Source organism: Neobacillus sp. NPDC093182, from assembly GCF_044754045.1.
The window spans coordinates 59520-116191 of sequence record NZ_JBIVOI010000004.1; the positions used below are offsets into that span (position 1 = coordinate 59520).

The 56672-nt window shown below is 42.0% G+C and carries 63 protein-coding genes (1 of these 63 only partly in view); 15 read left to right on the forward strand and 48 right to left on the reverse strand.

What is annotated here, in order from left to right:
* Positions 1-414 precede the first annotated feature (414 nt).
* The 3 genes from ACIQAA_RS09335 to ACIQAA_RS09345 form a co-directional block, all read right to left on the reverse strand.
* Complete coding sequence (locus ACIQAA_RS09335) at positions 415-537, reverse strand: hypothetical protein (protein ID WP_402618056.1); 123 nt, start codon at positions 535-537, stop codon at positions 415-417.
* Between the two features lie 347 nt (positions 538-884).
* Positions 885-3038, reverse strand: coding sequence for a YhgE/Pip family protein (locus tag ACIQAA_RS09340; protein WP_402618059.1), 2154 nt, complete (start codon positions 3036-3038; stop codon positions 885-887).
* A gap of 99 nt (positions 3039-3137) precedes the next feature.
* The gene (locus ACIQAA_RS09345; RefSeq protein WP_402618714.1) at positions 3138-3707 is read right to left on the reverse strand and encodes a TetR/AcrR family transcriptional regulator; all 570 of its coding nucleotides are present in this window, start codon (positions 3705-3707) and stop codon (positions 3138-3140) included.
* 753 nt (positions 3708-4460) lie between these two features.
* Between ACIQAA_RS09345 and ACIQAA_RS09350 the strand changes: the two genes are divergently transcribed.
* The 3 genes from ACIQAA_RS09350 (at position 4461) to ACIQAA_RS09360 (ending at position 9573) form a co-directional block, all read left to right on the forward strand.
* Positions 4461-4604: a hypothetical protein gene (locus tag ACIQAA_RS09350; protein WP_402618061.1), complete on the forward strand. Its 144-nt coding sequence runs from the start codon at positions 4461-4463 to the stop codon at positions 4602-4604.
* 167 nt (positions 4605-4771) lie between these two features.
* Positions 4772-6403, forward strand: a complete 1632-nt coding sequence (locus tag ACIQAA_RS09355; protein ID WP_402618063.1) for an SWIM zinc finger family protein — start codon at positions 4772-4774, stop codon at positions 6401-6403.
* 257 nt (positions 6404-6660) lie between these two features.
* Entirely contained in the window at positions 6661-9573 is a 2913-nt protein-coding gene (locus ACIQAA_RS09360; RefSeq protein WP_402618066.1) for a DEAD/DEAH box helicase, read from the forward strand.
* Between the two features lie 153 nt (positions 9574-9726).
* Here the strand turns inward: ACIQAA_RS09360 and ACIQAA_RS09365 are convergent, their stop codons facing one another.
* From ACIQAA_RS09365 to ACIQAA_RS09380, 4 genes are all read right to left on the reverse strand, one after another.
* The gene (locus ACIQAA_RS09365; protein ID WP_402618069.1) at positions 9727-10797 is read right to left on the reverse strand and encodes a 3D domain-containing protein; all 1071 of its coding nucleotides are present in this window, start codon (positions 10795-10797) and stop codon (positions 9727-9729) included.
* 473 nt (positions 10798-11270) lie between these two features.
* Positions 11271-11522: a hypothetical protein gene (locus tag ACIQAA_RS09370; RefSeq protein WP_402618072.1), complete on the reverse strand. Its 252-nt coding sequence runs from the start codon at positions 11520-11522 to the stop codon at positions 11271-11273.
* Positions 11523-11536: 14 nt separating this feature from the next.
* Positions 11537-11719 carry a PD-(D/E)XK nuclease family transposase gene (locus tag ACIQAA_RS09375; protein WP_402618075.1) on the reverse strand — a complete coding sequence of 61 codons (183 nt, stop codon included), beginning with the start codon at positions 11717-11719 and terminating at the stop codon, positions 11537-11539.
* A 40-nt stretch (positions 11720-11759) separates the two neighbouring features.
* Entirely contained in the window at positions 11760-12146 is a 387-nt protein-coding gene (locus ACIQAA_RS09380) for a hypothetical protein (RefSeq protein WP_402618077.1), read from the reverse strand.
* Positions 12147-12365: 219 nt separating this feature from the next.
* Here ACIQAA_RS09380 and ACIQAA_RS09385 point away from each other — a divergent pair, with 219 nt between their 5' ends.
* Positions 12366-12776, forward strand: a complete 411-nt coding sequence (locus ACIQAA_RS09385; protein WP_402618080.1) for a helix-turn-helix domain-containing protein — start codon at positions 12366-12368, stop codon at positions 12774-12776.
* Between the two features lie 266 nt (positions 12777-13042).
* On the opposite strand, the gene ACIQAA_RS09390 is transcribed toward ACIQAA_RS09385, so the two are convergent.
* Both ACIQAA_RS09390 and ssb read right to left on the reverse strand, forming a co-directional pair.
* The gene (locus tag ACIQAA_RS09390; protein WP_402618083.1) at positions 13043-13318 is read right to left on the reverse strand and encodes a hypothetical protein; all 276 of its coding nucleotides are present in this window, start codon (positions 13316-13318) and stop codon (positions 13043-13045) included.
* Positions 13315-13704, reverse strand: a complete 390-nt coding sequence (gene ssb / locus ACIQAA_RS09395) for a single-stranded DNA-binding protein (RefSeq protein ID WP_402618086.1) — start codon at positions 13702-13704, stop codon at positions 13315-13317. The genes ACIQAA_RS09390 and ssb overlap by 4 nt, the downstream gene beginning before the upstream one ends.
* A gap of 253 nt (positions 13705-13957) precedes the next feature.
* Between ssb and ACIQAA_RS09400 the strand changes: the two genes are divergently transcribed.
* Positions 13958-14389, forward strand: a complete 432-nt coding sequence (locus ACIQAA_RS09400; protein WP_402618089.1) for a YwpF family protein — start codon at positions 13958-13960, stop codon at positions 14387-14389.
* A gap of 34 nt (positions 14390-14423) precedes the next feature.
* On the opposite strand, the gene ACIQAA_RS09405 is transcribed toward ACIQAA_RS09400, so the two are convergent.
* The 5 genes from ACIQAA_RS09405 to spoIIID all read right to left on the reverse strand — a co-directional run bounded on the left by ACIQAA_RS09405 (position 14424) and on the right by spoIIID (position 17571).
* Entirely contained in the window at positions 14424-14813 is a 390-nt protein-coding gene (locus tag ACIQAA_RS09405; protein WP_402618091.1) for a hypothetical protein, read from the reverse strand.
* Between the two features lie 112 nt (positions 14814-14925).
* Positions 14926-15351, reverse strand: coding sequence for a 3-hydroxyacyl-ACP dehydratase FabZ (gene fabZ, locus ACIQAA_RS09410; RefSeq protein WP_063254781.1), 426 nt, complete (start codon positions 15349-15351; stop codon positions 14926-14928).
* An 83-nt stretch (positions 15352-15434) separates the two neighbouring features.
* Positions 15435-15752, reverse strand: coding sequence for a DNA-directed RNA polymerase subunit beta (locus tag ACIQAA_RS09415; RefSeq protein WP_402618094.1), 318 nt, complete (start codon positions 15750-15752; stop codon positions 15435-15437).
* A gap of 289 nt (positions 15753-16041) precedes the next feature.
* Positions 16042-17043 carry a rod shape-determining protein gene (mreB, locus tag ACIQAA_RS09420; protein ID WP_402618097.1) on the reverse strand — a complete coding sequence of 334 codons (1002 nt, stop codon included), beginning with the start codon at positions 17041-17043 and terminating at the stop codon, positions 16042-16044.
* Positions 17044-17298: 255 nt separating this feature from the next.
* On the reverse strand, positions 17299-17571 hold the full coding sequence (spoIIID, locus tag ACIQAA_RS09425; protein ID WP_007086083.1) for a sporulation transcriptional regulator SpoIIID: 273 nt from the start codon (positions 17569-17571) through the stop codon (positions 17299-17301).
* A 516-nt stretch (positions 17572-18087) separates the two neighbouring features.
* Between spoIIID and ACIQAA_RS09430 the strand changes: the two genes are divergently transcribed.
* A complete protein-coding gene (locus tag ACIQAA_RS09430) occupies positions 18088-18393 on the forward strand; it encodes an MGMT family protein (protein ID WP_402618100.1) in 306 nt (101 codons plus the stop codon).
* Between the two features lie 11 nt (positions 18394-18404).
* Here the strand turns inward: ACIQAA_RS09430 and ACIQAA_RS09435 are convergent, their stop codons facing one another.
* The 4 genes from ACIQAA_RS09435 to spoIIQ all read right to left on the reverse strand — a co-directional run bounded on the left by ACIQAA_RS09435 (position 18405) and on the right by spoIIQ (position 22723).
* Complete coding sequence (locus ACIQAA_RS09435; protein WP_402618103.1) at positions 18405-18851, reverse strand: hypothetical protein; 447 nt, start codon at positions 18849-18851, stop codon at positions 18405-18407.
* Positions 18852-18867: 16 nt separating this feature from the next.
* Complete coding sequence (locus ACIQAA_RS09440) at positions 18868-19632, reverse strand: hypothetical protein (RefSeq protein WP_402618106.1); 765 nt, start codon at positions 19630-19632, stop codon at positions 18868-18870.
* 88 nt (positions 19633-19720) lie between these two features.
* Positions 19721-21721 (reverse strand): penicillin-binding transpeptidase domain-containing protein, encoded by a 2001-nt coding sequence (locus ACIQAA_RS09445; protein ID WP_402618109.1) that lies wholly within the window; start codon positions 21719-21721, stop codon positions 19721-19723.
* A gap of 84 nt (positions 21722-21805) precedes the next feature.
* Entirely contained in the window at positions 21806-22723 is a 918-nt protein-coding gene (gene spoIIQ, locus ACIQAA_RS09450; protein WP_402618111.1) for a stage II sporulation protein SpoIIQ, read from the reverse strand.
* A 120-nt stretch (positions 22724-22843) separates the two neighbouring features.
* Here spoIIQ and ACIQAA_RS09455 point away from each other — a divergent pair, with 120 nt between their 5' ends.
* On the forward strand, positions 22844-23260 hold the full coding sequence (locus ACIQAA_RS09455) for a VanZ family protein (protein WP_402618114.1): 417 nt from the start codon (positions 22844-22846) through the stop codon (positions 23258-23260).
* A gap of 24 nt (positions 23261-23284) precedes the next feature.
* On the opposite strand, the gene ACIQAA_RS09460 is transcribed toward ACIQAA_RS09455, so the two are convergent.
* The 7 genes from ACIQAA_RS09460 to ACIQAA_RS09490 form a co-directional block, all read right to left on the reverse strand.
* Positions 23285-24241 (reverse strand): nuclease-related domain-containing protein, encoded by a 957-nt coding sequence (locus tag ACIQAA_RS09460; protein ID WP_402618117.1) that lies wholly within the window; start codon positions 24239-24241, stop codon positions 23285-23287.
* A 748-nt stretch (positions 24242-24989) separates the two neighbouring features.
* Positions 24990-26024 (reverse strand): stage II sporulation protein D, encoded by a 1035-nt coding sequence (gene spoIID / locus ACIQAA_RS09465; protein WP_402618119.1) that lies wholly within the window; start codon positions 26022-26024, stop codon positions 24990-24992.
* A gap of 192 nt (positions 26025-26216) precedes the next feature.
* Positions 26217-27527 (reverse strand): UDP-N-acetylglucosamine 1-carboxyvinyltransferase, encoded by a 1311-nt coding sequence (gene murA, locus ACIQAA_RS09470; protein ID WP_402618122.1) that lies wholly within the window; start codon positions 27525-27527, stop codon positions 26217-26219.
* Positions 27528-27559: 32 nt separating this feature from the next.
* Positions 27560-28306: a YwmB family TATA-box binding protein gene (locus tag ACIQAA_RS09475; RefSeq protein ID WP_402618124.1), complete on the reverse strand. Its 747-nt coding sequence runs from the start codon at positions 28304-28306 to the stop codon at positions 27560-27562.
* 297 nt (positions 28307-28603) lie between these two features.
* A complete protein-coding gene (locus ACIQAA_RS09480; RefSeq protein WP_402618127.1) occupies positions 28604-28861 on the reverse strand; it encodes a DUF1146 family protein in 258 nt (85 codons plus the stop codon).
* A gap of 223 nt (positions 28862-29084) precedes the next feature.
* Positions 29085-29264, reverse strand: coding sequence for a hypothetical protein (locus ACIQAA_RS09485; protein ID WP_402618130.1), 180 nt, complete (start codon positions 29262-29264; stop codon positions 29085-29087).
* 37 nt (positions 29265-29301) lie between these two features.
* Positions 29302-29628 (reverse strand): YflT domain-containing protein, encoded by a 327-nt coding sequence (locus ACIQAA_RS09490; RefSeq protein ID WP_402618133.1) that lies wholly within the window; start codon positions 29626-29628, stop codon positions 29302-29304.
* A gap of 166 nt (positions 29629-29794) precedes the next feature.
* Here ACIQAA_RS09490 and ACIQAA_RS09495 point away from each other — a divergent pair, with 166 nt between their 5' ends.
* Both ACIQAA_RS09495 and ACIQAA_RS09500 read left to right on the forward strand, forming a co-directional pair.
* Positions 29795-30004, forward strand: a complete 210-nt coding sequence (locus ACIQAA_RS09495; RefSeq protein WP_402618136.1) for an IDEAL domain-containing protein — start codon at positions 29795-29797, stop codon at positions 30002-30004.
* A gap of 66 nt (positions 30005-30070) precedes the next feature.
* On the forward strand, positions 30071-30322 hold the full coding sequence (locus tag ACIQAA_RS09500; protein WP_402618139.1) for a GlsB/YeaQ/YmgE family stress response membrane protein: 252 nt from the start codon (positions 30071-30073) through the stop codon (positions 30320-30322).
* 367 nt (positions 30323-30689) lie between these two features.
* Here ACIQAA_RS09500 and cls read toward each other — a convergent pair whose 3' ends face one another.
* The 3 genes from cls to ACIQAA_RS09515 form a co-directional block, all read right to left on the reverse strand.
* A complete protein-coding gene (cls, locus tag ACIQAA_RS09505; protein WP_402618141.1) occupies positions 30690-32189 on the reverse strand; it encodes a cardiolipin synthase in 1500 nt (499 codons plus the stop codon).
* Positions 32190-32276: 87 nt separating this feature from the next.
* Positions 32277-33140, reverse strand: coding sequence for a CheR family methyltransferase (locus ACIQAA_RS09510; RefSeq protein WP_402618144.1), 864 nt, complete (start codon positions 33138-33140; stop codon positions 32277-32279).
* Positions 33137-35917 carry a CHASE3 domain-containing protein gene (locus tag ACIQAA_RS09515; RefSeq protein WP_402618147.1) on the reverse strand — a complete coding sequence of 927 codons (2781 nt, stop codon included), beginning with the start codon at positions 35915-35917 and terminating at the stop codon, positions 33137-33139. Before ACIQAA_RS09515 ends, ACIQAA_RS09510 begins: the two co-directional genes overlap by 4 nt.
* 168 nt (positions 35918-36085) lie before the next feature.
* Here ACIQAA_RS09515 and ACIQAA_RS09520 point away from each other — a divergent pair, with 168 nt between their 5' ends.
* Positions 36086-36553, forward strand: coding sequence for a Dps family protein (locus ACIQAA_RS09520; RefSeq protein WP_402618150.1), 468 nt, complete (start codon positions 36086-36088; stop codon positions 36551-36553).
* A 41-nt stretch (positions 36554-36594) separates the two neighbouring features.
* Here the strand turns inward: ACIQAA_RS09520 and ACIQAA_RS09525 are convergent, their stop codons facing one another.
* The 6 genes from ACIQAA_RS09525 to ACIQAA_RS09550 all read right to left on the reverse strand — a co-directional run bounded on the left by ACIQAA_RS09525 (position 36595) and on the right by ACIQAA_RS09550 (position 41065).
* Complete coding sequence (locus ACIQAA_RS09525; RefSeq protein WP_402618717.1) at positions 36595-37743, reverse strand: PP2C family protein-serine/threonine phosphatase; 1149 nt, start codon at positions 37741-37743, stop codon at positions 36595-36597.
* 77 nt (positions 37744-37820) lie between these two features.
* On the reverse strand, positions 37821-38603 hold the full coding sequence (sigB, locus tag ACIQAA_RS09530; protein WP_402618153.1) for an RNA polymerase sigma factor SigB: 783 nt from the start codon (positions 38601-38603) through the stop codon (positions 37821-37823).
* Positions 38569-39051: an anti-sigma B factor RsbW gene (gene rsbW / locus ACIQAA_RS09535; protein ID WP_402618156.1), complete on the reverse strand. Its 483-nt coding sequence runs from the start codon at positions 39049-39051 to the stop codon at positions 38569-38571. The genes sigB and rsbW overlap by 35 nt, the downstream gene beginning before the upstream one ends.
* The gene (locus tag ACIQAA_RS09540; protein WP_402618159.1) at positions 39048-39380 is read right to left on the reverse strand and encodes an anti-sigma factor antagonist; all 333 of its coding nucleotides are present in this window, start codon (positions 39378-39380) and stop codon (positions 39048-39050) included. The genes rsbW and ACIQAA_RS09540 overlap by 4 nt, the downstream gene beginning before the upstream one ends.
* A 236-nt stretch (positions 39381-39616) precedes the next feature.
* Positions 39617-39961, reverse strand: coding sequence for a hypothetical protein (locus ACIQAA_RS09545; RefSeq protein ID WP_402618162.1), 345 nt, complete (start codon positions 39959-39961; stop codon positions 39617-39619).
* Positions 39962-40132: 171 nt separating this feature from the next.
* The gene (locus tag ACIQAA_RS09550) at positions 40133-41065 is read right to left on the reverse strand and encodes a magnesium transporter CorA family protein (protein WP_402618165.1); all 933 of its coding nucleotides are present in this window, start codon (positions 41063-41065) and stop codon (positions 40133-40135) included.
* Between the two features lie 130 nt (positions 41066-41195).
* Between ACIQAA_RS09550 and ACIQAA_RS09555 the strand changes: the two genes are divergently transcribed.
* Positions 41196-41462: a hypothetical protein gene (locus ACIQAA_RS09555; RefSeq protein WP_402618168.1), complete on the forward strand. Its 267-nt coding sequence runs from the start codon at positions 41196-41198 to the stop codon at positions 41460-41462.
* 113 nt (positions 41463-41575) lie between these two features.
* On the opposite strand, the gene ACIQAA_RS09560 is transcribed toward ACIQAA_RS09555, so the two are convergent.
* From ACIQAA_RS09560 to ACIQAA_RS09575, 4 genes are all read right to left on the reverse strand, one after another.
* Positions 41576-42052, reverse strand: a complete 477-nt coding sequence (locus ACIQAA_RS09560) for a TraR/DksA C4-type zinc finger protein (RefSeq protein WP_402618170.1) — start codon at positions 42050-42052, stop codon at positions 41576-41578.
* Positions 42053-42138: 86 nt separating this feature from the next.
* The gene (locus ACIQAA_RS09565; RefSeq protein WP_402618172.1) at positions 42139-43290 is read right to left on the reverse strand and encodes an AI-2E family transporter; all 1152 of its coding nucleotides are present in this window, start codon (positions 43288-43290) and stop codon (positions 42139-42141) included.
* 161 nt (positions 43291-43451) lie between these two features.
* Positions 43452-43601, reverse strand: a complete 150-nt coding sequence (locus ACIQAA_RS09570) for a hypothetical protein (protein WP_402618175.1) — start codon at positions 43599-43601, stop codon at positions 43452-43454.
* Positions 43602-43704: 103 nt separating this feature from the next.
* On the reverse strand, positions 43705-44031 hold the full coding sequence (locus tag ACIQAA_RS09575) for a KGG domain-containing protein (protein WP_402618178.1): 327 nt from the start codon (positions 44029-44031) through the stop codon (positions 43705-43707).
* 327 nt (positions 44032-44358) lie between these two features.
* Here ACIQAA_RS09575 and ACIQAA_RS09580 point away from each other — a divergent pair, with 327 nt between their 5' ends.
* Positions 44359-45093 (forward strand): hypothetical protein, encoded by a 735-nt coding sequence (locus ACIQAA_RS09580; RefSeq protein WP_402618180.1) that lies wholly within the window; start codon positions 44359-44361, stop codon positions 45091-45093.
* Positions 45094-45175: 82 nt separating this feature from the next.
* Here ACIQAA_RS09580 and ACIQAA_RS09585 read toward each other — a convergent pair whose 3' ends face one another.
* The 3 genes from ACIQAA_RS09585 to ACIQAA_RS09595 form a co-directional block, all read right to left on the reverse strand.
* The gene (locus ACIQAA_RS09585; protein WP_402618183.1) at positions 45176-46477 is read right to left on the reverse strand and encodes a hemolysin family protein; all 1302 of its coding nucleotides are present in this window, start codon (positions 46475-46477) and stop codon (positions 45176-45178) included.
* A gap of 77 nt (positions 46478-46554) precedes the next feature.
* Positions 46555-48060: a mechanosensitive ion channel gene (locus tag ACIQAA_RS09590; RefSeq protein ID WP_402618186.1), complete on the reverse strand. Its 1506-nt coding sequence runs from the start codon at positions 48058-48060 to the stop codon at positions 46555-46557.
* Between the two features lie 37 nt (positions 48061-48097).
* Positions 48098-48259 carry a hypothetical protein gene (locus ACIQAA_RS09595; RefSeq protein WP_402618189.1) on the reverse strand — a complete coding sequence of 54 codons (162 nt, stop codon included), beginning with the start codon at positions 48257-48259 and terminating at the stop codon, positions 48098-48100.
* 353 nt (positions 48260-48612) lie between these two features.
* Between ACIQAA_RS09595 and ACIQAA_RS09600 the strand changes: the two genes are divergently transcribed.
* The 3 genes from ACIQAA_RS09600 to ACIQAA_RS09610 all read left to right on the forward strand — a co-directional run bounded on the left by ACIQAA_RS09600 (position 48613) and on the right by ACIQAA_RS09610 (position 49734).
* On the forward strand, positions 48613-48861 hold the full coding sequence (locus tag ACIQAA_RS09600) for a hypothetical protein (protein ID WP_402618192.1): 249 nt from the start codon (positions 48613-48615) through the stop codon (positions 48859-48861).
* Between the two features lie 41 nt (positions 48862-48902).
* Positions 48903-49073 carry a CsbD family protein gene (locus ACIQAA_RS09605; RefSeq protein ID WP_402618195.1) on the forward strand — a complete coding sequence of 57 codons (171 nt, stop codon included), beginning with the start codon at positions 48903-48905 and terminating at the stop codon, positions 49071-49073.
* Between the two features lie 61 nt (positions 49074-49134).
* Positions 49135-49734, forward strand: coding sequence for a general stress protein (locus ACIQAA_RS09610; protein WP_402618198.1), 600 nt, complete (start codon positions 49135-49137; stop codon positions 49732-49734).
* 133 nt (positions 49735-49867) lie between these two features.
* Here the strand turns inward: ACIQAA_RS09610 and nuoN are convergent, their stop codons facing one another.
* The 7 genes from nuoN to nuoH form a co-directional block, all read right to left on the reverse strand.
* Positions 49868-51385: an NADH-quinone oxidoreductase subunit NuoN gene (nuoN, locus tag ACIQAA_RS09615; protein ID WP_402618201.1), complete on the reverse strand. Its 1518-nt coding sequence runs from the start codon at positions 51383-51385 to the stop codon at positions 49868-49870.
* A 6-nt stretch (positions 51386-51391) separates the two neighbouring features.
* Positions 51392-52900, reverse strand: a complete 1509-nt coding sequence (locus tag ACIQAA_RS09620) for a complex I subunit 4 family protein (RefSeq protein ID WP_402618204.1) — start codon at positions 52898-52900, stop codon at positions 51392-51394.
* Position 52901: 1 nt separating this feature from the next.
* Complete coding sequence (gene nuoL / locus ACIQAA_RS09625; protein ID WP_402618207.1) at positions 52902-54764, reverse strand: NADH-quinone oxidoreductase subunit L; 1863 nt, start codon at positions 54762-54764, stop codon at positions 52902-52904.
* Positions 54765-54927: 163 nt separating this feature from the next.
* Positions 54928-55242, reverse strand: coding sequence for an NADH-quinone oxidoreductase subunit NuoK (nuoK, locus tag ACIQAA_RS09630; RefSeq protein ID WP_063255620.1), 315 nt, complete (start codon positions 55240-55242; stop codon positions 54928-54930).
* Entirely contained in the window at positions 55239-55757 is a 519-nt protein-coding gene (locus ACIQAA_RS09635; protein ID WP_063255621.1) for an NADH-quinone oxidoreductase subunit J, read from the reverse strand. The genes nuoK and ACIQAA_RS09635 overlap by 4 nt, the downstream gene beginning before the upstream one ends.
* Positions 55754-56173: an NADH-quinone oxidoreductase subunit NuoI gene (gene nuoI / locus ACIQAA_RS09640; protein ID WP_063255622.1), complete on the reverse strand. Its 420-nt coding sequence runs from the start codon at positions 56171-56173 to the stop codon at positions 55754-55756. Before nuoI ends, ACIQAA_RS09635 begins: the two co-directional genes overlap by 4 nt.
* 67 nt (positions 56174-56240) lie before the next feature.
* Positions 56241-56672 carry the end of an NADH-quinone oxidoreductase subunit NuoH gene (gene nuoH, locus ACIQAA_RS09645; protein WP_402618212.1) on the reverse strand. Its footprint extends 573 nt past the window's final position, so 432 of the gene's 1005 nt are visible here — the last part of the coding sequence; the start codon falls outside the window, past its right edge; the stop codon is at positions 56241-56243.

Consider the following 56672-nt stretch of genomic DNA (forward strand, 5'->3'; position numbering starts at 1 on the left):
TTCTTACCTGCTTATTTCCCATCTTACCTGCATATTTCCTTTGTTTATCTGCCTAACAAAATCCTTACCCAAACTTAAAGCTGAAAAAGCCAGGCTGTTGCCTGGCTCAGGTATCTAAACTTCCTAAAAATTGGTATTTTTCTCGGTATTTTTCTTGAATTCTAGATTAAGGTATGGTTTTTTGATTACCTTTTTATTCAAATTCCACTTACCTGCCAAAATGATTGCTTTACCTGCGGATTTGATCTTCTTACCTGCTTATTTCCCATCTTACCTGCATATTTCCTTTGTTTATCTGCCTAACAAAATCCTTACCCAAACTTAAAGCTGAAAAAGCCAGGCTGCTGCCTGGCTGGAGGTATTTAAACTCCCTAAAAATTGGTATTCCGCTCGGTATTCTTCGTGATTTCTCGATTAAGGTTTGATTTTTTGATTACCTTTTTTATTCAAATTCCACTTACCTGCCAAAATGATTGCTTTAACCTGCGGATTTGATCTTCTTACCTGCATATTTCCCATTTTACCTGCATATTTCATTTGTTTATCTACCTAACAAAATCCTTACCCAAACTTAAAGCTGAAAAAGCCAGGCTGTTGCCTGGCTCAGGTATTTAAACTCCCTGAAAATTGGTATTCCACTCGGTATTCTTTGTGAATTCTAGTTTAAGGTATGGTTTTTTAATTACCTTTTTTATTCAAATTCCGCTTACCTGCCAATATGATTGCTTTACCTGCGGATTTTATCTTCTTACCTGCTTATTTCCCATTTTACCTGCATATTTCATTTGTTTATCTGCCTAACAAAATACAGGCCCAATCAACGAAAGCAAGCGTCGAATAAAAAAACATTGGATTCGCCTCCGCGAATCCAATGTTATCCAATATTATGCTGTTTTTTCCATCAATCCTGCACTGCCCTGTTTACGTTTAAACGTAAATGCAAGGTAAATAAATGTAACAACCATGAATCCAGCACTGTAGGCTAGCAAGATTAAGTTGTTTTGCCACATGTAAGCAAAGTCGCCGCTTGAGATGACCGCTTTAAACGCTTGGACGCTGTACGTCATCGGGAAGAAGGCGCTAAATGGCTGCAGTGCCTCTGGAATTAACACAAGTGGGAAGGTGCCCGCGCTTGTCGTTAATTGCATAATCAAAATAAGAATGGCGATGAAACGTCCCACATCCGCTAAGGACGTGACGAGCATTTGAATTAATGTTACAAACACCATACTTGTCAGAATCGTTGTCACGATAAACAACGGCACGCTTTGTACCTCCATACCCAATCCAACAAGCAACACAAAATCGACTAATAGTGCTTGGAGCACACCGATGATGGCGATGACTCCTAGTTTACCGAAAAACCATTGTGAGGCGGAGGCAGGTTTGACGGCAGGTTCTTTTAGGCCGAATACGATAGAGATGATCAGTGCCCCTACAAACAGTCCGAGGGAAACGAAATATGGCGCAAAGCCTGTTCCGTAGTTTGGCACGTTGTTGATCTCTTTTTTATCAACCTTTACTGGCTCGCCCATCATATCATAGGTATCATCATCCGCTTGGACACTGTTCGCCGCTTCCGCACCCTGTGATAGCTTCTCGTTTAATTCTGAGGTGCCATCCTGAAGTTTCTCAGTACCTGCTTGTAATTCAGTAGAACCTTCCGCAAGCTTACCAGTTCCTTCTGTTATTTTATCCGCACCTGAAGATAATTCACCCATTCCAGCTGTCAGTTGGCTGGCGCCCGCATTAAGTGCAGTTGACCCTTCATAGAGCTGGTGGATTCCTTGTTGTAATTTCACCTGGTTAGCATTGATTTCACCGATTCCGCCAACTAATTGTCCAAAGACTGGGTCGGTTTGTTTTTTCAATTGTGTTTCTAAACCTGAAGTCGCTCCTAGTAACTGTCCATTTACCTGGGACTTAAATTGTGTGAAGCCTTGGTGGATTCCAGGAGTAATCGCTTGTGCAACCTGCTGCTGGACTTCTGCCTTAGATGGCGCAGTTTGCTGGGCCATGATTTCAGACACAGTTTCAGCTGGCACGCCATTGGCGATTAACGCCGCCGCAAGCTCCTGCATTTTTACAGTTTGCTGCGCGATCATCTGATCCGCAATCTGTGCGGATAATCCTGCACCAAGCTGTGTTTCAAACTGATTGATACCTTCATTTAATTTTTCCGTACTTCCGGTTAACTGCGAGTTAATTTCAGCCGCAATCGCTGCCGGCAGCTCTCTTTTAATCTGCTCTGCTCCGGTTTGTGCTTTTTCGGTGCCTGTCACCAAAAGCGACAGCTTGTCATCTACTACTTGTAATCCTTGTTGGATGGCTGCGGTCCCTTGGGCTATTTCACTGGAGCCAGCCGCAGCGCTGTTGATACCTTCTTCGAATTCGATTGATTTGCTGGCTAAGGTTTCTAGGTTTTCTTTGATTTGTCCAGCACCGTCGTTTAGTTTTGCCGAACCTTCATTGAGCTGGCCGGCTCCCTCACTTGCTTGTGCTAACCCGTCACCCATTTGGGTTACTTTTTCAAAAATGCTTTCAGAGTAAGTTGCGACGATCTCTTTTGAAATCTCGGCTTTGATTTCCTTCATCGCAGTTTCACCAATTTGCGCGGATAGGAAGTTTGCCCCTTCATTCGGAACATATTTGATTTGGAGCTTTTCTGGATGATCCTCCAGCAGTGTTGTGGCATTCTTTGAAAAATCACTTGGAATTTCCACTAGAAGATAATACTTTTGATCCTCCAAACCTTGGTAGGCCTGCTCCTTGTCAACGATATCAAAGTCGAACGTATTGCTTTTCTTCAGATTATTGACGAGGTCGTCGCCAATATCGAGCCTCTCCCCGGCGAGTTCCGCGCCCTGGTCCTGATTGACAATTGCCACAGGCAGGTCACCTAAATATTTATACGGATCCCAAAACGCCCACAAAAACATTCCCGCATATAGAACTGGTATAAAGAGTATGGCGATGATGGGAATCAATACTTTGCGATTGGTAAGGATCGTTTTTAATTCTGCTTTAAGTCCTTTCATGTTGTAACCTCCTGACTATTTTATTCAATTAGTCATTTTTATTTTTAAAAAATATTGACCGTTTTATTCAAATGGTCAATTCTGGGCAAAATAAAAGACTCATGTTAATAAGCCTTTTAGTAAGTACAGTTCAAAGAGCTGAGCAATCTCTTCTTTTTTTAATGGCGGATGGTTCCTTTGCCAGTCAATCACCAATGAAAAGTACATCTTCAGCATGACAAAGGCCGTGACCTCAGGATCGCAGGTTTTGATTTCACCCTTATCCATTGCTTTTTGAATAATGGCTTTCATGTATTGGATAATCGATTGCTCCACCCGCTGCATCGCTTCAACCACCGTTTGCGTGCCCATGTCGCGCTCTTCCTGAATCAATTTTATCGTCAGTTGATGCGATTCCCGAAACGCATGAACCCGGACTAACACATGGTTCACATTTTCAAGGATCGAAGCCGATTCATCCAAAGCATTTTCCACTTCAAATCGGATGTCAGCGATCAGCGAATTGATAATTTCATCAAATAGCTCTTCTTTCGTTTTAAAAAAGGTGTAGATTGTTCCCTTTCCCACATTGGCTAACTTCGCAACCTGATCCATCGTCGTCGCCTTATAGCCATATAAGGAAAAGGACTTGGCTGCCGCCTCAAGAATCAACTTCTTCCGATCAATCACTGCCAATCCACTCACCTCCAAAACTGACTAAAATACTAATTTGGTCATTTGTACGAAAAGTAATATATCATATCCGTTTTAGAAAAGCAACAGGATGAATTTTTTCGCAGATTTTGTCAAACGGTTTTATGGAACCAAATACCGTTTGCTTACGTCTTATTGAGTAGAGATAAAAGGAAATAACTGGGGGATCACTTCGATGAAAAGACTTTTAATCGCGTTGTTTATTGCGCTGGTTTTGTTTTGTGCTACAGGGGGGTTGGAAAGGTTCGCTTCTGACGTGAAAATACAGGAACCTGAGGTCACTCAAGAGATAGATTCAGTGGAAATTCTATAATAGAAGTTGCCAGTCCTAGCACTGCTGGGGCTGGTTTTTGCGTCCCTGCCGTGACCAAACCTCTTATTCGGACATACCTTGTAAGTGGACAATGAGGTGAGGATAATGGGATTACGATCAACGATTTTGGCATCCTTCAACCACAACAATTGGAGCGCCGTATAACTCGACTTGAGCGCGAAAATGAACGGCAGCAGTTCTCTGTCTCATTTTACTCATCCTTCCTTACCCATATATTACTTTTCTCACCCATGGTTTTGGGGGTTTTCTAAAAAGTTTCACAGATTTTGGTATTTTAGTTATATCGGGATAATGACTACAGAGGTAGTTAGAACTAATTTTATTTTTTATGTATACGAGAATGATAGATTGGTAAAAATGTTGATAGAAAGTAATCTTAAGGGGGAACGAAACCAATGGAAGAATCTAAATTGCTATTATCACAGTTTGCTAGTGAAGATGGCTTTGAGCTTAGTAAATACTTAAATCATTTGTTTGAATATGTCTCACACCAACTGGGACAAAATCCACCTTCATCTACAGAAGCGGAACATACCTAAGCCCAGGCGCTGCTGAATGCCTGGACTTTTTTTTACGTAAATATACGACGATCTTTTTTTAAAAAAAGCCTGTCTTGAATAGAAATCCTCTTTTCTCTCCTCGAATGGTCAATTTTTGGGTATAATATAGGAATATGGATTTTTCTAAAAAAAAGGGGGTCGTGGCTTTGGAGGCAACGACTGCTAATGAACGGATTGAACTTCTTGCAGAAGAAATTAAAGATTTGCTCCATCCGCATGCGGCCGATGATGTTAAGCTCGTTCAAAAGGGCTTAATGCTGTACCGGCAAGGAATGGTCAAGCAATTACAAATATGGAATGCCCAAATTACGGCGATGGTACAGGACGTGATGCCCTGCCATGTGAAACTGAATTTTTCACATTTGTCGTTAAGTAGTTGTACCTGCCCTCACGAGGGACTGTGCCGCCATCAGATGGCTGTGTTTTTTGCTGCTTATTCACGTGTAGGCAGTGTCGCCGAGTGGGTTGCGGAATGGCGTGAACCCATGAAGGAGAAGAATGACGTTGCGAGCTGGGGGCTTCAAAAGGCAAAAGATCTCATCAAGGCGAACGGTGTGATGAAGCCTGATTACGAGCGCTGGGTTGAGTCATTCGAAGTCAGCTTCGACACGATTCTTAATTCGAAAAAATATTCGAGCCCTTTTATTATTGCTGAGCTATTCAATATTTACGAACGGCGGATTAAAGCGAGTGCTCCGGTGGAACAGGAATGGCGTCTGCTTTATGAAATGGTCGGGATTGTCGTTTCATTCAAGAAGCTTGCTGTTTTAACTGTGCAATCAGGGTTTGCTGAGGATGTTGTTAGACGTGCCTACCTCTCTGTGTTCCATAATCTAATTGAGGACGCTGATGAGCTTGTCTTGAAAATTGGTGTTCAATCACTTCCGTTTGACTTTGACCAATTTATTTTAAAATTAAAGGATGAAGTGTTTGAGCTGTTAACTGTTTCTACGGAACTTGAGCAGGAACGTATTTATCTCTACCGTCTCCTCTGGACCAATCTTTTTAAAAAGAAGGAATGGCGCGAGCAGGAAATCATCCGGATTAACGACCGGATGAAGTCCTTGAAGGAGTGGGAAAATCCAAATCCGCTAATGGTTGCTGGGATTCATATCAGCTTTTTGCAGCAAAAGGATGAGCTAGCGTTGGATTTGATTACTAAAATCGATGATAAAGTTATCACTCCCTATATGCTTCATTGGATTGACCTGTTGTCACAGACGAAATCATGGAAACGCGTTGGACCGCTAATTGAGCTGTTTATCTCAAACCTTAAAGGCTATTTAGATTTTTTGCGAACCTATCATTCCTGTGCGTCATTTACCCGATCGGCACTAAAGGCGATTAACCCTTACGTTACCGAGAATGGGAAGGTTGAATTGTATGAGCGCGCGATGCTATCGACTTTGCCTTACAGCTATACGGAATACGAATTTATGCTGTTTGAACGCAAGCAGTTTGACAAATGGGGCGATCTCCAGGCGTTCATGGGCTGGAATTTTTATGACCTGCCACGGGAACGGGTTAAGGTTATTGAAAAGGAAAAACCGGAAGTGCTGCTCGGAATGCTGCACCAATCCGCGCTGAACGAAATCAATCAAAAAAACAGGTCCAGCTACAAAGCAGCCGTCCGCCACCTAAAAAAACTGCGTACCCTATACAAAAAAACAAAACGAGTCGACGACTGGCAATACTTCCTCGACAGCCTAATGGAAAAAACCAAAAGACTCCGCGCCTTCCACGAAGAATGCAAACGGAGCAAACTCATTGAAGAATAGTGGGTTGGTGGTTGGTGGTTGGTGCCTGTCACCGCTCGTGGACACTTTCCACCTCAGGCGGACAGTTTGTTCTCGGTGACAGGCACCAAATAAGGTTTTGTACATTTTTTACTGAGTTTTGTACACTTTTTGTGGCGTTTTGTACACTTTTCGGATGCTTTTGGACATTTTTTTAGGGGTTTTGTACATTTAGACATTATCTGGAAATCCTAACCCCAAATTATAGGCCCCACCCTAGTAAAAGGAGTAACTTTACGATGCTGAAAACTAGATTTGTTAAGCTTCTGACAATTAAATTGGATGATGGCCGTTATCTATTGGCTGCTGAAGATGAGCACGGGTATGGTTTACCTCCTTCTGAGTGGAAGAATGTGTTGTTCAGCCGTCATGATGAGAGCTTTTTTGGCACGCTTCTGGAGAACGAGTCAGTTGATGGTATCGAGGGTGTTGTGGTCACTGGCTGGCACCTTGTTTCTCTTTTTGCAAAAGAGTCGTTCAACCGGTTTATTGACTGGGACTGGAGTGATCAATCCGAGATTTGTTTGGCCGCGGCTCACTCTCTTCATGAAGGAATCCTCGAGAAAGACTGGCTTCCCGACTTTTCTGTTTGGGAGAATGGCGACTTCCGCTGGCAGCTCCCCGTTCGTGTCATGGATGAGTTTGACCCTTCTTTTTGGGACCAGGCCGTCGATACACAAGGTGATCAGGCGGAAACGGTAAGAGAATTTATCTCTGACTTATATGACCATGCCTTAGATTCCTATTTAACTCGGAATGCATCGATGAAAGAGTTGTTTGGACCCAAGCTTGCTTTGCTGAGGAAACAAGGTATTTCTGGTGCGGAATTGGCACGCTATTTTGATGAGGAAACCTGGCTGGAATGGGTCGGAATCAAGGAGAGCGACACTCCTTTCACCATTGGATTAAGGTTAGAGGAACCTCTCGATGGAGAAGGGCCTTGGAACCTGGATGTCTTTTTGCGTGGTAAAAAAAATGTCGATGATGTTTATGGCTTGGACGCAAAGATCCCGGCACGGTGGAAACCATTTTTGGAAAGAGTGGACCGTGAGCAAGGTCGCTGGGCAAGGTTAATTCCGTGGCTGAGTGAGGACGGAGTGACATTGAAATCGGGGCTCACAGAGGAAGAAGCTTGGATGTTCTTGACTGAGGCCAGTGAAACCCTGGTGGCTTTGGACGTGGAGATTCTCCTCCCTGCTTGGTGGCAGGCGATGAAGAATGCAAATTTAAAGGTAAAGGCTTCCTTAAAAGGCTCCTCCAGCCATCGCCCGTCATTTGTCGGGTTGCAGGCTATGCTTGATTTCAACTGGCGTTTTTCCATGAATGGTGTCGACCTGTCCGAAGAAGAATTCGGCCAGCTTGTCGAAGAAAAACGTCGACTCGTGTTTATTCGCGGGCGTTGGGTGAAGCTGGATCCAGGCTTTATTCGACAAATTCAGGACTTGATGAAGCGCGCCGAGAAAGAAGGCTTGCATGTAAGGGATTTGCTCGAGCAGGAACTGGTTGACACGGCTCCGACGGAAGATGAGCTCGAAAATCCGAAAGCCTTCGCGAAGATTCAAATTGAATTGAACAGCCAATGGAAAAAAATGATTAAGCAGCTATCTGAAGCACATGAGATTCCGCTGGGGGAAGTTCCTGCAGGACTTCAGGGTGAACTCCGCCCTTACCAGCAGCTGGGAATGAGCTGGCTCTGGTTTCTGCGTCAATACGGATTTGGCGCTGTCCTCGCCGATGACATGGGGCTCGGAAAAACAGTGCAATTGATCGCGTACCTTTTAAAGGTAAAGGAAGAAATCGGCGCACTTCCTGAAATGGTGACAGGCACCAAGAACGACGGAGCGGGTTCTAAAGATAGTACCAAGAGTACCACTGAAAAAACCCCAGTTAAGGCAGCTTTGATTATCTGCCCGACTTCCGTTCTAGGTAACTGGCAGAAAGAGCTTGAACGTTTTGCTCCTGAAATGAATGTGTATTTGCATTACGGTTCTAACCGCTTGAAGGAAGAGGCTTTTAAGGAAAAAATCAAAGATGTCGATGTCGTTTTGACTTCGTACGGGTTAAGTCATATGGACTCAGAGGAATTCGAGTCGATCCTGTGGAGTTCGATTTCCATTGATGAAGCACAGAATATTAAAAACGCTGGGACGAAGCAGTCGCGGGCGGTGCGGAGGCTCCGCGGGGGACATCACATTGCCTTGACTGGTACCCCGATGGAAAATCGCTTATCCGAGTTGTGGTCGATTTTTGATTTTACCAATCATGGCTATCTTGGCAGCTTGGGGCAATTCCAGAAGAAATTTGTTATTCCGATTGAAAAGGATGAGAAAAAGGAAAAGGTCAATGAGCTGCAATCGTTAATCCGTCCATTCCTGATGAGGCGGACGAAAAAGGACGAAGAGGTGGCACTCAATCTTCCTGAAAAGCAGGAGCAAAAAGAGTATTGTCCGCTTACATCTGAGCAGGCTTCCCTGTATGAGCAGCTGGTCCGTGATACCTTTGCTGAAATTGAAAAGCTGTCAGGCTTTGAGCGCAAGGGATTAATCTTACAAATGCTCAGCAGGCTAAAGCAGCTTTGTAACCACCCTGCTCTTTATTTGAAGGAAAGGTCAGCTGATAGGCTGCTTCTGGATCGCTCAAATAAATTGGAGAAGCTTGTCGACCTGGTTGACGCTGTTCTAGACTCTGGAGAAAGCTGTCTCATTTTCACGCAATATATCGAAATGGGCGAAATGATTCGTTCGACAATTAAGAAGAAATTTGGGGTTGAGGTGCCGTTTCTGAACGGAAGCGTACCGAAAACACAGCGTGATGACATGATTGAGCGGTTCCAAAATCAGGAGTTCCCAGTGTTCTTGCTTTCCTTGAAAGCAGGAGGAACCGGGCTTAACTTGACCGCAGCCAATCACGTTATCCACTATGATCGATGGTGGAATCCGGCAGTTGAGAATCAAGCCACAGACAGAGCATATCGGATTGGCCAATCCCGCTTCGTTCACGTGCACAAACTTATCTGTACCGGCACGCTGGAAGAAAAAATCGACGCCATGCTCGAGAAAAAACAGCATCTAAACGACCAAATCATCCAAAGCGAAAACTGGATCACCGAACTCTCCACAGACGAACTCAAAGACTTGGTATATCTAGGGTAATCGTTCGGTTATTGTGGGAATATCTGGCTAATTATACAGTGATGTATATTTGGTGCCTGTCACCACCTGCGGCGGTGACAGGCACCGCAGCTTCGACAAAAAAAAGAGATCTAACATCAGTTTTTCCGATGTCAGATCTCTTTTTTACATTGCTTAGTTTAAAATGACGATTTTCACAGTTTTCCTGCCCCATGCGAATGCATGCGCATTGTCTGGCATTACTACATCAATTTTATGGCCTTTGATTGCGCCGCCGGTATCACCAGCAATCGCCACACCATAGCCTTCTACCCATACTTTAGATCCCAATGGTATAACAGATGGATCAACCGCAATTAATTTGATATTTGGATTTTCTTTAATATTGTAACCCATGTAAGTTATATTTCCTGCGGATTGCCAGCTGTAAGCAGTCGCAGTGACATACATTTCTCTACCTGTTGTTCCAGTTGGTGCTGGAGTTGCTACTGGTGCTGGTGCGTTAGCCGCTGCGATTGCTCTCGCTGCCTCTTGTTCTTGACGGACTTTCTCTTGCGCCGCCTGCAGCTGTGCTTGAATTCCTGCCATTTCTTGATTCACTTGACTATATTTTTGTTGCATTACCGTTAAGGATTCTTGTCTCTTTTGTAAGTTTAGATCAAGTTCAGCTTGATGTTTGGCAAGGTTTTCTTGTTCCACAGCCAGCTGTTCCTCTTGCTCAGCAATTACTTTTACATTTTCTTCAATTTGCTTAAGGTCGTTTTCTTGATCCTTAATAATATCATTATCTGCGTTAAACAGAGTGGTTACTGCGCTTGTACGTTGAATAAGATCTGCGACACTTTTAGATTCTAGAATGACATTGATTGCTACATTCAGTTTTTCGTCCTCTTGTAAAGCCACTAACCTGCTTTTCATCACATCTTTGCGGTTATGGATTTTATCCTCAAGGAAGACAATTTCTTCTTTTTTCTGTTCAATCAATTGGCGAGTTTCATCGATTCTCTTCTGAGTTTCTGCTAAGGCTTCTCTATTTTGTGTAATATATGTTTGTAATTCTTCCATCTCTTTGTTGAGCTTATCGATTTCATTGTTAATAGAGTTCTTTTCATTTGCCTTTTGTTCAAGCTCTTGCTCCACAGTATGTAAAGCTTCCTTACTTGATTGTGCATGTGCCACAACGGTACCTGACACCAATATTACGCATGTTAGAAACATGAAAATCATACGCCTTACAAGTTGCATACGGTTTTCCCCCTTCTCTATTAATCTATTTATACCATGACAATGTACCAGTTATATTACAAAAATATTAAAACTCTATCACAAATTGTCATATAACAGTGGAAAACAATGTGAACAGATGAAAATTATAGGTAATTAGTGCGGTGCCTGTCACCACTCGTGGACATTTTGACTGTTTTGTCCATGCGGGGTGGACAGTATGTTTTGAAATGTAATTTTTACGCCATGTGATTGTAAGATTATGGGGTTTTTGTACGCGCAAAGAAGGGCGAAAGAATGGATTTGATGTTAAGTAAGTAATTGTTTTGTCAAAATTGTGAAATATATAAGGCAATATGATTTTGGTTAGTTATTTAATCAAGATGAGGGACAAGCAAAAACAAGAAGAAGGCTTCGGAATACGTCCGAAGCCCTTTTAATCTTGTTATACGTTTGTATTATAAGTATTAGCCGAAAGGAAACAAGCTAATTGTCTATTCTTTGATTTCTTTTAATTTCCTGTTTAATTCCTCTACACTATACGGGGTAAGTTCGGCGGCTTCACTTAAAGGCATTCCTTTTGAAAGCAGGCATCTTATTACGCTTAAAATTCCCTTTTCTCTCGCGTCTTCTAACCGACTCCGTTCATCTGATAGAGCTTTTGCCCGCCGCTCGTACTCTTTTCTAGTCTCAGGATCGGCGCTTAGCATTGTCAACTTCTCCTCCGCTTTACTAATTACATCCATCCTCAAGGACTCCCTTAATAAGTAGTCAGGCATTTTTCTTCTTCCTTAACTCGGTTGAGTTTTTCATTTTCAATTGTTAGATTCACAATTTCTGTTTTAAGGATTGCATTTAACAGGGCAATTAAAAGTTCATTATCATTATCGTCTCCGAACAATTTTTTAAACAGGAAATCATTTAATGGATTTAGGCGATTCATCACAGTACCTCCTATTATTTTACCATGAAATTTCCACCCATTAGACTTCCAGTTTCTCTTGAGCAGACAAAACCTTAGGGTCTTCTTTTTCTCGCAATCCGATTCTTTTTGTGCGTGAAGGAATGATGAAAGCAACTTTGTTGTCTTCGATAATGGCAAAGTTCGTGAAGATATCGTAGGCGTCTTCCTCGGAAAGCGGCCTCTCTCCTTCGATCAGCTGCAAGGATTGGTGGTGACAGTTAAACTGGGAGTTAGTCTCACGGATGTGGATGGTAACTCTTGATTGGTTAAGAGGGATAGAATGGTAAGAAAGGTGTGAAGATGGGTTTTTTGATAGCAGCATGGCGTCGTAGAATTCCGGTTTTCCTTTGATATACATTTCCATTTGACTCGGTCGTTCCCCAATAAATATTAATGAGTTTGGCATATAGTTAACTAACCTCCAATGAGACAAATATTTACATCGATATATATTATTCGACAATAATTTCAATACTCCTTTTTCTAAAATCGTGATCAAACCTTATTAAACCTTGTATGTGCATTGTTTTCACACAAACCACTGTGCATATCCCTCACAATCGAACTATGACATTTCTTTTGCCGTTAAGTTAAAAACAACAATTGTTTATTGGCGGTGAATACAATGTCTTTATCGGAAAAATTGCGCAAGCTGCGCGACAATCGTAACTGGTCCCAGCAAACCTTGGCAGATATGATGAATATGGACCGCTCCACCGTGAGCCGGTACGAAACAGGAAAAAGCATTCCTACCTACCAAACGGACATCCGATTTGCTGATCTTTATCAGGTGGACAAAGAGTATTTAGTCGAGGTACTAGACCAACTGCTTCCAAAAGCGGAGGAGCCTGGTTACATGACGAAGGAAAGCTTGGAGGACCATGATTTGGGCATTATCCTCCAACTGCTCCAACAAGAGCCTGATTTGAAAAAGAATTTACTAGATATCTATCTCATGCCGCCAAAAAGGCGTGCCTTTTTTGTCGATTTATTAACCTATCAGATTAAAGCTAGTAAAAAACATAAAAATATCTAAAAAAGTAGGCCGCTGATCGAGTATCAGCGGCCTTGAAAAATAAAACACAGGGGGTTTTGTACTAGTTTGCCCGACTAGAGAAAAATTATGCACATTTTGAACAAAAAAAATTCCGGCGCTCCTGGGCCGGAAAAGGGGATTATTTTGGAGGGTATTGGCTTTTTTTTAACAAAGGAACCTCTGAATTCGGGGAAAATGTTTACAAAAGGAACCATTTTAGTTTTACCAAAAGTAATCCAAGTTACGACGTCAACAGACGAAGTTTTTCAGAAATGCGAGATAGGGTCGTGAATTTCGGATGGTGTATGTGTGTGGTGATGTGTGGGGTACATTCTGATCGGACTCCAATCTCTTTCCTTTAGCTGGCCTTTCATAATCCATTCTAGCTGACTAATTCGCTTCTGGAGACTGTCCATGTTGGCATTCATCTGAATGATCTTGTTTTGCAGGTTGTCATTATTCTTATTGGCTCGACCAACCATTTTTATCAGGCTTTCAAGCAGCTGTTCTAAACTGGCGGCGACATCATCATGATTTGTCAAAATGGCAGCTCCTCCTTCGTAACTGTAACGGTAACGGGTGGCGGCGATTCAGCCGGGGTGTAGGTTGGTTTTGCACCCAAGAAGCGAATGGTTTCGGCCACCACTTCTGTTACATAAACTCTCTTGCCCTCTTTATTATCATAATGCCTGGTTTGCAGCCTGCCTGTAACTCCAACAACAGAACCCTTTCGACAGTATTGGACCGTATTCTCAGCAGATTTTTTCCAAAGTGTGCACTGGACAAAGTCTGCTTCAATTTCTCCATGCTGGTTACGAAATTGACGGCTAACAGCCAAGGTCACAGTCGTAACAGGCAGCCCATCACTTGTTTTCCTCAATTCCGGATCCCGCGTCAATCTTCCAACAAGCGTGACTTGATTGATCATACAATTGTCTCCTCTCCTTTTAATGGCTTAATCATAGACCTTCACCTCTCGGTTGTAAAACAGTGAAATTCAAATTTTAATGGTATTTTCCGCGCCAAAATCGATTTTTTACGTAGGCAAAAAACGATTTTGGAGGGCTTTTTTTTACCAAAAGGTTTATTTGCAATATACGACAAATATTTTTCGACATTTGCTTCCAGCAGGGATATGTTATAATTTAGAAAATGTGATCGAGTAAGAGGAGGTATTGCCGATGAAAACCTTTAAGTTAGTCGCTTTAGAAGTTGTTGAGGATGGGAATTCCGTTGAAATCCCATTAGAAGATGGATTAATTATCAATAAGGAAAATGAACGAGCGAGCTGGCTCCTTGAAGCCTATACAGATTTATCTCTTTATGACTACTTCCAAAAAATCCACGAGCAAAGCCGCGAGGTGATCGTACAAGCGGTAATTACCAAGCGCGAAAATGAACCCGCCTATTTTCAAACCAAAATTGCTTCACTAAACAAATTCCAAAACCACATAAGTATCTTGTTTGAAGGCCGATTACGCCGTAACAGAAGTGATTACTCTGAACTCCTGCTCGACAGCCTGCTTGAAAGGGGCCTTGGCGGTCAGGCTTTACTTGAAGAATTTAAGGATAAAATGAAAAGCAAACCGAAGCTAAAAATGAAACACGAATAGTAAAAGGGCAGGCTGCTTCAGCCTGCCCCTTTTACTATTCGTCTTTATTGTCACGATCGTTTGCGTCACGGTTGTCTTCGATCATTTCTTCGCCACGAGTATTTCTGTCTCTCATTGCGTCATTATCGTTACCTGTGTTCCTATCGTTGTTTTGATAACGAGTGTTTGTGTTGTTTAACCCGTTATCGTTGTTGCCGTTGTTACCGTTATTGCCGTTGTTGTTGTTACGTGTGTTCGTGTTATTTAATCCGTTTTCGCCGTTGTTGTTGCCACCATCTAAGTTGTTATCGTCGTCAAGTGGTGTATCCACTTCATCGTTTGTCGGCGGTGCAGGATTTTGCTCATCATCATTAACATTACATCCTGCTAATACGGACCCTGATAGAAACACACTTGCTAGTAATAAAAACAGCTTTTTCTTCAAACGTAAAAGCCCCTTTCCATAGGAAAAATATTGACCCTTTTATCGGTCTTCTGTTATTTTCCCCAAGTATGAAAGGACTATTACAAAAAAAAATAATCGGAGATTTCTCCGACTATTTTCCTAATGCAAACGTGATTTCAGCTTCGCACGCCACTTCTCCATCCACTGTCGCCACTGCTTTTCCTTTTCCAATTGGTCCTCGTAAGCGGATGATTTCCACCTCAAGTCGCAGCTGGTCGCCAGGCTTCACTTGTCTTTTAAAACGACAGCCGTCAATGCCGGCAAAAAAAGCCAGTTTGCCGCGGTTTTCTTCTTTTTTCAATACAGCTACGGCCCCAACTTGTGCGAGCGCCTCAACGATTAGCACACCAGGCATAACCGGGTAATCAGGAAAATGGCCATTGAAAAATTCTTCATTTGCCGTTACATTTTTGATACCGACAGCCTTTACCCCTTCTTCAACCTCTAAAATTTTATCTACAAGCAAAAATGGATAACGATGGGGAATAATTTCTTTTATTTGCTGCACATCTAACATTTTAGTACCTCCTCATAGGAACAACTATATACATTTTACTATTAAGAGCATACAAAAAGGAAGGGCAAGCTGCCCTTCCTCGTTTATTTTTTTTCAACTAACTCAATAATATGTGTCCAGGTGGAGCCTTTTAACACATCTCCCGGATCCCCGCTACCGAGAACACCATAGCCAACCGCGGCGCCTGCTATCATAAAAACCCCAGTAAAAATGACCAAAAAAACAATTCTAAGCCAAATTGGAATCAAACGGATTCGAATCCGTTTATTTGCCACTTCTGCTTTTTGGGCTTTTTGAGCAACTTTAGAAGACTTTTGAGTGGCAGGACTCTTCTGCTCATCGTCTTTTGTCTTCTTATATTCTTCCCTCGTTTTCACCTGGTTTAGATGATTTACTGACATCTCTTTATTCCCCTTTAATCGAAGTCCATCTATAGTATTGGACATATAGTTTGTCCATTCTTCTGCTGTTTTTTTCATTTTACCTAATATTATACTCTATTTTATAAAAAAATTAGGGAATAAACAGTAAATTTTTGCAGAAAAAGTATTTCCATGGCAAAAAATGGCGAAAACTTTTAGTTGCGTGCTGTCCTTAAGGCTTGGTACCAAGCCAGCAAAACCCAGCCAAATAAAAAAAGCCCAATGATCAGATCATTAGACTTTTTCAATCGTAAGATGTCCTACCTTATTAAACAATTTTTCGCTTCGCAATGCGGTCAATGTTGTCAAGCATAATTCCTGTTCCGATCGCTACGCAGTCCATTGGGTTTTCGGCCACTAAGACTGGTACCTTGAGCTCATCTGCAAGTAATGTGTCGATTCCGTGCAGCAAGGCCCCTCCGCCTGTTAAGATCACGCCACGGTCGATGATGTCGGCTGAAAGTTCTGGCGGTGTGCGCTCAAGAACGCTTTTTGCAGCCTGAACGATAACAGACACTGACTCGCGTAAAGCACCTTCAATTTCTTCTGAACGAACCGTAATGGTACGCGGTAAGCCGCTGACCATGTCACGTCCGCGAATTTCCATTTCTTCCGAGCGTGATCCTGGAAATACGGTACCAATGTTGATTTTAATATTCTCAGCTGTGCGTTCACCGATCAATAACTTGTACTCACGCTTGATGTGATTGAGGATTTCCATGTCAAACTTGTCGCCGGCCATTTTAATCGAGGAAGAAGTAACGATATCGCCCATTGAAAGGACTGCTACGTCTGTTGTTCCACCGCCGATGTCGACAACCATATTACCGCTTGGCTGGAAGATATCCATACCTGCGCCAATTGCCGCCACTTTCGGCTCCTCTTCCAAGTAGATTTTCTTTCCGCCGCTCTTTTCTGCCGCTTCTCTGATCGCTTTTTGCTCCACGCTTGTAATGTTCGTCGGACAGCAAATCAGAATACGCGGTTTTGATAAAAAGCCCTTTACGTTCAACTTATTAATAAAATGTTTTAACATTGCTTCTGTTACGTCAAAGTCAGCGATTACTCCATCTTTTAACGGGCGGATCGCGACGATGTTTCCAGGTGTACGTCCGACCATACGGCGAGCTTCCTCACCAACAGCCAGAACACGATTCGTATTTTTATCTATTGCTACGACAGATGGCTCATTCAATACAATTCCGCGGCCTTTTACGTGGATTAACACGTTAGCCGTTCCCAAATCAATCCCAATATCCCTAGCAAACATTCTCTTTTCTTTCCTCCTTGAAACGGTCATACTTTCCTAATTGTTAATTGTATCATATTCCTTAAAATTTCCAACCTGTTAACCCAAAAAACGTAGAATTTTGTCGGAAAAATTTTATTGCAAGAGAATGCCGCCTTTATCAGATATTAAAAATGGCCCTTTCCCCGACTTTCTTAGAATGCTCCAGAAAGTCATTTGAAAATGGCCATTTTAAAACATTTTTTCTTTTTTACAGAGATTCTTCTGAATGCCGGCCTATTTAACGGCCTCACCTTCTTTTTCTTCCTTCTGGTACTTCATTTTCGTTGCTTCTCCACCCCGGAGATGTCTGATCGATTTATGATAATCTAAAATTTCTTTTACCTCATTTGCCAGTTCAGGATTTATTTCAGGAAGCCTCTCTGTTAAATCTTTATGGACAGTACTTTTGGATACGCCAAACTCCTTCGCAATAACACGAACCGTTTTTCTCGTCTCCACGATATACTTTCCAATCTTGATAGTTCTCTCTTTGATGTAATCGTGCACACCACTCGCCCTCCCTAAATTGGATGTGAGAAGTGCGAAATGAGACCCGCTTATCACTAAGACGAAATACTGCAACCGCATGCTGCATAAACTAAGCTAACCCTCATGCGCCAGAAAGCATAGTGCCCTCTGATCGATACAATGAATAATCATGTCCCCAACTAATTCCACAAAAGCCTCAAACGACTCTTCACCTCAAACACTCTCTTTGTAAAGGTTTGTAACCATTTTATTAGCTTGGATACGAGAATATGCACGAATTATCCAATCGGGACAAGGTACCACATAAATTTTTTGAAAAATCGGATACTTTTATCGAAAAATAATTCCTGCCTTGCTTTTTTCGACAGCACTAAGAAAACAGTGTACAGTGCATGGCAATAGGATTTATAGAGGAAATATAAGAACAGATTAATTATTTCCTGAGAAATTTGTCGTGATCAAATGTCGAATGAAAATTTTACTGAAAATAATTTTATTTTATAATAGGACTAGCAAACAGAAAGGAAATGACAGATGCAGCCTTTTACAGAAAGAGTTATTGAGATAATAAAAGCGATCCCCGAAGGCAAGGTCATGACCTATGGACAAATTGCCAGAGAGGCTGGGAGCCCGCGTGCGGCTCGTCAGGTTGTACGTGCCCTGCATTCGATGTCAAGGAAGCATCGCCTCCCCTGGCACCGTGTCGTCAACGCCAAGGGACAAATTGCCCTTCAGGACGATGAATCCTATCATGAGCAGCTTTTCTCACTCGAGAGTGAAGGTATTCAAGTGGGACTGAACGGAACCATTGACCTTGAGAAATACCAATACCACCCATAACGGGTGGTATATTAGATTTTTGTTAAACCTAAAGCGAGGTGGTCCCATAATATTTTTTCAACCATTTCCCATTTATTCTCCTCACATCGAACCATTAATACAATTTCTGACGAGATATTTTTGCTGCCCCGTTTATTTTTATTGAGCATGAGCATCTTTATTAGAAACCCCAAAAGCAGTCCAGAAACAGCTCCAATGATTCCCCAAAGAATCGGTCCCCATTCCAGTTCATAGCCGTATATCGCTCCTAGCAGCATTAAACAGGTTCCTAGAATGGCCGGACCGTCAAATAAACTAAATCCATCTGATTTATGAATGGTATCAAACAGATTTCTTGGTTCCTTCCGCTTATCAAGCGGGGCGGCTAAAATCAATTCCTTTGAGATTCCCTGCTGCTCCAGTGCGGTAATCGCCAGCTCAATATAAATGGAATTCTCAAATGTAGCAATAACAAACATCCACTCAACCCACTTCTTAAAAAGGAAATTTGAACTCTTTCTTTTGGTAATTTTCTCTTAAAAATTTTTTCATCTCTTTTTCAAATAGAATATTGTAATCAATCGCTCCGACGTAAGCGTCAAAATGGATAAAAAAATAGATGGAAGGTAAATACATGGCCCACTGCATGTGTAAAATTTGTTTAGCTACATCAAACTCTCCTATCATGGTAAGGTGAATGGCCTGTGGCAGATGCCCAAAATACAGGATTGCCACCGTGTAAGCAAAGATAAAAAATCCAACAATGACTTTATGAATATATAAATGCCCTAGGCCTGGAAACAACACCGACCACAGAACCGCGACCCACGGTTTTCGTTTATCTAAAAAGTTTATATCCCATGCACCCATGGCAATCGGCCGCAATGGGGCGTCCTCTCGGTCGGCTAAAATGTATTGCTTATTCATGTCTACTGTCTGTCGATAACCATCCCAAATTCCAAACATATAGATGGCAACATAAACCATCAGCCATTGTTCGTCTATCACATCCATCGCTTTCGCAAAATCACCTGTTAACGTATAAAATATTCCAAGATTTATTTTGGCACTTTGATTAATAAAGGTTTCCCAAAGGATGAGGATAAAACCGGCAATATATCGATGAAGCAATAAATGGCCGAACCCTGGGTATGAAAATGAAAAAAAGGCCACAACCCAAGGGTTCCTTGGGTAAAACACAGTGGTTGTAAATTGTGATAAGTGAGCCCTCTGTCTTCGGGCTTGAGGATATTGGCTCAATTTGGTTCTCCTGTCCTTTTAAATCTTATTTTTGCTTTTATTTGGTCCAAATATCCTAAAAAAAACAGAAACCAAAGACTGGTTTCTGTTACTTAAGTTTCATATAAACATTTTTTACCTTTTTCACAGGGATTTGAGAACCGCCGCGATCCAGAACATTTTCTACCATCATTGCTACCATCAAACTTGGTGAGTTGGTGTTGTAGGCAATGAACCAGCCGTTCTCCGTCCCTTTTTCGCCTTGCTTTTGTTTGATTTCAGCGGTACCGGTTTTACCTGCGAGCGGGTAGTCCGCCATTTCAGCAGAATGCGCCGTACCTTCCGAGTCACCGACGACCTTTCGTAACTGCGATGAAAGGGTTGCAGCGATTTCAGCTGAAACGACTTGCTTTTCACTTTTTTCAGTGTCTAATACAAGGCTTGGTTTAATCATATTTCCGCCGTTCACAAATGGAGTATAGGTTTCCAGTAAATGAACGATGCTCATTTGAATTTGCCCCTGACCGTAGCCGGAGTCTGCTAAAGCAATTTCTTTATCCAAATTACCAATCGCTGATTTTTCAAGCGGGAATGGATAGTCTGACTCTTCTTCAAAGCCAAATTCCTTCAACCCAGCACTGAATGTGTCTTTGCCAATTCCTAATGCTGTCTGTGCAAAATAAATATTATCCGAGAACACCATTGCTTTTTCTAGATTAACAGGGTTAGCTTCATGAACTCTCGTTACAAAATAATTGCCCCACGAGGCACTCTTTTGCCATTTCAATCCCTTAATATCCATTGTTTGCTCTGGGGTAATAATGTTATTCTTGAGCCCGATAGACGCCGTGAGCGGCTTAAACACAGAACCTGGGGCATATGCCTTATTAAACCTAGTCGTCATCGGCTTTTGTGGGTTTTCCTGTAACTGGTTCCACTCGTCCGTTGAGAAGCCCAGGACCGCCTGATTTGGGTCAAATGATGGTGCGCTGACAAGAGCCAGCGTTTCACCCGTTACTGGGTCTATTGCCGCTCCTGCTCCTGCCTCACCAACAAGCTCTGCATAGAGGCTGTTCTGTAAATCGATATCAATGGTGAGCTTTATATCCTGACCATCCTCAACTGGTTTTTCAGCAAGTATTTCCGTGCTGCCATCAGGTTTCTTAATCGTAATTTTTACGCCGCTTTTCCCTTTCAATTGCTCGTCAAAAACTTCCTCGAGCCCTCTTTTTCCAATTAAATCTGTACTTGTATAGCCTTTATCCTTAAGCTTTTCGAGCTCTTCAGCGGTAATCGAGCCAACATAGCCGATTAAATGAGCCGCGGCTTCCTTATATGGATAAATGCGCGCTCCCACTTTTTTCGTTTGCACCGGTTCTAAGGCAACTAATTGAGCAATACGTTCCTGGTCATCCATCGAAACTTTCTTTAACGGCACAAACAAATCTGGCTTCACCCAGCTGGCGGTAATGGCCTTCTCGATTTGCTCTGGTGTCATTTTTAACAGGCTAGAAAGCTGCTGAATAACAGGCTCCTTCTGTCCCTCAAGTTTACTAGGGACCACTCCCACTTCATATACCTGCCCATTTACAGCCAGCCCATTGCCAGCACGGTCAAAGATTTGTCCGCGTGTTGGCGTTGTATTACTGATGCCAATCTTGTCGCCATCCTTTAATTGTGGAAAGATATACGTCGTGTTCCAATCGACATACCAATTGTTCTCTTTGTCACGTTCTTCTTTTTTCATCTTAGCTTTGTGTGTAAATTGGATTTCTCCAGCGATGCTGTTCATGGATGCGGAAAAATCATAAGAGACAGTGTCTTCATCCTTTGCCAGTTCTTCTTCATCGCCCGGTTTATCGAAGGTCATCTTGAGGTCTTTAATTTGTAGGTCATCGTAGATTTTTTGATAGCGGTTCGTGAAGTCTTCTTTCGAAATTACCTCTTTGGAACCCTCCGTTAGGTAATCATACATCTTATCAAACTTTTGTTCATTCCATAGCTTTATGTATGCGTCGAATCGGTCCTGAGGCGTTGGCTCCTTGCTGCAGCCAGCAGCCACCAAAGCGAACAGCGCAGCCATTAACAGCAGCCCAATGATCTTTTTCAAAAAACTCCCCCCTTTTATAACCATTTTAACATATTTAGGCAAAAAAAAAGAGGAAGGTAGATTACCCTTTCCCCTTTGTTACTATTAAGAGTTTGTTTTTTCTGTAGACTCAGAAGATTCGTCTTCGGATGGAGTTTCTTCATCTTTAGATGGTGCTTCTTCATCTTTAGATGGAGCTTCTTCATCTTTAGATGGTGTTTCATCTTTAGATGGAGCTTCTTCTTTAGATGGAGCTTCCTCTTTCGCCGGAGCTTCTTCTTCCTCTATCATTTGCTGCTTTGCATTATCTTCTGATCTTTGTTCCGTTGTAGTGTCTTCATGTAAATCACTTACTGGTTTGTTGAAAAACTTAGTCGGATTAACCGCTACACCATCTTTACGGATTTCAAAATGTACATGCGTTCCAGATTCTTCATCAAACAAGCTTTGTCCAGCCATGGCAATCACTTGTGATTGTTTTACTTTGTCGCCAACCTCAACCTTCACATCTTTAACCGATTGATATTGTGTTACAATACCTTTATCGTGTTCGATTTCAATGACATTACCAAGGGTAGCGTCTTCTTCCACTCTAGTAACTGTTCCACTTAGGGCAGATACGACTTCGAAAGTTTCGCCATCTTTGGATGTGAAGTCAACACCAGTATGCGGAACATACGTATTGTTGTAAAATACTAATGCTGCTTCCTGTTTTTCTTCACTTGCGTTGAAATCATAGAATTCCATTTTAACAACGGCATCCATTGGATCCTTCACAGGCATTTTCAAGTTTTCTAAAGCTGAGTTCACTTCAAGTGCCGGAGTATCGTTCTTCTTACCTGTTAGGTCTGAAGACTCGTAATCGTACTTGTCAGTTGCGTTGTCGCTGCTTTGATACCAAAGAACGGCTGTCAGAATGAGTGCTGCACTTGCAATATAAATGGCTGGAAATACCCAACGCTTCTTGAAAAAGCGTTTTACACTGGAACTTTGAGAAGATCGTTTGTTTTCTTCCTCTCTCATTTTCATCACCTCAGCAATCATTCTGAACAGATAAGTAGAATTATATACACTAGCAAAAAAATTTTTTCTACTTATTTTTTGATTAAGCTTAATTTTTTATGCATGAAGGAGGAAAATTTTTTGAAATACGTTTTACGACTGCTTCCCATTGCCTATATGGCGACGATTTGGATTATGTCGAGCCTGCCATCCAATCACTTTGTCGAACTCCCAGATTCCGCACTTGACCGCACGATCAAGGAATCCCTGCATTTGATAGAGTTCGCGATTTTATATGTATTGCTAGTTTTGGCCTTCCTTACCAGACGTGATCCTTTCACCATGGGACTAAATGTGCTCTGTGCCGTCATAGCGGGACTTTACGGGCTGACAGATGAGATTCACCAATCCTTCTACCCTTACCGCTCCGCGTCCTGGTTTGACCTTGTCAAAGACGTCACAGGGATACTAGTGTGTTTCTATTTTATCCAGGGTGCACTGTTTAAAGGTCGATTTGCGAGGTTAGGGAAGGTACTTGGGGTCGTGAGGAAATTGTAGCCACTGCGGTTTTCGCGGTGGTTTTTATTTATGATAGGTTTTATTTTTGAAAGTTCCTGTACTATTTAGGCTGCTCGAATTTAAATAATGGTGCGCCATTTTCGAAGAATTGAGTTGTAAAAATCTGCGTGCCTCAGCGTTGGTAATAGTGGGGCTTATGATATGAAAGTAATCATCGAGTGTGTTTTTGAAGGCTGTTTTTGATTGGATTCGGCACTTTTGACATTTCCATGTTCCTGCATAATAATTCATTGGTAAATAATTGCAATCGGGGCAGTGAACGCCTGTCAGGATCTGATTGCTCGAGAGATGGAACTTTTGGAGAAGGTTAATTTTTTCAGGAGTGTGGCTGGTTAAGAGGAGCTTGTTGATTTTTCGCAGTTCTTTTTCATCTAACAATTCAAGTTTATAATCGTTGCTCATTTGGTCGACCTTTTCTAGCAAGTATTCACTATTACAAACATTCCATTTGTATTTATTATCGTCTTGGATGATGATATTGGACTTTTCATTGCTATTAACGAACAAATACTGGATGGGTATACCTGTAATATTATGCTGCTTTAGCCATTCTCTAAGCTTGAATGCTTGTAACCTCGCTTGAAAAATAGGATTCTTCGTTCTTTCCAGTTTCCCATTGTTATCAGTCATTGTTTGATGGAGAACCTTATCGAAATGCCAATCCCTTGCCCAGTTTTTTACTTCCAGCACCAACGCAAAGTAGGCACATAAAATGAGGATATCGATTTGGAAAAAATAATTTTTATGGAAAAAACGAAGATCGTGGTAAATTTGGAATTTGAGGTCTGAGATTGGCTCCAAATGAAAATTCATGACGGATTCCTCCCCAAGAAAACCAGTCATCCGATTATTATAATCGGTAACCACATCGTATTTTACTAACTCATTATCTGCCAGCCTCCTTATCAATGCTTGATATTTAATAATACTAGGCGGCGGAACACACGGTTTCATTATCATTAGTAACAATCCTTTCTTTTTTTACACTATTTCTTCTTTTCTATGGCTGAATCCTTTAAAAATATTGTTACAGAAATAAGTAGTTTTTGTGTACCTGCCAAAATGTGTTCCTTACCTGCAAATTTCATTGGCTTACCCGCATAGTTTCCATTTTACCTGCCTAATTCCTTTGTTTATCTGCCTAACTAATTCAGCCACCCTAACCGAACTCTGACACAGCCAGGCTCAGGTATCATATTTTCCTAAATATGGATATACCACTCAAAATTAAGCTTAGATTCTGGATTTTGGGTACGGTTTTTTGTTACCTATTTTATCAAAAATCCTCTACCTGCCAAAATATGTTTCTTACCCGCGAATTTTGTTTGATTACCTGCATAGTTCCCATTTTACCTGCCTAATTCCTTTGTTTATCTGCCTAACTAATTCAGCCAGCCGAATCTGACTCTGAAACAACCTGGCTACGGCCTGGCTTAGGTATCTATTTTCCTAAATATGGATATTTCACTCAAAATTAAGCTTAGATTCTGGAATTAGGGTACGGTTTTTTAGTTACCTATTTTATCAAAAATCCTCTACCTGCCAAAATGTGTTCCTTACCTGCGAATTTTGTTTGATTACCTGTACAGATTTCTTTTTACCTGCAGATTTCCTTTGTTTATCTGCCTGCCAAACATTCAATCGCCCTAACCAATTCAACACACCCACACAAAAAACCAGACCCCACATGAGGTCTGGTCCTACAATCCTATTTCTGCGCCGTAATCGTCGCAATCATGCTATCCGCTGAGGTAACTTCTACCCCCTGGTAATAGTGCTTGACGATTTCCTGATAATCCTTCCCATCAGCAGCCATGCCGTTTGCGCCGTACTGGCTCATGCCGACGCCGTGTCCGAAGCCGCGGGTGGTAATCACAATGCTGTTACCTTTCCGTTCCCAATCAAAATCCGACGACCTTAAATCTAATTTTTCACGAATTTCTTTTCCTGTCAGAACCTTGCCGTTGAAATCAACTTCGGCAACCCGCTTGCCGGCGGTGCGCTCCACAATTTTTCCAATCGTCCCGCTTGATCCAACCTTGACCCCAAGCGCGGACTCAAATTGTTTAACAGTGACTTCCTTAACAGAGTTATATTTTGGTGAATCTTTGTCCCATGGGCTTGATACGCTTCGCAGGTAGGGCATTTCATTGTTCCAATAGTCCTCAGAGTTTTCGGTATAGCCGTTGCTGGTGGAGAAGAAGGAGGCGTCGATGGCCTGACCATCATAGGTTAAGATTTGACCGCTTGTGGCGCGAACAGCAGAAAGGATCTTCGCATAGTTCGATTCAAATTCCATTCCCCAGTTATCTCTCATTTGCTTTTCGCTTAGATAGACCTGATGGAGCTGGGTATCCGTAACCTGCGCACCTTCAGGAACATCCACATTGTCTTTACTTAGCATTTTTTTTACGATATAGGTTCTCGCTGTCAAGGCTTGTGCTTTTAAGGCTTCCTCCTTGAACTCCACCGGCATTTCAGCTGCCACCACCCCAACAAGATAGTCTTCTAGTGGAACGTTATCGATTTGTCCTATAGAGGAGCGGTAAACCGCCACTTCAACTGCGGCATCTGCTGTAGAATTCGTTACACTTTCGTTACTTGGGGCCTTGTTGGATAGGTCTTCACCTAATTTACCGCTAACCTTCCCATCTCCAAAAGGCAAGACTAAAATGGCTGGAATGAGTAAAGTGAGGGCAAATAAGAATGACGCTAGTAGGATGAGTGGTTTGAATTTTTTCATGTAGGAGCCTCCAATTATGAAATTTGCGCACCCCAACCTGGGCTGCTTTCTCATTCCATCATATGGAGGCGGACAAGCATTTATGACTAAAAATAGATTCTAGAATATTCAGAAAACTAGTATATATAAAAATAAAGAACCGAAGAATGCATCTCACCAGATACCCTCTTCGGCTCTTTATTTATTATGAAATTACGCGTTCAAATCGCTTATATAACTTTCCACTTCTGTAAAAACTTCCTCTGCTTCTTTAACACGTTCGATATCTGCGCCTAAAGATGCTAATTTTCCATGGAAGTTTACATAACCACGGTCTAAATGTTTAAGCTCCGTTACGCGTGTATTACCTTCAGAAACCAACCCTGTTAAAATCAAAGCGGCTGCTGCACGAAGATCGGTTGAAGTAACTTCTGCACCTTGTAAATTAGAAGGTCCATTTAAAATAACAGAACGTCCTTCAATCTTAATATCAGCATTCATCCGGCGGAATTCCTCAACATGCATGAAGCGGTTTTCGAAAACCGTTTCTGTAATCATAGATGTGCCTTGTGCACGAAGCAATAGTGCCATCATTTGTGATTGCATATCTGTTGGGAAGCCAGGATGAGGCATTGTTTTAATATCAACAGCTTTGAGCTTTTCAGGACCGATGACGCGGACGCCATCACCTTCTTCAATAATCGTAACGCCCATTTCTTCCATTTTTGCAATCAAAGAAGAAAGGTGTTCAGGAACAGCGCCCTGTACAAGGACATTTCCGCCCGTAATCGCACCAGCAACCATAAAGGTTCCTGCTTCAATTCGGTCAGGGATGATGTTGTGGTCAGCGCCAAACAGTACATCCACACCTTCAATACGAAGAGTGCCCGTGCCTGCGCCTCGGACATTTGCCCCCATTTTATTCAAGAAATTCGCTAGGTCAACGATTTCCGGTTCTTTTGCGACGTTTTCAATGATAGTCGTACCCTTTGCTAGAGTCGCAGCCATCATGATATTCTCAGTTGCACCGACACTTGGGAAATCCAAGTAAATCTTTGCACCCTTTAAGCGGCCGTCAACCTCCGCTTCAATAAAACCATTTCCTACTTTAACCTTTGCGCCCATTGCTTCAAAACCTTTAAGGTGCTGATCAATCGGTCTAGAACCAATCGCACATCCGCCTGGCAATGCTACACGTGCACGCCCATTGCGCGCTAATAGTGAACCCATCACGAGGACAGATGCACGCATTTTACGAACATATTCAAACGGCGCTTCTTCTTTCAACACTCTAGATGCATCAACGACAACTGTATTATTGTCAAAGGCAACCTCAGCATTCAAGTTGCGCAATACTTCATTAATTGTGTATACATCGGAGAGTGTAGGTACATCACGAATTACACTTTTTCCGTCACTTGCTAATAATGTGGCAGCGAGTACAGGCAGGACCGCATTTTTTGCGCCTTCTACTTTAACGGTTCCATATAGCCTTTTTCCGCCGCGGACGATGATCTTTTCCAAGAGTATTCCCCTCCGCGTCCATTTTCTCTATATTAATATTCAATCGTAATGATTGGTGTGCCAACTACAATGGTAGTCTTAGCGCCCAATCCTTCGGAGCGTATCCCAATTTGTAAATTCATGTCCTTCGCTATGGAGTCTGAAAACATTGGCGAATTCGCCGATACAGACATGAACATATCCTCTTTTAACGCTTCGATTTCTTTTGCATCAAACATTTCCATCAAATCACTTGCAATAGTTGGAACAGCTTTATCCATCTTATCACTGATGCTGCCCTTCATACCAGAGAAAATTGTTGGATTTCCTCGAAATATGTCAGAAAGCCTATTTTTGATTTGATCCTTCGTGAAAAAGGACTCCATCTCCTTATTCCACTCGTTACCGCTGACCCTATATACTATATACGCATTAACAGGTTGTTTTGTGTGGGTTGCCATAATCTGAAGCATTTCTGTGTGGTGTTTAGAAGTTGGAGATACTGCTGTTACTTCCCATTTGTCGCTGGTCTTGCTTGTGGACCAATCCCAATCAGGAAACCTTTGCTGAAGCTCCTTTACATATTCCTGCACTTCTTTCTCTGTAGTCAGGTCAACCAAATGCTCCCGTGCATAAAACGACCATTCTTCGAGCAAAATATCTTCTGTTTGAAAAGCGTCGGCGATTTTTACCAAATCAAGCTCACCGCTGGCTGCCGTCAACCGGCTGCCAAGCACCGCAATCAAACCAACAATCATCATTAAACTTATACAAAAAAGTACCTTTGTTTTTCTCTTCATCTCTACTCTCCCCCTTACTACCATTGTTACCAAGGGGAGACATAGCATACTTGGGAAATGTCGACACTTTTGGACAAGCTTTTTGAAGCAGAAGATCTTTTTTGAAAAATTACCTAATTCATGCGTCAGATAGGTTCAAGTTTTTGCATTTCATTACTTTCGTTGTAGTCATTTTGATTTGCTTAACTATATATCCATCTATTTTCTAAGTTGTTAACTTTTTCTTTAGATTGCACATTTTTTCACACAAAGAGAATTGTACTCAATTTTTCTAAAAAAAGATACATGTACGAAGACCTAAATTTTTACCAGTTGTATGTATTGTAAAATTAATGGTAACTGCCTTGACCATGAAAGGTAGTCTAGGAAAAAATTACTAACCGAAGATCCAATGATAATCGCCAATAATATATACAGTAATCGCGCTTGAAAAACATGATTCGGTTTCAGCAGCTTATCTAAACGAATCGACTGCAGCGCCCACCACGCCAACGCAATAAACACCAGGTGCGAGAAAATACTCAACAAAGCAATTTGTCCAAAATTCTCCATCAAACCCCTCCTTTAGTGGGTGCCTCCTTTTGGTGCCTCTTTCGGTGCCTGTCACCGTTTATGCAAAAATCTGCGTTTATGCATAAAATTGGTGCATACCATACTGACGGATGAAGACTCGAAAAGTTTCGTTTTTATTATAGCAGATTTTTAACGCATTAACTGCCTAAGCACTGGTTATGTGTAAATAATCAGTGTTTAGGCAGTTAATAAGTTTATTTGACGTTTAGATTCCATTCCAAATCCTGCTGATTCTTAACGGAACGTAAACTCTGTCCCCGTGGATCTCCTTATGAATAATTGGCTTTTTAAAATATTGCATGAGTGAATGGCTCTCGCTCTTTTTATGCCTTGCCCTCTTACGCATACCCTTTAACTTCTCTACACTTTGATTCGACTTTTTCATGATTTTTTTCACCTCATTATTTTTTAGTTACTGATCATTAAGCGATTTTAGATGCAACGACAACGACTTTTCCGTTATCCATTTGTTCTTCGCAACGCTCCGCAGCCGCAGCTGATAACCCCAGTGATTCTAACTTTGCACGCAGCTCATCCCCTCTGGATCGAAATACGTTTGCAATTGATTCAAAGACTCCTTGCTCCCCAACACCAATAGCGCTTATGTCTAGTGCGTCTGTTAGATGTTCAGAACGGTTTTCGTCATGAGCTAACAGATAAATTTCATCCTTTGTGAATCCTTCCATCATAAAATGAGCGATTTCTCTTTTAGCCTCTAGTCCATTTTCTACAATTTTTACAGCTTCCATTTTCATTCCTCCTCGAAACTTATTTGTCAGCTGATGTTTCAGCTTGTACCTGTTATATATCCGCTCCTTTTATAAGTGAAACCTATTTTTTAAAAAAGTTTCAATCAACGGACATTGGGGTATTTAACTTTTAGTTATTTTAAAAAAGGATTATGGGAGGTATAAGATGAGGAAAAAAGCAGAGTTAATTACAAAGATCAGTTTATTAAAACAAAAAATTGACCAGTGTCTGGATGACCGGGATCGAGAAGGATTTATTCAATTATCTTACGAATTAAAGGTTTGCCAGCGTTATCTGGGAACGCTTATGAACAACCCTGAGAATCGATTAAAGGGTCGTTTAGAACAAAATCGTGATAAGTTTTTTCATTTATAAGTTTAGCCGCTGAAATTTCGGGTATTTAACTACCAAGCTCAATGAAAACAGAAAGGAGAGATTTTCATGGGATTTATTTGGTCATTAATTATTGGAGGAATTATCGGTTGGTTAGCAGGATTGATTCTGGGGCGTGATGTTCCAGGCGGAGTAATTGGAAATATCATTGCAGGATTTATCGGTGCCTGGATTGGATCTGCTTTAGGCGGCTGGGGACCTGTCATTGGAGGATTTTACATTTTACCAGCACTCCTCGGCGCCATTGTCTTTGTGCTTATCCTGAGCCTTGTGTTAAGAATGATTAGACGAAAGGCATAATATAGGAAGAAGTGAAGACTGCAAATTTTTGCAGTCTTTTTTGCTGTTTAGAATCTGAGAACGAGGATCACACAGGTTGCCTCTGTTTTATCGCGCGCCTCAATCTAGAAACCACGCTTAATTTTAAGTAAACACCTAAGCCAGGACGCAGCCTGGCTTTTTCAGTGTCGAGTTTGGCTGCTGAATTTGTTAGGCAGATAAACAATAGAAAAATGCAGATAAAAAGGTATCTATGCAGGTAAGCGTTCAAAATTCGCAGGTGGAGAACGAATTTTGGCAGGTAAGACGATTTTCAAATGGAATCAGCACAGTCCCATTACCAACCAGTAATAATAATGGTATCTCCCAAATGGTGCTTTGTACCATATTACAGCAAACCCGAGAACAGCCGGGCAAAGGATTCTTTCCATTTAACCCTCATACCTCTTTTGTAAAAAGCAACCGGCCGAATCCGCCTGCATTCTTTAAGGTCCTCTTCAAAATGTGTAACAAGGTCGCCAATGCTACCTGATCCTGTTAAAAACAAATTAACCTCAAAATTCAAATGAAAACTGCGCAGGTCCATATTCGCTGTTCCAATCGTGGCCATATCTCCATCCACAATGATCACTTTTTTATGTAAAAAGCCTTTTTGGTAGGTGTAAATCTCAATCCCTGCACGAAGAAGTTGCGGAAAATAGGATTGAGTGGCATATTGGGTGAGAAAACCGTCATTGCTCTCAGGCACCATGAGCCGCACTTGAATGCCTTTTTTCGCAGCCACCCGCAGTGCTGTCATAATGGCCTGATTTGGAATAAAGTACGGTGTCGCAATCCAAATCGATTCTGTTGCACTCGAAATCATGGCATAAAAATGATCACCCATGTCCCGGGTTTCCGGTCCACTAGCAACCACGTGGACGAGACCATCCCCCGCTAACGGCACCGGCTGTAGATAGCGGGGATCTTCAAACAATCTCTCCCCACTGACATACTTCCAATCTAATAAAAAAACAGCATGTAGTGTCTGGACCGCTTCTCCTTCCAGCAAAACATGCGTATCACACCAAAAACCAATCTTGTTATCCTCGCCAAGATATTCCACGCCCACATTCAAGCCGCCGACAAATCCAACTTTCCCATCAATGACAATGATTTTTCGATGATTGCGGAAATTAAACTTTTGCGTAAACCAACCGAATTTTAGCGGCAGAAAAGGGTGAATCTGAATTCCGGAGTCGGCCATTTTCCTTTTATCCTGTTCGGAAAGGGCGAAGCTTCCGAACGCATCGTAGATCAGCCTGACCTCCACCCCTTCCTTTACTTTAGCAGTCAAGATCTCCATCAGCTCCTGCCCCAGCCGGTCATAGCGAAATATGTAATACTCTAAATGAATAAAGTCCTTCGCTTCCTTTAACTTCTGTTTCACCTCTTGAAAAGTTGCTTCCCCGTTTTTTAAAATTTTGGTCCTAGTATGCTGGCTTTGATCGGTTAAGGTTACCCTTTCAAGATAGCTGACAAAACCTCGTTGATGGTCATTCAGCATGGATCCCACCTCAAAGGTTGTTTTGTCTTTACCCATCGCCTCAAACAATTCGCGGTCGCTTGCACGCTTACTTTTAAAAAGTTCCCCTTTAAAGAGTAATTGACCCGAGTAAATATAGAAAATATAGCCTGCCACCGGTACTAAAATTAACAGGCATGTCCATAACAGCGTTTTCGGTACAGGCCGATTTTGAAGCCATAACTTCGCCACCGTGCATACAATTATAACTGCATACAAACTGATACATATGGCTTTCCACCAAAAAGGGAATCTTGTAAAAAGAACCATCCAGCAGAAAAAAAACATGATTATGACAAAGAAACTCTCGATTCTTATTTTCATCCAGTTCCCCTCACAGTCTTTTTATAAAGAAATACCCTTTCCACAACCCTATCAAACAAAAAAAATGCCTGACTCAGGGTCAGGCACCTACTTTTTTCGATATATCTTCTCACACGAATTAAATTCAACATATTTCATACCCTTTGGCATACCTAGAATCGATTCTTTACTTCCCAGGCCAATGAATCCGCCGTCAGCCAGGCTGTCATAGAATAGGCCATGAACCTGCTGCTGCAGGGTGTTATCAAAATAGATCATGACATTGCGGCATAGTATCACATGAAATTCATTAAACGAACTGTCACTCACCAGGTTGTGCTGGGCGAAAGTGAGGTTCTCGGTCAGGCTGGGTGAAAAATAGGCAAACTGATGGTCCGTAGTATAGTACTCAGAAAACGCCATTTTCCCACCCGCTTTCAAGTAGTTTTTCGTATATTGCTGCATCTTTTTAAGCGGAAACGCTCCCTTTTGCGCAGCCATCAGAGCTTTTTCATTCATGTCTGTGGCGTAGATTTTCGTTTTCCCCGAAAGGCCCTCCTCCTGCAAAAGGATAGCCATGGAATAAACCTCCTCACCTGTCGCACAGCCGGCATGCCAAATCCGGATCTCCGGAAGCTCCCGGAGCAAAGGCACCACTTCGTTCCGAAAGGCGGCAAAAAAACTAGGATCCCGGTACATTTCCGTCATCCGGATAGAAAAATCATTCAACAGACGTTCTAAAACCTCCGGTTCGTGGAGCACTTTTTCTAATAAAGCTGTAATGGTTGGAAGCCTCTCCGCCTTCATTCGGTTTAAAATCCTCCTGCCAATCGAACCCCTGACGTAGCCGCGGAAGTCATATCCATACATTTGGTACAAGCCTTCAAGCAGCAATTTGATTTCGATTTCCTGAAGTTCATTAGGCTCTAGCAGATTGATTTCTGTTACGATCTCTTTGGTTGTTTGGTTCAATCTTCATTCACCTGCTCGGTCAGCCACACCCGCATTAACGAGAATAACTGATTGATATTTAATGGTTTCATAATATAATCGGAAGCCCCTGCTTCCATACACTTATCACGTTCACCTTTCATCGCCTTGGCCGTCAGCGCAATAATCGGCAGTCTCTCCATCTCCAAGTCCTGCCTGATGACCTTCATCGCTTCATAGCCACCCATCACTGGCATCATGATATCCATGAAAACAAGGTCAAAATCTGCTTGCTCCTGTAAAAATTCAATTGCCGTTTTACCGTTATCCGCGACTTGAACCTTCACTCCTTTTTTCTCCAGAGCAGTTACAAGCGCAAAAACATTGCGTCGATCATCTTCTACCAACAATACTTTCTTTCCTTTAAACAACTGGTCATCTGAAGCCTCCGCTTCCACTACCAGGTCCGTTTCTGTTTCTTCGCTTACCGGATGCTGTTCCTCTGCCACCTCAATGACACTTACCGCAGCCTCATCCAGTGCCAATTGATTAAGCTGACGTGCATATTCGGCTGCTTCTAGTCTGCCAGGGATATACAGGGTAAACGTGCTTCCTTTATCCGGCTCACTTTGAACCGTGATCGCCCCGCCAAGTAAACGGGTAAATTCACGGCATATCGATAATCCTAGACCAGTACCGCCAAATAGCCGGTTGGTCGTGCCATCCACCTGTTGAAACGCCTCGAAGATAATTTGCTGCTTCTCCTGAGCGATTCCAATACCTGTATCCGTCACAGAGATGGCCAGTACCATTTCCTCTTCATCCAGGCCAGGCAAGAGTTCCTCCACCTTTTCTGGTTGTGCCAGTTCAATGTTTACTGTTATAGAACCCTGTTCCGTAAACTTAAAGGCATTGGATAATAGATTCTTCCAAATTTGCTGCAAGCGCTGTCCGTCTGTTGTAATCACAGAAGGGACATTTGCAGCTGTATGCACCTCAAAGGCAAGATTCTTTTTCGCTGCAACAGGATCAAACATGCTCTTCATCATTTGTGGAATTTCCGTCACGTTCACTTCATCTGTTAAAATTTCAATTTTACCTGCTTCAATTTTTGATAAATCGAGGATATCATCAATCAGCCGGAGCAAATCACTACCGGCCGTGTAGACGACCCGGGAGGATTCCTTGACTTCTGCACTGTCCATGTCCCCGTCATTTTCCATCAGCATTTGAGACAGAATCAAAATACTGTTTAATGGCGTGCGCAGCTCGTGAGACATATTCGCGAGAAAATCGGTTTTATACTGCGAGCTCATCTGCAGTTTTCTTGAATAGTCCTCCAGTTCATCCTTTGCTTTTTTCAGCTCGAACGCCCTTTGTTCGGCGTAATGCTTCTGTTCTTCTAAATATTCATTGGTAATCCGCAGCTGTTCCTGCTGCATTTGCAGTTCTTCTGATTGGGCTTGAAGTTCCTCTGATTGCGCCTGAAGTTCTTCGGTTAACACCTGTGATTCCCCGAGCAGCCTTTCCACTTCCATCCGTCCCGCCACATTGGTAATCGCAGAGCCAAACTTATCCTGAAGCAGATCCAATAAGGTTAAATGCTGCGCCTTAAAAGGCTGAAACGCCGCGAACTCCACCACTGCTTCAACCCTGCCATCGACTAAAATCGGCGCTACCAAAAGATTTCGCGGAGAAGATTCCCCTAACCCCGATGCGACTTTAAAATGTTCCTCTGGCAGTTTATCAATCAGGAAGATTCTTTTATCCATTGCCGCCTGGCCAATTAACCCTTCTCCTAACCGGAAACTCGCTACAGCCCTTTCTTCCGAGACAATGGCATAACCGGCCTCTTTCACATAACGAACTTCACTGCCTTGATTCCTGCGAAGATAAACAACACCATAGACCGCTTCCAGCATAGGTGTAAGCTTGGTGATAAAGGCATGCGTCAATTCTGTCAGGTCCGTCATTCCCTGGTACATGGTCGAGATTTCCGCGACGCTTTTCTGAACCCAATTTTGTTTCTCCAGATTGCTGAGAAGCTCGTTCATCGCTTCCGCCAGCTCGCGGGTCTCATCATGTGTGCTGACCTCGATTCTGGTGGAAAGGTCTACCTCTGTCTCTCTTGAATCCGTAACACTGTTAATCGTGGTGACAACCTGCTTAATCGTTTTGACTATCGAATTCGACAGGAATACCGCCGTGGCAATCGTAATCAAGGTAACCACTATGATCAGGCCATACAACGTAATTTTTAAATTATTGTTGTCCTGACTCAGCTTCTCCACACGCTCGTTTGTCAGGTTCTTTTGATTTTCAAGGAAGGTATCAAAATGCGCCCGGAGTTCATCCGTCATTTTTTTACCTTTGTTCTCTGTAAAATGCTCGTCTAATGCCGCCTGGTTATTTTCCTTTTTCTGATTCACGACATGTTCTGCTGAGCCGGTGATCCAGTTAAGTATCAGAGGTTTCATTTCTTCTAAATTTCGCTGCTGTGTCCCGTTATCCGCGAGCAGGGAATGGAGTGTATTGTAGTTGTCGAGCCAGTTCCGGCTGGCTGTATTGTAAGGCTCAAGGTACTCCTCATTGCCGGTAATCACATACCCTCTCATGCCCGTTTCGATATCTAATACATTTTTTTGTATCTGATTTGCTAAATTGTGTACCTCCATATCATGCTGCGTTACGAAATCGACCTCTTTCTGCATAGCCGACATCCGATCCATAACGATCAGCAGGGAGACGACTAAGCAAACCAAAATGAATAAATAGCCTGTAATAATTTTCGTGTGGATGTTGAAATGGAATCCCTTCATTCTCTGCTTTCCCCCTTTGTAAAAAATAGATGATTCTATCATATCGTTTCTAGCAATCTCACCCAATGGGAAATAGGACCCAACCTCCTGCTATAAAAATTTAGTAGTTTCAAATGGCGGTCAGCAGGGTATGTAAATAGTGACACCACAATATGGGAGGTTAAAAATATGGCAACAACTACAAAAACGAAATCGAAAAACAATTCCTTAACGGATACACTCAACAGGCAGGTGGCGAACTTTTCCGTTCTTCATATGAAACTCTACCATTTCCACTGGTATGTAAAGGGAGAGAACTTTTTTACCCTGCACCTTAAATTTGAGGAACTTTACAAGGAAGCTGCCTTACATCTTGATACAATTGCGGAAAGAATGCTGTCGCAAAGGGCATTGCCGGTGGCAACCCTTACGGAGGTCCTGGAACTTACCACACTAAAAGAAGCAACAGGTGATGAAGACGCGCAGCAAATGGTCCAATCACTGGCGGACGATTTTGAGATGATCTGTAACGAGCTGACTGAAGGTATCTCGCTTGCTGAGGAAAATGAAGATCAGCCGACTGCCGATTTGCTTGTTCACATTCGCACCTCATTAGAAAAGCATAGATGGATGTTTGAAGCCTATCTAGGTGAGTAATAAACACAGAATTGGGGTGTCAGCAAAACTGCTGACACCCTTTATGATGAGGCATTTGTAGAAATCAAGACAAGACACATATCATCTTTTGGAGGATTTACCAGCTCCCAGCCTGGCTGCAGCTGATGAAGCAACGCCGCAGGATCCTGGATGTCCTCTGCTTGTAAGGAGCCAATCAGCTTATCCGTCGCATCTTCATATTTCTCCTCCAGCCATTCTGATAACCCATCCGTAAACAGCAGGATACGGGCAGAATCGCGATAAGGAATAACCCCTTTGGTAACTTCAACCTCCTCAAAAAACCCGAGCGCGCATGATCCTTCTGTTAACAGTTTCACTTCCTGGTCGACAATCGCAATTCCCGCAGGATGACCAGCATTCACGTACTCGATGGTTTGTTTTTTCGTATCGAGGACAAAGTAAATCGCCGTAAAATAGTAGTTCATTAAACTATCAGGTGTATGGAGCTGATTCATCCTCCTATTCAGTTCCTTCATGACCTTTTCCGGATCCGCGATTCCAGTAATCGTATCTTTTAACGCGGAATAGATGTACATCCCTACTAGCGAGGATGAAATCCCATGACCCATCATATCGAGAAGAATTACCCCATATTGATTTGGACTAATCTGATACCAGGCATAAAAGTCCCCAGCCAGTTCAAAGGTTGGCCGGTACACAGAAGAAATACTGACATCCTTTTCCTGGAGGGGGCTGCTGAGCATACTTCTTTGCACCTGCCTAGCCAAATCGAGTTCATATTCAATTCGTCTGTCCCGTTCCTTCCGCAAGTCTTTTTCTTGCTTTAACCTTAGAACGGAACGAATCCGGGCGAGGAGTTCGACTTTATTAATCGGTTTCATCACATAATCGAGGGCTCCCGCGTCCATCGCCTCGGCCATTTTATTGGAATCTCCCATCGCCGTAACAAAAATAATCGGCAGGTCGGAAAACCGTTCATTGGCCAAAACTGTCCGGCATGCTTCAATTCCATCAATTTCCGGCATCATCATATCCATTAAAATTAAGTCTACCGGCACTTCGCCGGGATTAGGTGCATCAAGCTGTAAATACTGATATAACTCTGCTGCAGATGACAGCTTTAGCAACCTATTATAGCCAGCTTTCCTTAGGATTTTCTCGACAATCATTAGATTTGTTTTATTATCATCTACTATGACAATCTTCATTGGCATTTGGCTTCGCCCCCTTTGCAATAGATGATGCCTGGCCTCGGTCATCCAACCGTTCAGGGTCAGGCATTTTTTTACGTCGAGTCGGGGTTACTAGCAAGAACCTTCCGCAATTTTTCGATCGCCTTTTTTTGCAGCCGGGATACATGCATTTGCGAAATCCCCAAGAATTCCCCTACTTCGCGCTGACTTTTGTTTTCGATAAATGTCCACTGAATAATTTGCTTCTCCCTTTCGTCCAACACATGAAGGGCACTCTCCACCAGCAGCTGCTGGTCGACTTTTTCAAAGCCTTTGTCTTCTGATCCGATCACATCTAACGCTGTAACCCCGCTGCCGTCTGAACCAGTTTCAATCGTTTGATCCACAGACGCCGTTTGATACCCTTTTCCTAATTCCATTGTTTCCAGTACTTCTTCTTCCGAAATCCCTAAATGCTCAGCGATTTCATGTATCTTTGGTGAGCGTTGAAAGCGGTTGGTCAGCTCGTCCACTGCTCCATTCAATTTTGGCCACATTTCTTTTATTCGTCTTGGTACATGAACATCCCATGTCTTGTCCCTTAAAAATCGTTTAATTTCACCAATCACCATCGGAACTAAATAGGCCTCAAATGGATTCCCGGTACTAGGGTCAAACCGTCTAATGCTGGATAACAATCCAATCATCCCTACCTGCATGATATCTTCATGCAAATTCCTGCCTTTTGAATACTTTCTAGCAATGCTCCCGATCAGATTGGTGTACTGTTCCACTAAGAGGGTTTGGGCGGTCTCGCTCTCGTTCTCCTGAAAATCCAGGATCAACGCATAGACTTCTTCCTTAGTTCGTTTCATGGCCTGAGGTGGTTTTGCCATGGTTTTCACGCTCCCCGCCTAGATACTTCACCATGAAGACCGTTACTCCGGAAGTATTCGATACACGGACTTCATCCATGAGCGTTTCGATCAGATACAGACCTAACCCTCCCTCTGACAGTTGATCGACTGTGCTTGATTCTGTATATGGGCCCAGTTCATTTTTTGTCTGTAAAAAATTAAAGCTTTGACCACTGTCAGCAACCATCGTTTCTAACTTATCCTCATAAATGCCGAAGCCGACAATCACTTCTCCGACTTCCTCTTCCGGATAGGCATGCTGTACCGCGTTTGTGCACGCTTCACTTACAGCAATTTTAATATCCTCAATTTGCTCATATGTATAACCCATGTTGCTGGCTATCCCTGAAATCGTTAACCGAATGACACCAACATATTCTGGTTTGGCTGGAATCTTCATTTCAACATAATCCATCACTTGTCTCATCGTCCCCCATCCTCTGCTTTGTCAGAAATACTCATAATATGGCTTAAACCGGTAATGTTAAACAGACGCTTCAGCCGGTCTGATAACTCAACCAGCTTTAGTTCCCCCTCATTTTTGTTGAGCTGCTTGAACATCCCTACAAACACTCCAAGACCCGTACTATCCAAGTACGAGACATCCCTCAGATTCACCGTAATCACTTTATTTTTGCCCTCCGTAAGAGGCAGCATCTCTTCTCGCAGCTTTGGGGCTGTATACGCATCGATCTCTCCGCTGACACTCACGAAATATTCGTTTTCATTCTGATTTTTTTCTATATTTACTTTCATATCATCACCTCTGAAAATATTTAATGTTTACATACCCTTTATAGTAAAAAGCTAAACCTATTTTTTAAAAAAATATTTTTCTAGCATTATACCAAAATTAGGAAGAGTTACGAATAGACATAAATTCCTAGTGAAATAGTAGTGATTTGGATATAAGAAGAGGCTTGCACCCATTCGTGCAAGCCTCTTTTATATAGTAAAGGTAGTGTATGGCAGATTAAGAATCAGATACTATTTTAATAGTTACTTTTATTCTCCGATTCCGATCTCGAATCTTCATCCCGTTGCTGAAATTCTTTATCCGCATTCTTGGAAATCGTATCCCCATATCTTTGCCTGTCATTCTCGTGTTGGACATTTTCACCGCTTAAAAAGGCTGGGTCGCCGTCTCTTTGCCCCCGCTGACGTGAAAGCTCTCTTATATCTTCCACAATTTCATCGCCAGGGAACTCCTGCTTCCTCGAAGGATCTTGACCATCGTTATATCCCGTTCGACCTTTTTCATAACTGTCCGTAAATTCATTTTCATCCTTACGTCTTAATGATTCCATTTCTTTGTCATCTACATAATTTTTACCCATGATCGTTTCCTCCTTTTATTTGTTCAGATTGCTGTTTTTCATTCCTATCGGTCTTACCGAACATGCAACCACATACTTCAACCACCCTCTTTCTACTCTATTGTGATTACAGGTTAGCTAGTTTCTAACCTTGATAGTGTTATACCCGATAGGTCAGGTATCAAACCTTTTTCAATGAAAAAATGAACCTTTCTTTTTCCCTTTTAAGAGATCGCCTGTCCAGCCCTTGGTTTTTATGTATCCATAGAGGAGTACTGTCGACAACCCTATGGAAAGAAGTGCAACAAGGTAACCATACTTCCACTCGAGCTCAGGCATATGTTTAAAATTCATTCCCCATAGCGCCCCTAACGCCATAATCGGGGTAAAAACAATCGTCAGGACCGTTAAGGTTTTCATAATTTCATTTCCCCGGTGGGAGGATATCACCTCTTCTAAATGAATAATTGAGTCTAACTCCTCCTCGTACTCTCTCAGCAAAACCATCGCCCGGTCAATCCGTTTGCACGTCCGGATAAAAACTTCTCCGTTATTGACTGCAGGGAAATTGGTTTCCTCGATTGCCATTTTCAGCTCCTGAATCGGAATTAATAGATTTTTACAAACCAACAGTTCATGCCGCTGACGAAAGACATGTTCCAAAATCCGCATTTCATTCCTCTTTTTCATACCCCACATCAGCTTATAGAGTGACTCCTCGAACTGGTCAATCTCGACCAGTAAGTCATTAACCAGCTCTCCCAGAAAAAATAAAAAGCCATCTACTGCATTCTCCGCTTTATTTAGCTGCCGCAGCATCACTTCTGGAGCCAGTTGTTTAAAAGAGGTAAATTCTAAATCAATCGTAAATAAGGTATTACCAGTTATATAGAAATGAAAAATCTCATGGTTCTCTTCCTCATCGACATTTTGTCTATAAATAAGCGAACCATTCACAACCCTTTCCCCATCGATTAACCCCTGCACTTTCACGCAATTGTTGTTATTTTTTCGAACACTCATTAACCAGTTTGACAGCATGGTCTCCTGATCCCATACCGCATTCAGCTCATTCTTATTTAATTGAACCCATTTCCATTGGTCAAAATCGATATTTCTCTCCAAACTAGCCCCTCCTCTCCCAGTCCATCCTTTGATTCCCCTAAAAAGAGTAAACCAAACGTAAAAAAATGTTTAATAGAGAAATGAAACGGGTATGTACAAAACAAGTCCAAATTCTAAGGAGGTTTTCATGATGAATAAAGTCGTAAGTATGAGCTCACTGGTCGCAGTAGGAATTGGAGCCTCAGCAGTATGGCTATCAAACAAACCTAACCGAATTAAAGCTGAAAGTATGTTAAGAGACTTGAAACGTAAGGTGATTCCGAACGTATACGCTAAATCAGAGCAGCTTCCAATCGAAAAGGCCGGCAATCCGCACCCGAAGGATTTTCCCGATAACGATATGGTCAGCGAGGGAGCACAGTATTCCGTTCAATTTTACAATGAAAAAATTCAATAATAGAGCAGTGGTTGGGGTCCTAGGACCCCAGCTCTTTTTTATTTAGCAATTCCATTCAACTTAAAAATGCCTTCCTTTCTCTCGAAAAGAAGACATTTTTTTATGAATAAATTTTATGACGATGAGTTTCCATGCACGCTTATCAGTTCATCTACGGTTTGAATCCGCTTATCTCCTCTTACATCTTCCTCCGGGGTCAAAAATGACGGATCCTCCGGAAGGCTAGCGATATTCTCTTTCTCCTGCTCTTTTTGCGCTTTTACCGTTCGTTTGGCATACGGCAGGGCTTTAAGCCTTTCATAGGAAATTGGTTCTCCTGTATCGACACAAACACCATAAGTTCCTGTGTTAATCCGCTCCAAAGCCTCATTCACTTCTTCGAGGAGATTGTTTGCTGTATCATGCAAAACCCTTTGTCTTTCTCGTTCTTCTAATTGTGTGGCTGTATCGGCAAAATGATTATCATAGCTTGTTAGTTCTCCGTAATCCTCGAACGATAAAGGCTGACTGGCTTCTGCCATTTGAATGGTTTCTTCTTTAAGTTGTAGTAATTTTTTCTTAAAATAGCTCAGCTCTTCTTTTGATAACATTTGTTTTACCTCCCTAACTTCTCTCCTTTTATTTACCCATTCATGTATAAACTTGAAACTTTGTCAGTAAAACTTGTTGATTTTATTCAAAAAATCGCATCGTTATATGACTTCGTCTCATCATTGTTCTCCCCCTTGATGATTTTTTTCTCTATTGATTTCTCTTTTCTCAGCTTCCATAATCGATAGGTATGATGGGCAATTACCTTTATGACCGCATACACGGGAACCGCTATGATTAACCCGAGAACCCCTCCTATACGTCCTGCAGCAAGTAACAAGGATATGATCGTGAGCGGATGGATCTCTAACTTTTTCCCCATCACCTGAGGTGAAATAATATGTCCTTCAATCTGTTGGACAACAATCATAACCATGAGGACTTTAACCACCATAATCGGTGAGTCGATAGACGCAATAATCATTGCAGGAATAGTCGCAAGAATCGGACCGATAAACGGGATAACATTGGTGAACATGGCAAAAATCGCAACAAGAAGGGAGTAGTCAAGGTCAATAAGCAAATAACCGATAAAAAGCATGACACCTATACAAACACTAACAAGAACTTGGCCTTTGATATACGAGCTGAGCGCTTCATCTAAATCTGCTAATATTTTTCGTCCATTTTTCTGCTGCTGGGCTGGCAATAAACGGAGAATATACAATGGCGCCTTTTCGCCTTCTTTTAACATGTAATAGAGAATAAACGGAACAGTAGTAAAAACAATTACAATACTTGCAAGCACCCCAATAATATTCATGAAATTTGTTCCAATTTTAGCGAGGCTTGAGGAAACCGACTTTGTAATCGCTTCGGAAGCCTTTTCTACATCAATACTGTTATTTTCCTGTAACTGATTGATCCATTTACTCTGTTGCAGCTCAGTCAATTTGTCCGGTATCGCCTCCATAAGTTGAGGCGTACTATCGACGAAACTTTTCATTTGCTCTTTCAGAACGGGTCCGCCAAGAAAGATTAATAATGTGATTAACAGACCAAATAGTAAATAGATCAACAGGATAGAAAATGTTCTTGGGATATTTTTTAACTGAAGATAATTCACCAGTGGGCGAAACAAGTAATAGAGCACTCCGGACAACAAGAAGGGGAAAAACAGTGTTTGGACAAGTAAAAAAAAAGGCTGGAAAATAAAATCAATTTTCATGGCTATAAAAATAATTAAAAAAATAAGCAAAAGACCGTAACCAAATCGAAATGCCTTCGTTTGCAGCATGTTCCTCAACTCCATTCATGAAAACCCTTTAAGAATAAATACCCGTTCCTTAAGAAGCTAATCCCACATTTTTTGTCGCCCCTGTAAAAATAGTTGATCACACAAAAAGACATGCGAAGCACCGCACGTCTTTTGATTTCCTCATTTCTATTAGGAAATGTTTATTTCTTATTAAGCGTAGGTGTAATGTTCAATTTTCCGAGTATATTTTTTACCTTCATTCTGTTGGGTTTTGAGGCTAACCACTTTGCGACCGATACTCCCATTCCTAAAACCGTTAAAAGTCCTTTCATCGATACAACTCGTTTCATATAAAGGCCTCCTTTAAATCCCATTTCAAGAAAAGAAGCCTGTACAAATTTGCACAAGCTTCTTATTCATTCCAGTAAACCGGCAATTCTCATTACAAATGGGTTAGTCGTTATTACGTTGGTTCCCCCGCGATTCTCCACCTTTTCGGCCAATCTCTTGATAAAAATCTTCATCATGATTCTTCGAGGTGGCTTCTCCACCTTTTTCTCCAATTTCTTGATAGAATTCTTTATCGTGGTTTTTTGAGGTGGCCTCTCCACCTTTTTCTCCAATTTCTTGATAGAATTCTTTATCGTGGTTTTTTGAGGTGGCTTCTCCACCTTTTTCTCCGATTTCTTGATAGAATTCTTTATCGTGGTTTTTTGAGGTAGCCTCTCCACCTTTGCGTCCCGCTTCTTCCCTGCTCATTGTCTCATTATTATTAGCCATTTCTACTTCCTCCTTTAGATTTTTTTTGCAATTCTGATCTGATTCATAGATTCCACTTTCGTCATTCAGGTTAACTTGTAACCTTGTTTATGTTGTACCACCTCATGACAATTCTAAAACTTCTTTTTTTCCATTTAATCGTTTTGAAATACTCGTAATCTATTGAAATATCGTTTAAAAAGGTTATTTAAAAAGTTTAAGGCCGCATATATCGGGTATTTAACTAGTAAGTCACACGAACTGTTCGTTTATTTAGAGAAAATGCAGTGATCAAAAGGTTGGGGCGCTTGTAGCCCCAGCCAATTTTTTGGATTCAGAGGTGAAAAAATGAATCTATTCTTTCTACTCATCTATTTCATCATCATTACCGCTGTCATCGAAATTTTTGTGATTCTTTTTCGGCTTACGGACCTCAAATTGGAGGTTTCAAGGTTTCAGGTCATTTCATTAATGACAGGTACAGGTTTTACAACTGGAGAGTCTGAGCTGATTTTAGGTCACCCGGTTCGCAGGAAACTAGCCACTTTTCTAATCCTGTTTGGGGCCTTCTCCCTTGCGGTTATCATTTCTTCGATTAGTAATATCTTATCTGAGGATCTTCGTACAAAAGATATTTTCTATGCTGCAGGCGGTGTTTTGCTTGCTTTTGCTATTTTAAAGCTAAAGCGTGTGCAAACTAAGTTATCCAAGTTATTTAAGCAGGAAATGAAACAGAATATTGAACTTGGTGATCTGCCAATAAGAGATATCTTTATGTCTGAAAAACAAGACAAGCTGCTAAATCTTCATATCTATAAAGAATCTTCTCTCTTTCAAAAACAGATCAATCAAGTGATTCCTGATCATGACCAGTTAGAGTTTGTTGTATTGTTTATCAAAAGAGGCGAATTAAAACTTAGAAAAAATATCTATCAGACAAAAATACACGAAGGCGATCAGATTCTGTTATTCGGTGAAGAAAACGTACTTTCCAAGCTTTTTAAAAATGACATTAAAATTATGGAGGAAAAACTTAAAGATTCCCAACATACGCCGATTAGCGAGCACCAATCATCACCATAAGGGCAGGTTCAATCCCAAATCGATCCACATACGGACATAAAAAGGCACACGTTATCTAAAATGACGTGTGCCTTCCATTTGCTTAGCTGACAATTTTTTTTACATCTAAATACAAAATATGGTGACCAACAGCCTCACGGACTTTGAACAGGTATCCATCGAATTTAGCCTCTGTCCCAATACCAACGTCAAAGTTTTGTGTAAGAAACCAGCCACCGATCGTATCGATTCTTTCGCCCGTTATGTTTGTACCGAGTAAATTGTTAACATCCTCAATTAACACTTTACCATCCAGTAAATAATGGTTTTCCTTTACCTTTTGAATCTTTGCTACTTCATCGTTATCAAATTCATCTCTTACCTCACCAACAATTTCCTCAATAATATCCTCAACTGTCACTAACCCAGATGTACCGCCGTATTCATCGACAAGGATCGCCATTTGCGTGCGTTCTTTCTGCATTCTCACCAATAAGTCATGGATCGGGATGGTTTCAATGGCTTTAATCACAGGTTTAATGAAGGGTCTTAGACTCCCTTCTTCCTTATGATTTTTATTCATTTGTTGGGCCGTTACCATCACTTTAACGTTAAGAATGCCTATAATGTTGTCTTTGTCACCCTCCATGACAGGATACCGAGAATAATGCTCCCTTCTTATCTTTTTTAAAGCCACATCAATGGAATCGTTAATCGATAACGAACTGATCTCCGTACGGGGCACCATTATTTCTTTTGCCACTCTCTCATCAAATTCAAAAATATTGTTTACATAGTTTAATTCATTTTGATTGATTTCACCCCGCTTATAGCTTTCCGACAACAGCAAACGAAGCTCTTCCTCAGAATGAGCTAATTCCTGTTCGGATTCCGGCTTTAAGCCAAAGAGTCCGACCAGCACCCTGGCAGAGCCATTTAGTGCCCAAATAAAGGGCCGCATTACCTTGGTAAACCCTATGATCGGAGCAGCTAACAGGAGTGACACCTCTTCGGCTTTATGAATGGCCACGGTTTTCGGGGCTAATTCCCCCACTACGACATGCAGAAACGTCACGGATGCAAAGGCAAGAATAAAAGAAATAATATGTGAAAGCGACTCATTGATATTTAATACAGAAAACAAGGGATGGATTAGTTTTTCCACAGTGGGTTCTCCCAGCCAACCGAGTCCGAGTGCCGTAACGGTTATCCCTAGTTGACATGCTGAAAGGTATTCATCTAGGTGGTTTACTACCTTTTTAGCAGAAACAGCACCCTTTTTCCCTTCCGCAATCAATTGATCAATTCTAGATGGACGAACCTTTACAATCGCAAATTCTATCGCCACAAAAAAGCCCGTTAGTGCAATTAAAAGGGCTACCAATAATAGATTTATAATCGTCATTGATTAGCCTTCCTCCCTTCTTATAAAAATAACAATCCGAAATCACGTAGATCCGGATTGTTACCTGATTGAATCTCTTATTCTATTATTTTATTATCGATTTTATTGTCCAGTTTACGCAGATATTTGGAAGCAAAGTCTTTTCCTCCAAGTCCGAAGGCAAGTCCAAACGCTAATGCTAATCCGCCTAAAAGGAGAATAAAGGCAGCATTGACGATGGAGTGCGCTACCCCCAGTTGATCTAATGCCATAAAAATGGTGATCGAAAAGATGGCATATTTCGCTGTCGCAGCGAGGGTATTAGAATAGCTGTTCTTAAGGATATTTTGTAAAATACGCTGCACGAAATTACCTAGATATAAACCAATCCCTAAGATAATAAGGGCGGCAAACAACATCGGTAAATACGAAATCACACCTGTTCCAAGAACGACGAGGAACTCCAATTGAACAATTTGTAAGGCTTCAACCGTAAATAATAAAATAACAACGATTTTTGCTAACAATCCAATAATTTGAGAAAGTGTGTAGGTGGATTGCTCCGGTTTAAGTGAGCCGAGACCCATATGGTTAAAAACATTATCAACCTTTAAACGCCAAAGCATTTGTGCAACGACTTTCTCCACCCATTTTCCAAGCCATATCCCAACTAAAATCAAAATAACGGCTACCGCAATGTTCGGAATAATCGATACCACATCTTGAAGCATAGCAATGGCTGGATCAGAAATGCCTTTCAACTCAAGCTTTTCTAAGGCTGTAATGATGGTAGGAATTAAGATTAAAATAAACGCGATGTTTCCAATTATGCTAGAAAGACTTGTACTATCCGTCGTTTTTACGAGTCCTAGACGTTGACCAAGTTTTTCCGTTCCAATGCTGCTTAAGAAATTGGTTAGGATATCTCGAACTATTTTTGCAATCAGCCAGCCGACAAACACAATAAGGGCCGCCGCAAATAGCTTAGGTATAAACGCAAGTAGGGTTGAAAGCGTATCGGCAAATGGTTCTGACACTCCTTCAATCTGTAAGGCTCCTAATACTCCAGGTAAGAATAGTAACAGGACGAAATAAAAGATTGCCTTTGCGATACCGTTTACCTTGTTTACCGCTTCACTTTGACTGATCGCGATTTTCCATTGAACGAAGCGACGTTCCAAATGAACCATTGCCGCCCCCTTTTTAAAAAGGATACGAAGCAGCGAAGCAACACCCCAGGCAAATAGTAAAATAAGGGCAGCTTTTAATAAGTTTGGAATCGCTGCTGTAATCATCGTCAGCATTTGTACGAGCGGCGTCGCGATTAGGCTTAAGTTAAGCATATTAAAAAAGATAATCCACACGACAACCAGTAAGATATAATAAACAATTTTTCCTATAATGATTTCAGAAGAATATTTCTTTGTACCAACGTTGGCAAAAAACTTATCATCAAATTTTGTTTTCTTTAAAAGAGCTTCTACACTTTTACCAATGCTTTTGGCAATCAACCAGCCAATCAATAAGACTAGAAGCGCAAATAATAGGTTTGGCAGCTGATAAAAGTACGAGGTCCATCCTGCCATCATTTCGTTTACATTCATTCTACCAATCTCCTTTTCTACTTTTTACTTCCGCTGTTTAGTTTGTTTCTGGATTTTTATTTTCCATCTCATCTTTTTGTTCTCCATCCGTTACTCCATTATCCTGATCCACTCCGTCTCCACAGCCTGTCAGAGCACCAAATGTTAAAGCAAATACCATACCTGTCATGATTAATTTCTTTTTCCACGTTTTTTCCATTGTTATTTCCTCCTTTAATTTGTCTAGTATGCATTTACCCTTTTAGTAAGTGACCTAAACAAAAAATGTTCATTTTCTATCAACCAAATATTTTTTTAAAAAAACTATTAAATAGAAAGAAAACGGATTGTGAGCACTTTTCTACTAAAAAAAGTTTCAAATCTTTTTTAATGGGAATATAAATAGAGCAGAACAAAACACGACGAAGGGAGCTAAAGAGGCATGAGTTTAATAGAGGCTGCAAAACAGAAGCTAGCTAAATTACCACTACATTCCTATAATAACTCGCTTTGGTATCGGGATTCTTTACTTTAAAACCCTGCATAGTACGAACATTTCTGGAGGTGTTAACCATGAAGAAAAGTTTACTAGTTGGTGGATTAGCTGTTTCCCTTACCTTTGCCGGATTAACGGGATGCGGCGACGGGGTCGACCAAGATAATGGGACCAGTGATGGACAACAGAAGGATGCAGTAGATCAAAACACAAAACAAAAGGCCGAAGAAACCATCAATAAAGTTGAAACAGAATTAAAACAAGCACAAAAAGAGTTAGAGAAGAAAGTTGAAGATAACGGTGTTAGTGATGGTGTTAACCAGTAACCATTGGTTATGCAGTAAATAAAACAAGGAGGCGTAACAAAATGAACAAGGATAAAATGAATGGATATGTAGATACAGTCAAAGGGAAAGCAAAAGAGCAATGGGGTAAACTGACGGATGACCGTTCCACGGAAACCGAAGGGAAAGTCGATCAAGCTAAAGGGAAAGTACAAGAAGAAGTTGGGAAAGTAAAGGATAGGTTATCAAGATAGTCATTGTGTAATACTACCAAACTATAAATCTTTCAAACCGAATAAAGGAGGAGGAATAAAAATGGACAGGATTGAAAAGAATGTTGTAGGTGTTTATGAATCCGAACAGGAAGCGATTATTGCGATTGAGAATCTTGTAAAACAGGGATACGACAAACAAGATATCTGTGTCATTGGTAAAGACCTCAAAAATGTGAATTATATTGCGGATGAGACAGGTACGGTTGCGGAAGAAACTGCGGCTACAGGTGCTTTGGCAGGTGGAACACTCGGCGGGTTAACAGGATTGCTAGTAGGAGTAGGTGCGCTGGCAATCCCTGGAGTTGGCCCGATTATCGCTGCGGGTCCGATTGCTTCAAGTTTAATTGGAGCCGTAGCGGGTGCAGGTTTAGGCGGATTAACGGGAGCACTAATAGCAATAGGAATTCCAGACGATGAAGCCGAATACTACGGGAACTCCGTTAAAGAAGGTAAAATTTTAGTTTTAACCAAGAATAGAATGACTCCTAATCAGGATGACAGGAATACATTAGCGGAAGCAAACAATAGCTCAATGGCACAAGATTGGGATGAACTGAAGAGGCTTGGCAATGAAATGAAGAATAGTGATTCTAAGGATGATCTCCACGAAAAGAGACAAGTCCCAGATCCAATTCAGTAATAACCACAAAAAAAACGGTCCCTTTAAAGGACCGTTTTGCTTGTTAAGAAGAGGCCCCCATGCCTCTTCTTTTACTTTATATCGTGACCCCTCTTGTTGACCTAGACCGGGTCCTTCCCCCAAAGTTGCCGGTCTATTGTAGAAAGTCTGAGAATTGGTTGAAATTTTCGTTCACGAAGTCGATGGCGATGTCTGGGAATATACCAAACAGGATTGACGCTACGACAGTCACAATTAAAACAACTATGATTCCAAATGGAATGTTCGCGAACTTGCTGTCGTCTGCTGCTGGGCGGAAGAACATTTGTGTCATGATACCGAAGTAATAGAAATATGACACTACAGTTGTGGCAATCATAACAGACGCCAAGACATAATGCGGTTCCTGACCCATAAAGGCACCGATAAAAATGTTCAACTTCCCGATGAAGCCTGCAGTACCTGGGAAACCGGCTAAAGCAATCAACAAGATTCCCATCGTAACCGCTAATACAGGTGAACGGCGGTATAATCCTGCGAAATCAGCAATCTTAGTTGAACCTGTTTTTGCCTCCACTAACTGGATAATTGCAAAAGCGCCTAGGTTCATGAACAAGTATGCTAATAAATAGAACCAAACAGTGTAAAAGAAGTTCGAGCTCAGTGTTGTAAACGCCACAAGGATGTAACCGGCGTGCGCAATACTTGAGTACGCAAACATTCTTTTAATATTGCTTTGTTTCAGAGCGACAACGTTTCCGATGATCATCGTAGCTCCGGCAACGACCGCGATATAGTCCTGCATGTTATAAAGAATTGGCATCGAGCCAGGACCTTCTGTAGCTGCTACACCAAACACAGAAATTAAAATCCGTGCCACAATGACAAAGCCAGCTGTTTTCGAAACAACGCTTAAAAACGCTGTAACCGGTGTTGGTGCACCCTGATAAACGTCTGGCGCCCACATATGGAATGGAGCTGCCGCCAATTTAAAGCCTAATCCAACGAAGATCATTAAGAATGCCAGTCCTAGCAAGTATGCATGCTGTGCATCAGCCAAGGCCTGAAGTGTTCCAGCAATGGCTAACAAGTTGGTTGTTCCTGTTAGTCCGTATACATAACTCATACCGAACAGTGTAATTGCAGTAGCAATCGAACCGTTGATGACATATTTCATGGCCGACTCGTTTGATTGCAAATTATTTTTTCGAATACCAGCTAAAATATAGGAAGAAATCGATAACAACTCTAAACCGATAAATAAGGTAATTAAGTCACCGCTGGATGTCATGATCATTCCGCCGAGTAATCCGGTTAGGAATAAATAATAAAATTCACCGCGGTATTCTTCCATCCCCTCATCACCCTTGTAGGAGACAGCTAAAAATAATACAAGCGCTGCCCCTGCAAGCAGAAGGAGTTTGAATGCTTTTCCAAAAGAATCAAGACGGAAGGTGTCCTCTAAAATGGAATCAGGCGCTGCACCAAGCAGTCCTACTAGGGAAACCATTGCCGCGAAAATCGCAACAATTCCGATCCATCCGAGGATTCGGCGATCTTGTTTTTTCGGCATAAATAAATCGATTACTGTGAGAAGCGCTGCTACACCAACGATGATGAACTCTGGTGTCATGATGCTCCAGTTAAATGATGTTAATTCCTCAAGACTCATCCTTCATCACCCTCCTAACCCTAGCATAATTGTTTCAAGTGTGGCTTGAAGCGGTGAGCTTAGAACGCTTGGTACTACTCCAATTAAAACGATTAAAGCGATTAGCACGACAACCGGTACGAATTCGACGCCCTTCAAATCAACGACTCCGGTAAAGTCACGATGTGCTTGACCGTAGGTAATGCCGAGCACGGCACGTAATAAATATACAGCGGTCATGATAATACCGATACAGCCGACCGCGGCAATCCATGGCAATTCTTCAAATAATCCTAAAAACGCCATAAATTCACTGACGAAGCCGGACATCCCCGGCAATCCGAGTGACGCTAATGCACCTGCAAGCAAGAAGCCTGAAGCAATCGGCATTCCTTTTGCCATTCCGCCAAGGTTTTCCATAAGAGAGGTGTCTGTACGCTCATAGAATGCACCGACTAAGAAGAATAGCAGGGCTGAGATTAAACCGTGGGAAACCACTTGGAAAATCGCGCCTTGTACGCCGGCTTCATTCAGTGCTGCTAACCCAATTAACACGATTCCCATGTGTGAAATCGAAGAGTAAGCCAACACCATTTTAAAGTCTGTTTGAATGAACGCTAGGAACGCTCCGTAGAGAAGGTTTACCACTCCAAGGACGGCCAAGAGTACCGCAAGGGTTTCAAACTGCTCCGGGAAAATTCCCATTCCAAAGCGAATTAACCCGTACGCACCGATTTTCAATAGAATACCAGAGTGAATCATAACAATCGATGGAGGCGCTTGAACGTGGACGCGCAACATCCAGCTGTGTAACGGAAAGATTGGCAGCTTAACGCCAAAAGCGACTAAGAGCGCAATCAATAAGCCTAATTTTAATCCGCTTGTCATCGGAACGTTCGGATCGCTCATGATCTGCGTCAGCATGTCAATATTGGTGGTTCCTGTTTTTGCAAAAAGAATCATAATCACAATTAACAGTACGGCAGAGCCTAAACCGTTATAGATTAAGAAACTGTAAGCGGCTTTTTCTTTTTCAAAATAACCCCATTTTCCGATTAAGAAGAAGGTTGGGATTAAGGTAATTTCAAAGAATAAGAAAAATAGAATTAAGTTTTCAGCTGTAAAAACTCCAAGCATACCGATTTCTAATAGTAGGAATAGCATGAAGTAGCCTTTCCACTCATGTTTAACATAAATGGAGGCAATGGCAGCCAGTGTTGCCACTACTGCTGTTAGTACAACTAAAAGCATCGTGAAGCCATCAACGCCAAGTTCATAGTTTACTTTCCAGAATCCTGCTTCAGCACCTTGCAGGCCTCCGAAGGTAATCCATTCCTTTGCCACGTTAAAATCGCTCAAATCCTTACCCGCGAGGTAATGGAGATAAAGGCCGATTGCAATACCCAGTGCAGGCAGTGTTGCTAAGAAGCCGACGATTTTAATACTTTTTTCCTCTGTTTTAGGCATGAACGCTAAAACGATAATTCCGAGTAAAGGGGAGAATACTAATAGTGATAGAACGAAAGAAAGATCCATTTTATAAGTACCCCCCTGTTAACACAAAGATGACCGCAAGCAGTGCTAAGCCGATAAATGCCACAGCTGCATAGGTTTGTGTTTGACCGGTTTGCAGCTTCGATCCAGCTGCTCCAAGACCTTGAACAATCCCTGCCACACCCTTCATGATTCCTTCGACCAGGAATTCATCGATGAAACGTAAGAAGTAGCTGATACCCTTTGTGACTGCCACTACTGACATTTGATAGAATTCGTCAATGTAATATTTGTTGTAAAGAATACTGTGCAAGGTATCGCCGCTGCCTGACAGCCAGTTGCGTGCGAGTGAACGCTTATAGTAAATCAGGTAAGCAAGGTAGATACCTGCTAAGGAAACGACAGTTGCTGCAATCATAATCCAAATCGGACCTTCGACATGACCATGACCTAATGCTTGGTTACCATCCACAAGCCATTCGCCCAAGTTGTGATTGAACGGTGTTTGCACATAACCAGCGATAACCGCTAATACGCCAAGAATGATCATTGGGAACGTCATCATCGATGGTGATTCGTGTACATTTTTCATTGGTGTCCGTGATTCTCCGGTGAAAACCATGAAGAACAAGCGGAACATATAAAACGCGGTCATAAATGCCGCTGCAAGCGCGAGTAAGAACAAGACTGGATGTCCGCCTTCCCAGGCTGCGATTAAAATTTCATCTTTACTGAAGAAACCTGAAAATAATGGTACACCGCTGATAGCAAGTGTTCCAATTAAGAATAATGGTGCGGTAAGCTTTAGCTTTTTCCAAAGACCGCCCATCTCTTCGATGTTCTGTGTATGAACCGCATGGATGACGCTTCCGGCAGCTAAGAACAGCAATGCTTTGAAGAAAGCATGTGTCATTAGGTGGAAAACACCCGCAACATAGCCTGCAGAGCCAAGCGCAAGCATCATATAACCGAGCTGGCTGACCGTTGAATAGGCTAAAACACGTTTAATATCGGTTTGTACAAGTCCAATGCTGGCAGCGAAGATCGCTGTAAATGCACCGATGACTGCTACAGTTAATAGTGCTGTTTCACTCGCTGCAAACAGAGGGAAAAGAGAAGCAACTAAGTAAACACCGGCAGCAACCATTGTCGCCGCGTGGATTAAAGCCGAAACTGGTGTCGGACCTTCCATCGCGTCCGGCAGCCATGTATGAAGCGGGAACTGACCTGATTTACCAACCGCCCCGATGAAGATTAAGATGGCTGTTAGAGTGATCATTGTGCTTGATACAGCGCCTGCCTCAATGGCACGGAAAATTTCACTGTATTCAAAGCTGTTTGTTTCCCAGAATAATAAAATCATCCCGATTAAGAGACCAACGTCCCCGATACGGGTCATAATGAACGCCTTTTTTGCCGCAGCCTTCGCTTCTTCTTTGTAGAAATAGAATCCGATTAAGAGGAAGGAACCGACTCCGACGAGCTCCCAGAAAATATAAGTTTGCAGCAGGTTTGGCGAGATGACAAGCCCAAGCATCGCAAACGTAAATAGTCCTAAATAGGCATAGAATACTGGAAACCGCTCATCCCCGTGCATATATCCCTTTGAATATGTATGTACCAGGAAGCTGACGAGCGAGACAATTACAAGCATTAATGCATTCAATTGATTCACTTCAAAGCCCGCTGTTAAAGAAATATCTCCTATCCTGAGCCACTCCGTTGAAGTCTTATACGTTGGTTCAGTGAAACGCTCGAACAACACCAACAACGAATATACAAGCGAGGCCAACGTAAGCAGAATACCTACGTACGCACTCACATCCCTCAGCCGCTTACCAAATAGAAGAAGAATCAAAAACGATAATAGCGGGAAAAGCGGTATGATCCATGCATTTTCCATCATCATCACAATCCCCTTTTTTAGAAATGGTGCCTGTCACCGCTCAGAGAAATCGTCCACCGAGGATGCACACCAATTATTACCAATTTGTCCACCTGAGACGGACAGTGTCTTTCTGCGGTGACAGGCACCGCACAGTAGAAAAAATTTTGAAACCTAACCTTATCTAATTTTTCATTGTGTCCATATCGTCGATGTTGACGGTTTTGCGGTTGCGGTATAAGGCCATTAAGATGGCTAGACCGACGGCTGCTTCTGCAGCGGCAACGCAAATCGTGAACAGAGCGAAGATTTGACCGGTGATGGATGGTGCTACACCGTATTTGCTGAAGGTTACCAGGTTAATATTAACAGCATTCAGCATTAATTCAATCGAGATAAGGACGATGACGGTATTTCGTTTTGTCAATGCCCCGTATAGTCCGATACAGAATAGTATCAACGCGAGTGCCAAGAAGGCTGAAGCAGGAACTGAGCTCATTCCTTGTCACCCTCCTTCTCGTCTTTCTTCGCGAGGATAATCGCTCCGACAAGTGCCACTAATAGTAAAACAGATGTTAATTCAAATGGGATGACCCATTTAGAGTAAAGGGCTTCCCCTATTTTCATTGTATTGTCCACATGTAAGTCTGTTGGTACCTGTACCACGTTGAAATCATAGATTCCAATGTAGACAGCCGCTGCAAATCCAAGTATGCCTAAAAATAATAGAACCTTTCTTCCTTTGCCTGTGGTTGTTTCCCCTTCATCATCATGCTTCGTTAACATGATCCCGAATAACATGATAATCGTAATCGCACCGGAATAAATCAAGATTTGAACGGCTGCGACAAATTCAGCTGACAGCAGCACGTAAATTCCGGCAATGCTGACAAACGTAAAAATGAGGGCCACGACCATGTGCACGACTTTAGTAAGGTTCAATAACAAGACACCGCCAATGATGGCGACAAGCGCGAGGCCCATAAATGCGATAAACTCGCCTGAGATTGTCATGGTTTATTCACCTGCCGTACGTTTTCGTCGTTCTCATCTAACCATTCAAGGTTTTTAAATAACATATCACGGCTGTATGACGCTAACTCAAAGTTATTGGTCATGACAATCGCTTCAGTCGGGCAAACCTCCGTACAAAGGTCACATAGGATACAAATCTCAAAATTGATATCATACGTATCAATGATTTTCCCTTTTTTCGTTGGATCCGGATGTTTTTTACCCGTTAAATTAATACATTCTGTCGGGCAAATGTTCATGCACTGATTACACACGATACACTTTTCCGGATAGAACTTTTGAATGCCGCGGAAGCGGTCCGGAAGCGGAAGCGGCTCATCTGGATAATTATAAGTTACCTTTTCTTTCGTCAGCTGTTTTAGGGTATATTTCAAGCCTTTTGTAAATCCAAGCACGTTTTTCACCCCTTTGTTTATTTAGAATTACTCTAATGTGGTGCCTGTCACCGAGGTGCCACTCACCCTAGAAAAATAATGTTTTGATTAACGCTGTTAAGAAAATGTTTGCTAATGCAACTGGGAATAGTACTTTCCACGCGAATTCCATTAATCGGTCAATTCGGAAACGAGGAAGTGTAGCCCGCAGCCACATGTAAACAAAGACCACTACGCTGAACTTGAGTGCAAACCATACTGCGCCCGGAATAAATCCTAAGATATCCAGCGGCGGCAGCCATCCGCCTAAGAAGATGACGGTGATTAAGGATGACATCGCAAACATGTAAACATATTCTGTGAGCATAAAGAATGCCCAGCGGAATCCTGAGTACTCAACAAAGTATCCGGCAACCAGTTCGTTCTCTGATTCAGGAAGGTCAAATGGTGTCCGGTTTAATTCTGCAATGGATGCGATGAAAAACACGATAAAGGCAATCGGCTGATAAAGAATGAACCA

Excerpts from the sequence above, each read along its gene's own strand:
- nuoN (WP_402618201.1), bottom strand. The coding sequence starts at position 51,385 with ATGAGTCTTGAGGAATTAACATCATTTAACTGGAGCATCATGACACCA.
- ACIQAA_RS09565 (WP_402618172.1), bottom strand. The coding sequence starts at position 43,290 with ATGCTGCAAACGAAGGCATTTCGATTTGGTTACGGTCTTTTGCTTATT.
- ACIQAA_RS09540 (WP_402618159.1), bottom strand. The coding sequence starts at position 39,380 with ATGAAAGTAAATATAGAAAAAAATCAGAATGAAAACGAATATTTCGTG.
- ACIQAA_RS09555 (WP_402618168.1), top strand. The coding sequence starts at position 41,196 with ATGAATAAAGTCGTAAGTATGAGCTCACTGGTCGCAGTAGGAATTGGA.
- ACIQAA_RS09430 (WP_402618100.1), top strand. The coding sequence starts at position 18,088 with ATGCAGCCTTTTACAGAAAGAGTTATTGAGATAATAAAAGCGATCCCC.
- ssb (WP_402618086.1), bottom strand. The coding sequence starts at position 13,704 with ATGATCAATCAAGTCACGCTTGTTGGAAGATTGACGCGGGATCCGGAA.
- ACIQAA_RS09485 (WP_402618130.1), bottom strand. The coding sequence starts at position 29,264 with ATGAAAAAGTCGAATCAAAGTGTAGAGAAGTTAAAGGGTATGCGTAAG.
- ACIQAA_RS09495 (WP_402618136.1), top strand. The coding sequence starts at position 29,795 with ATGAGGAAAAAAGCAGAGTTAATTACAAAGATCAGTTTATTAAAACAA.
- ACIQAA_RS09605 (WP_402618195.1), top strand. The coding sequence starts at position 48,903 with ATGAACAAGGATAAAATGAATGGATATGTAGATACAGTCAAAGGGAAA.
- ACIQAA_RS09500 (WP_402618139.1), top strand. The coding sequence starts at position 30,071 with ATGGGATTTATTTGGTCATTAATTATTGGAGGAATTATCGGTTGGTTA.
- ACIQAA_RS09475 (WP_402618124.1), bottom strand. The coding sequence starts at position 28,306 with ATGAAGAGAAAAACAAAGGTACTTTTTTGTATAAGTTTAATGATGATT.
- ACIQAA_RS09435 (WP_402618103.1), bottom strand. The coding sequence starts at position 18,851 with ATGTTTGTTATTGCTACATTTGAGAATTCCATTTATATTGAGCTGGCG.
- ACIQAA_RS09575 (WP_402618178.1), bottom strand. The coding sequence starts at position 44,031 with ATGGCTAATAATAATGAGACAATGAGCAGGGAAGAAGCGGGACGCAAA.
- ACIQAA_RS09400 (WP_402618089.1), top strand. The coding sequence starts at position 13,958 with ATGAAAACCTTTAAGTTAGTCGCTTTAGAAGTTGTTGAGGATGGGAAT.
- sigB (WP_402618153.1), bottom strand. The coding sequence starts at position 38,603 with ATGGCAAAACCACCTCAGGCCATGAAACGAACTAAGGAAGAAGTCTAT.
- ACIQAA_RS09520 (WP_402618150.1), top strand. The coding sequence starts at position 36,086 with ATGGCAACAACTACAAAAACGAAATCGAAAAACAATTCCTTAACGGAT.
- spoIIQ (WP_402618111.1), bottom strand. The coding sequence starts at position 22,723 with ATGAGAGAGGAAGAAAACAAACGATCTTCTCAAAGTTCCAGTGTAAAA.
- rsbW (WP_402618156.1), bottom strand. The coding sequence starts at position 39,051 with ATGAGACAAGTGATGGATTATGTTGAAATGAAGATTCCAGCCAAACCA.
- ACIQAA_RS09460 (WP_402618117.1), bottom strand. The coding sequence starts at position 24,241 with ATGATAATGAAACCGTGTGTTCCGCCGCCTAGTATTATTAAATATCAA.
- ACIQAA_RS09340 (WP_402618059.1), bottom strand. The coding sequence starts at position 3,038 with ATGAAAGGACTTAAAGCAGAATTAAAAACGATCCTTACCAATCGCAAA.
- ACIQAA_RS09365 (WP_402618069.1), bottom strand. The coding sequence starts at position 10,797 with ATGCAACTTGTAAGGCGTATGATTTTCATGTTTCTAACATGCGTAATA.
- ACIQAA_RS09610 (WP_402618198.1), top strand. The coding sequence starts at position 49,135 with ATGGACAGGATTGAAAAGAATGTTGTAGGTGTTTATGAATCCGAACAG.
- ACIQAA_RS09360 (WP_402618066.1), top strand. The coding sequence starts at position 6,661 with ATGCTGAAAACTAGATTTGTTAAGCTTCTGACAATTAAATTGGATGAT.
- ACIQAA_RS09385 (WP_402618080.1), top strand. The coding sequence starts at position 12,366 with ATGTCTTTATCGGAAAAATTGCGCAAGCTGCGCGACAATCGTAACTGG.
- ACIQAA_RS09490 (WP_402618133.1), bottom strand. The coding sequence starts at position 29,628 with ATGGAAGCTGTAAAAATTGTAGAAAATGGACTAGAGGCTAAAAGAGAA.
- ACIQAA_RS09370 (WP_402618072.1), bottom strand. The coding sequence starts at position 11,522 with ATGGATGTAATTAGTAAAGCGGAGGAGAAGTTGACAATGCTAAGCGCC.
- ACIQAA_RS09335 (WP_402618056.1), bottom strand. The coding sequence starts at position 537 with ATGAAATATGCAGGTAAAATGGGAAATATGCAGGTAAGAAGATCAAAT.
- mreB (WP_402618097.1), bottom strand. The coding sequence starts at position 17,043 with ATGTTTGCTAGGGATATTGGGATTGATTTGGGAACGGCTAACGTGTTA.
- ACIQAA_RS09525 (WP_402618717.1), bottom strand. The coding sequence starts at position 37,743 with ATGAAGATTGTCATAGTAGATGATAATAAAACAAATCTAATGATTGTC.
- nuoK (WP_063255620.1), bottom strand. The coding sequence starts at position 55,242 with ATGAGCTCAGTTCCTGCTTCAGCCTTCTTGGCACTCGCGTTGATACTA.
- ACIQAA_RS09415 (WP_402618094.1), bottom strand. The coding sequence starts at position 15,752 with ATGTCAGTAAATCATCTAAACCAGGTGAAAACGAGGGAAGAATATAAG.
- ACIQAA_RS09570 (WP_402618175.1), bottom strand. The coding sequence starts at position 43,601 with ATGAAACGAGTTGTATCGATGAAAGGACTTTTAACGGTTTTAGGAATG.
- spoIID (WP_402618119.1), bottom strand. The coding sequence starts at position 26,024 with ATGAAAAAATTCAAACCACTCATCCTACTAGCGTCATTCTTATTTGCC.
- fabZ (WP_063254781.1), bottom strand. The coding sequence starts at position 15,351 with ATGTTAGATGTGCAGCAAATAAAAGAAATTATTCCCCATCGTTATCCA.
- ACIQAA_RS09585 (WP_402618183.1), bottom strand. The coding sequence starts at position 46,477 with ATGACGATTATAAATCTATTATTGGTAGCCCTTTTAATTGCACTAACG.
- ACIQAA_RS09590 (WP_402618186.1), bottom strand. The coding sequence starts at position 48,060 with ATGAATGTAAACGAAATGATGGCAGGATGGACCTCGTACTTTTATCAG.
- ACIQAA_RS09375 (WP_402618075.1), bottom strand. The coding sequence starts at position 11,719 with ATGAATCGCCTAAATCCATTAAATGATTTCCTGTTTAAAAAATTGTTC.
- ACIQAA_RS09560 (WP_402618170.1), bottom strand. The coding sequence starts at position 42,052 with ATGTTATCAAAAGAAGAGCTGAGCTATTTTAAGAAAAAATTACTACAA.
- ACIQAA_RS09600 (WP_402618192.1), top strand. The coding sequence starts at position 48,613 with ATGAAGAAAAGTTTACTAGTTGGTGGATTAGCTGTTTCCCTTACCTTT.
- ACIQAA_RS09595 (WP_402618189.1), bottom strand. The coding sequence starts at position 48,259 with ATGGAAAAAACGTGGAAAAAGAAATTAATCATGACAGGTATGGTATTT.
- ACIQAA_RS09545 (WP_402618162.1), bottom strand. The coding sequence starts at position 39,961 with ATGGGTAAAAATTATGTAGATGACAAAGAAATGGAATCATTAAGACGT.
- ACIQAA_RS09580 (WP_402618180.1), top strand. The coding sequence starts at position 44,359 with ATGAATCTATTCTTTCTACTCATCTATTTCATCATCATTACCGCTGTC.
- ACIQAA_RS09350 (WP_402618061.1), top strand. The coding sequence starts at position 4,461 with ATGGAAGAATCTAAATTGCTATTATCACAGTTTGCTAGTGAAGATGGC.
- ACIQAA_RS09380 (WP_402618077.1), bottom strand. The coding sequence starts at position 12,146 with ATGCCAAACTCATTAATATTTATTGGGGAACGACCGAGTCAAATGGAA.
- ACIQAA_RS09620 (WP_402618204.1), bottom strand. The coding sequence starts at position 52,900 with ATGGATCTTTCTTTCGTTCTATCACTATTAGTATTCTCCCCTTTACTC.
- cls (WP_402618141.1), bottom strand. The coding sequence starts at position 32,189 with ATGAAAATAAGAATCGAGAGTTTCTTTGTCATAATCATGTTTTTTTTC.
- ACIQAA_RS09515 (WP_402618147.1), bottom strand. The coding sequence starts at position 35,917 with ATGAAGGGATTCCATTTCAACATCCACACGAAAATTATTACAGGCTAT.
- ACIQAA_RS09635 (WP_063255621.1), bottom strand. The coding sequence starts at position 55,757 with ATGACAATCTCAGGCGAGTTTATCGCATTTATGGGCCTCGCGCTTGTC.
- nuoL (WP_402618207.1), bottom strand. The coding sequence starts at position 54,764 with ATGATGGAAAATGCATGGATCATACCGCTTTTCCCGCTATTATCGTTT.